Origin of the sequence: Klebsiella sp. 141203 (assembly GCF_032601985.1) — a bacterium.
Classification (GTDB): domain Bacteria; phylum Pseudomonadota; class Gammaproteobacteria; order Enterobacterales; family Enterobacteriaceae; genus Klebsiella; species Klebsiella aerogenes.
Genome location: NZ_JAQIRL010000007.1, coordinates 112,543 through 165,019 on the forward strand (window position 1 = coordinate 112,543; position 52,477 = coordinate 165,019).

The 52,477-nt window shown below is 48.9% G+C and carries 48 protein-coding genes, 1 tRNA gene and 2 pseudogenes; 23 read left to right on the forward strand and 28 right to left on the reverse strand.

Annotated elements, in window-relative coordinates; all coding sequences use genetic code 11:
- Positions 1 to 14: 14 nt before the first annotated feature.
- Complete coding sequence (locus PGR29_RS22385; RefSeq protein ID WP_316425330.1) at positions 15 to 1,928, reverse strand: bifunctional 5-dehydro-2-deoxygluconokinase/5-dehydro-2-deoxyphosphogluconate aldolase; 1,914 nt, start codon at positions 1,926 to 1,928, stop codon at positions 15 to 17.
- A gap of 527 nt (positions 1,929 to 2,455) precedes the next feature.
- On the opposite strand from PGR29_RS22385, the gene iolD reads away from it, so the two are divergent.
- The 5 genes from iolD (at position 2,456) to PGR29_RS22410 (ending at position 8,956) form a co-directional block, all read left to right on the forward strand.
- Positions 2,456 to 4,396, forward strand: coding sequence for a 3D-(3,5/4)-trihydroxycyclohexane-1,2-dione acylhydrolase (decyclizing) (iolD, locus tag PGR29_RS22390; protein WP_213317484.1), 1,941 nt, complete (start codon positions 2,456 to 2,458; stop codon positions 4,394 to 4,396).
- Between the two features lie 47 nt (positions 4,397 to 4,443).
- Positions 4,444 to 5,457, forward strand: coding sequence for a Gfo/Idh/MocA family protein (locus PGR29_RS22395; protein WP_316425331.1), 1,014 nt, complete (start codon positions 4,444 to 4,446; stop codon positions 5,455 to 5,457).
- Positions 5,458 to 5,498: 41 nt separating this feature from the next.
- Positions 5,499 to 6,383, forward strand: coding sequence for a sugar phosphate isomerase/epimerase family protein (locus PGR29_RS22400; protein WP_015368532.1), 885 nt, complete (start codon positions 5,499 to 5,501; stop codon positions 6,381 to 6,383).
- A 23-nt stretch (positions 6,384 to 6,406) separates the two neighbouring features.
- Positions 6,407 to 7,306 carry a myo-inosose-2 dehydratase gene (iolE, locus tag PGR29_RS22405; protein WP_087858358.1) on the forward strand — a complete coding sequence of 300 codons (900 nt, stop codon included), beginning with the start codon at positions 6,407 to 6,409 and terminating at the stop codon, positions 7,304 to 7,306.
- A gap of 153 nt (positions 7,307 to 7,459) precedes the next feature.
- Positions 7,460 to 8,956, forward strand: coding sequence for a sugar porter family MFS transporter (locus tag PGR29_RS22410; RefSeq protein ID WP_015368530.1), 1,497 nt, complete (start codon positions 7,460 to 7,462; stop codon positions 8,954 to 8,956).
- Positions 8,957 to 9,056: 100 nt separating this feature from the next.
- On the opposite strand, the gene PGR29_RS22415 is transcribed toward PGR29_RS22410, so the two are convergent.
- The 8 genes from PGR29_RS22415 to PGR29_RS22450 all read right to left on the reverse strand — a co-directional run bounded on the left by PGR29_RS22415 (position 9,057) and on the right by PGR29_RS22450 (position 17,403).
- On the reverse strand, positions 9,057 to 10,367 hold the full coding sequence (locus tag PGR29_RS22415) for an ABC transporter substrate-binding protein (RefSeq protein ID WP_316425332.1): 1,311 nt from the start codon (positions 10,365 to 10,367) through the stop codon (positions 9,057 to 9,059).
- Complete coding sequence (locus PGR29_RS22420) at positions 10,360 to 11,433, reverse strand: ABC transporter ATP-binding protein (RefSeq protein WP_316425333.1); 1,074 nt, start codon at positions 11,431 to 11,433, stop codon at positions 10,360 to 10,362. Before PGR29_RS22420 ends, PGR29_RS22415 begins: the two co-directional genes overlap by 8 nt.
- A gap of 5 nt (positions 11,434 to 11,438) precedes the next feature.
- Positions 11,439 to 12,263, reverse strand: coding sequence for a phosphodiesterase (locus PGR29_RS22425; protein WP_316425334.1), 825 nt, complete (start codon positions 12,261 to 12,263; stop codon positions 11,439 to 11,441).
- 10 nt (positions 12,264 to 12,273) lie between these two features.
- Entirely contained in the window at positions 12,274 to 13,161 is an 888-nt protein-coding gene (locus tag PGR29_RS22430; protein WP_087858361.1) for a carbohydrate ABC transporter permease, read from the reverse strand.
- Positions 13,151 to 14,023 (reverse strand): carbohydrate ABC transporter permease, encoded by an 873-nt coding sequence (locus tag PGR29_RS22435; protein ID WP_113374809.1) that lies wholly within the window; start codon positions 14,021 to 14,023, stop codon positions 13,151 to 13,153. The genes PGR29_RS22430 and PGR29_RS22435 overlap by 11 nt, the downstream gene beginning before the upstream one ends.
- 142 nt (positions 14,024 to 14,165) lie before the next feature.
- Positions 14,166 to 15,185, reverse strand: coding sequence for an NADPH-dependent aldehyde reductase Ahr (gene ahr, locus PGR29_RS22440; protein WP_032709732.1), 1,020 nt, complete (start codon positions 15,183 to 15,185; stop codon positions 14,166 to 14,168).
- Between the two features lie 113 nt (positions 15,186 to 15,298).
- The gene (locus tag PGR29_RS22445) at positions 15,299 to 16,768 is read right to left on the reverse strand and encodes a SulP family inorganic anion transporter (protein WP_047053131.1); all 1,470 of its coding nucleotides are present in this window, start codon (positions 16,766 to 16,768) and stop codon (positions 15,299 to 15,301) included.
- On the reverse strand, positions 16,765 to 17,403 hold the full coding sequence (locus tag PGR29_RS22450; RefSeq protein ID WP_313768270.1) for a carbonic anhydrase: 639 nt from the start codon (positions 17,401 to 17,403) through the stop codon (positions 16,765 to 16,767). The genes PGR29_RS22445 and PGR29_RS22450 overlap by 4 nt, the downstream gene beginning before the upstream one ends.
- Before the next feature lie 573 nt (positions 17,404 to 17,976).
- Between PGR29_RS22450 and PGR29_RS22455 the strand changes: the two genes are divergently transcribed.
- The 12 genes from PGR29_RS22455 (at position 17,977) to PGR29_RS22510 (ending at position 28,780) form a co-directional block, all read left to right on the forward strand.
- Positions 17,977 to 18,061: transfer RNA gene (locus PGR29_RS22455), tRNA-Leu, on the forward strand.
- A 189-nt stretch (positions 18,062 to 18,250) separates the two neighbouring features.
- Positions 18,251 to 19,501 carry a tyrosine-type recombinase/integrase gene (locus tag PGR29_RS22460; protein WP_316425337.1) on the forward strand — a complete coding sequence of 417 codons (1,251 nt, stop codon included), beginning with the start codon at positions 18,251 to 18,253 and terminating at the stop codon, positions 19,499 to 19,501.
- Positions 19,502 to 19,588: 87 nt separating this feature from the next.
- A complete protein-coding gene (locus tag PGR29_RS22465; protein WP_059236049.1) occupies positions 19,589 to 20,728 on the forward strand; it encodes a DNA cytosine methyltransferase in 1,140 nt (379 codons plus the stop codon).
- On the forward strand, positions 20,664 to 21,740 hold the full coding sequence (locus PGR29_RS22470; RefSeq protein WP_032301165.1) for a hypothetical protein: 1,077 nt from the start codon (positions 20,664 to 20,666) through the stop codon (positions 21,738 to 21,740). Before PGR29_RS22465 ends, PGR29_RS22470 begins: the two co-directional genes overlap by 65 nt.
- A gap of 141 nt (positions 21,741 to 21,881) precedes the next feature.
- Complete coding sequence (locus tag PGR29_RS22475; RefSeq protein WP_316425338.1) at positions 21,882 to 22,691, forward strand: DUF6387 family protein; 810 nt, start codon at positions 21,882 to 21,884, stop codon at positions 22,689 to 22,691.
- A gap of 165 nt (positions 22,692 to 22,856) precedes the next feature.
- Positions 22,857 to 23,063, forward strand: coding sequence for a helix-turn-helix transcriptional regulator (locus PGR29_RS22480; RefSeq protein WP_316425339.1), 207 nt, complete (start codon positions 22,857 to 22,859; stop codon positions 23,061 to 23,063).
- A 20-nt stretch (positions 23,064 to 23,083) separates the two neighbouring features.
- Positions 23,084 to 23,398 carry a hypothetical protein gene (locus tag PGR29_RS22485; RefSeq protein ID WP_001019188.1) on the forward strand — a complete coding sequence of 105 codons (315 nt, stop codon included), beginning with the start codon at positions 23,084 to 23,086 and terminating at the stop codon, positions 23,396 to 23,398.
- 286 nt (positions 23,399 to 23,684) lie between these two features.
- The gene (locus tag PGR29_RS22490) at positions 23,685 to 24,953 is read left to right on the forward strand and encodes a tyrosine-type recombinase/integrase (protein WP_316425340.1); all 1,269 of its coding nucleotides are present in this window, start codon (positions 23,685 to 23,687) and stop codon (positions 24,951 to 24,953) included.
- Positions 24,904 to 26,229 carry a tyrosine-type recombinase/integrase gene (locus PGR29_RS22495; protein ID WP_316425341.1) on the forward strand — a complete coding sequence of 442 codons (1,326 nt, stop codon included), beginning with the start codon at positions 24,904 to 24,906 and terminating at the stop codon, positions 26,227 to 26,229. Before PGR29_RS22490 ends, PGR29_RS22495 begins: the two co-directional genes overlap by 50 nt.
- Positions 26,230 to 26,244: 15 nt before the next feature.
- On the forward strand, positions 26,245 to 27,849 hold the full coding sequence (locus PGR29_RS22500) for a hypothetical protein (RefSeq protein ID WP_316425342.1): 1,605 nt from the start codon (positions 26,245 to 26,247) through the stop codon (positions 27,847 to 27,849).
- Between the two features lie 9 nt (positions 27,850 to 27,858).
- Positions 27,859 to 28,257 (forward strand): hypothetical protein, encoded by a 399-nt coding sequence (locus tag PGR29_RS22505; RefSeq protein WP_000101361.1) that lies wholly within the window; start codon positions 27,859 to 27,861, stop codon positions 28,255 to 28,257.
- A gap of 94 nt (positions 28,258 to 28,351) precedes the next feature.
- A complete protein-coding gene (locus PGR29_RS22510) occupies positions 28,352 to 28,780 on the forward strand; it encodes a hypothetical protein (RefSeq protein ID WP_316425343.1) in 429 nt (142 codons plus the stop codon).
- Positions 28,781 to 28,816: 36 nt separating this feature from the next.
- On the opposite strand, the gene PGR29_RS22515 is transcribed toward PGR29_RS22510, so the two are convergent.
- The 10 genes from PGR29_RS22515 to PGR29_RS22560 form a co-directional block, all read right to left on the reverse strand.
- A complete protein-coding gene (locus tag PGR29_RS22515; RefSeq protein ID WP_316425344.1) occupies positions 28,817 to 29,083 on the reverse strand; it encodes a cell wall-binding protein in 267 nt (88 codons plus the stop codon).
- A 20-nt stretch (positions 29,084 to 29,103) separates the two neighbouring features.
- Positions 29,104 to 29,490: a hypothetical protein gene (locus PGR29_RS22520; protein ID WP_045378575.1), complete on the reverse strand. Its 387-nt coding sequence runs from the start codon at positions 29,488 to 29,490 to the stop codon at positions 29,104 to 29,106.
- A 41-nt stretch (positions 29,491 to 29,531) separates the two neighbouring features.
- On the reverse strand, positions 29,532 to 29,804 hold the full coding sequence (locus PGR29_RS22525; protein WP_000787429.1) for a hypothetical protein: 273 nt from the start codon (positions 29,802 to 29,804) through the stop codon (positions 29,532 to 29,534).
- Positions 29,805 to 30,027: 223 nt separating this feature from the next.
- Positions 30,028 to 31,212, reverse strand: a complete 1,185-nt coding sequence (locus PGR29_RS22530) for a relaxase/mobilization nuclease domain-containing protein (RefSeq protein WP_316425345.1) — start codon at positions 31,210 to 31,212, stop codon at positions 30,028 to 30,030.
- Positions 31,181 to 31,618 (reverse strand): hypothetical protein, encoded by a 438-nt coding sequence (locus PGR29_RS22535; RefSeq protein ID WP_316425346.1) that lies wholly within the window; start codon positions 31,616 to 31,618, stop codon positions 31,181 to 31,183. The genes PGR29_RS22530 and PGR29_RS22535 overlap by 32 nt, the downstream gene beginning before the upstream one ends.
- A 195-nt stretch (positions 31,619 to 31,813) precedes the next feature.
- The gene (locus PGR29_RS22540; RefSeq protein ID WP_316425347.1) at positions 31,814 to 32,398 is read right to left on the reverse strand and encodes a hypothetical protein; all 585 of its coding nucleotides are present in this window, start codon (positions 32,396 to 32,398) and stop codon (positions 31,814 to 31,816) included.
- Between the two features lie 61 nt (positions 32,399 to 32,459).
- Positions 32,460 to 32,708, reverse strand: a complete 249-nt coding sequence (locus PGR29_RS22545; RefSeq protein WP_004168107.1) for a hypothetical protein — start codon at positions 32,706 to 32,708, stop codon at positions 32,460 to 32,462.
- Positions 32,709 to 32,763: 55 nt separating this feature from the next.
- Positions 32,764 to 33,639 carry a hypothetical protein gene (locus PGR29_RS22550; RefSeq protein WP_004168112.1) on the reverse strand — a complete coding sequence of 292 codons (876 nt, stop codon included), beginning with the start codon at positions 33,637 to 33,639 and terminating at the stop codon, positions 32,764 to 32,766.
- A 9-nt stretch (positions 33,640 to 33,648) separates the two neighbouring features.
- A complete protein-coding gene (locus tag PGR29_RS22555; protein ID WP_023299218.1) occupies positions 33,649 to 34,800 on the reverse strand; it encodes an AAA family ATPase in 1,152 nt (383 codons plus the stop codon).
- Entirely contained in the window at positions 34,800 to 36,719 is a 1,920-nt protein-coding gene (locus PGR29_RS22560) for a DUF262 domain-containing protein (protein WP_316425349.1), read from the reverse strand. Before PGR29_RS22560 ends, PGR29_RS22555 begins: the two co-directional genes overlap by 1 nt.
- Positions 36,720 to 37,147: 428 nt before the next feature.
- Here PGR29_RS22560 and PGR29_RS22565 point away from each other — a divergent pair, with 428 nt between their 5' ends.
- Both PGR29_RS22565 and PGR29_RS22570 read left to right on the forward strand, forming a co-directional pair.
- Complete coding sequence (locus PGR29_RS22565; RefSeq protein WP_316425350.1) at positions 37,148 to 37,714, forward strand: type IV secretion protein Rhs; 567 nt, start codon at positions 37,148 to 37,150, stop codon at positions 37,712 to 37,714.
- On the forward strand, positions 37,711 to 38,052 hold the full coding sequence (locus tag PGR29_RS22570) for a putative T6SS immunity periplasmic lipoprotein (protein ID WP_087858371.1): 342 nt from the start codon (positions 37,711 to 37,713) through the stop codon (positions 38,050 to 38,052). Before PGR29_RS22565 ends, PGR29_RS22570 begins: the two co-directional genes overlap by 4 nt.
- 40 nt (positions 38,053 to 38,092) lie before the next feature.
- Here the strand turns inward: PGR29_RS22570 and PGR29_RS22575 are convergent, their stop codons facing one another.
- Positions 38,093 to 38,962, reverse strand: a complete 870-nt coding sequence (locus tag PGR29_RS22575) for a phosphorothioated DNA-binding restriction endonuclease (RefSeq protein WP_045394768.1) — start codon at positions 38,960 to 38,962, stop codon at positions 38,093 to 38,095.
- Between the two features lie 179 nt (positions 38,963 to 39,141).
- Between PGR29_RS22575 and PGR29_RS22580 the strand changes: the two genes are divergently transcribed.
- Positions 39,142 to 39,774 carry an HNH endonuclease gene (locus PGR29_RS22580; protein ID WP_087858372.1) on the forward strand — a complete coding sequence of 211 codons (633 nt, stop codon included), beginning with the start codon at positions 39,142 to 39,144 and terminating at the stop codon, positions 39,772 to 39,774.
- Positions 39,775 to 39,801: 27 nt separating this feature from the next.
- Positions 39,802 to 40,796 (forward strand): annotated as a pseudogene (locus PGR29_RS22585) (hypothetical protein).
- Between the two features lie 89 nt (positions 40,797 to 40,885).
- Here the strand turns inward: PGR29_RS22585 and PGR29_RS22590 are convergent.
- The 7 genes and pseudogenes from PGR29_RS22590 to PGR29_RS22620 form a co-directional block, all read right to left on the reverse strand.
- Positions 40,886 to 41,229: pseudogene (locus PGR29_RS22590) on the reverse strand (DUF1294 domain-containing protein).
- Positions 41,230 to 41,344: 115 nt separating this feature from the next.
- On the reverse strand, positions 41,345 to 42,064 hold the full coding sequence (locus PGR29_RS22595) for a DNA/RNA non-specific endonuclease (RefSeq protein ID WP_410477042.1): 720 nt from the start codon (positions 42,062 to 42,064) through the stop codon (positions 41,345 to 41,347).
- A gap of 317 nt (positions 42,065 to 42,381) precedes the next feature.
- Positions 42,382 to 45,531 (reverse strand): CusA/CzcA family heavy metal efflux RND transporter, encoded by a 3,150-nt coding sequence (locus PGR29_RS22600; RefSeq protein ID WP_213795102.1) that lies wholly within the window; start codon positions 45,529 to 45,531, stop codon positions 42,382 to 42,384.
- An 11-nt stretch (positions 45,532 to 45,542) separates the two neighbouring features.
- Positions 45,543 to 46,805: an efflux RND transporter periplasmic adaptor subunit gene (locus PGR29_RS22605; RefSeq protein WP_316425354.1), complete on the reverse strand. Its 1,263-nt coding sequence runs from the start codon at positions 46,803 to 46,805 to the stop codon at positions 45,543 to 45,545.
- Positions 46,806 to 46,849: 44 nt separating this feature from the next.
- Positions 46,850 to 47,194, reverse strand: coding sequence for a cation efflux system protein CusF (gene cusF / locus PGR29_RS22610; protein ID WP_316425355.1), 345 nt, complete (start codon positions 47,192 to 47,194; stop codon positions 46,850 to 46,852).
- A gap of 17 nt (positions 47,195 to 47,211) precedes the next feature.
- Positions 47,212 to 48,597 carry an efflux transporter outer membrane subunit gene (locus PGR29_RS22615; protein WP_316425357.1) on the reverse strand — a complete coding sequence of 462 codons (1,386 nt, stop codon included), beginning with the start codon at positions 48,595 to 48,597 and terminating at the stop codon, positions 47,212 to 47,214.
- Entirely contained in the window at positions 48,584 to 48,706 is a 123-nt protein-coding gene (locus tag PGR29_RS22620) for a hypothetical protein (protein ID WP_257394921.1), read from the reverse strand. Before PGR29_RS22620 ends, PGR29_RS22615 begins: the two co-directional genes overlap by 14 nt.
- A gap of 64 nt (positions 48,707 to 48,770) precedes the next feature.
- Between PGR29_RS22620 and cusR the strand changes: the two genes are divergently transcribed.
- A complete protein-coding gene (gene cusR, locus PGR29_RS22625; RefSeq protein ID WP_047046104.1) occupies positions 48,771 to 49,454 on the forward strand; it encodes a copper response regulator transcription factor CusR in 684 nt (227 codons plus the stop codon).
- The gene (locus PGR29_RS22630; RefSeq protein WP_316425359.1) at positions 49,444 to 50,886 is read left to right on the forward strand and encodes a Cu(+)/Ag(+) sensor histidine kinase; all 1,443 of its coding nucleotides are present in this window, start codon (positions 49,444 to 49,446) and stop codon (positions 50,884 to 50,886) included. The genes cusR and PGR29_RS22630 overlap by 11 nt, the downstream gene beginning before the upstream one ends.
- Positions 50,887 to 50,940: 54 nt before the next feature.
- Here PGR29_RS22630 and PGR29_RS22635 read toward each other — a convergent pair whose 3' ends face one another.
- On the reverse strand, positions 50,941 to 52,062 hold the full coding sequence (locus PGR29_RS22635; RefSeq protein ID WP_087858382.1) for a cupin domain-containing protein: 1,122 nt from the start codon (positions 52,060 to 52,062) through the stop codon (positions 50,941 to 50,943).
- Between the last annotated feature and the right edge of the window lie 415 nt (positions 52,063 to 52,477).

A 52,477-nucleotide genomic window follows, 5' to 3' on the forward strand; every position in this document is an offset into this window, starting at 1 on the left:
GGGCCTGAAGGAGGTTAGCCGCGCGCTTCGCGCCAGTAGCCGATGAGCCGTAGATAGTTGCGTTTCACTTCATCGATTAGCGCGGCGTCATCCAGTTCGCCCTGCATCCAGCGGCGCGAAGGCTGGCCAAATATGGTTCGGCCGACGGCAAAACCCTTGATCATCGGGTGCCCGGCCGCTTCGGCGAAACCTGAACGCAATCGATCCGATGGCGCATCCAGCCCCAGGAGCAGGATGCCCCGGCACCATGGGTCTTCGCGCTCGATAAGCGCTGAAATCCGCTCCCACTGGGCGCTGGCCAGCGGCGGCAGCTTCCACCAGTCCGGCTGGATGCCCAACTGATAGAAATGCTCCAGCATAGTGTGGTAGTGGCGTTCATCTTTGTCCGGTCCGTTCTCCGGCAGGATCACTTCCAATAGCAGCTCGTGCCCCGACTTATTGCAGGCCTGCCAGACTTCCAGCAGCAGCGCGTCCTGCTCGGCGCGCAGCGCTGCCGGGTCATCCGGGTGGTAAAAGACCAGGCATTTGACGACGTGCTCAAGCGGCCAGTCGATCAGCTGTGAGCCAATATTGCCATGTTCAAGACGTAGCGGACGCGAGCTGGGGAGCTCAATCGGCCGACCGATCCACCAGCCTTTACCGGTAATGGCGTTAAGTGAACGTTGACCATAGGTTCCATCGGCGAGGATGCCGCTGCGCCGATCCAGTCCGGCCTCTGTGGCTGCCGCCTCGGCGGCGGCCAACAGTAGCAGTTTGAGTTCGGGAATACAGGCCGGGTCGCGCCCGGTTTCTAATGCCAGATCCGCCAGCTGTTTACGATGGTCAAAGGCGAAGATACACAGTTCCGGCCACGACTGGCGTCGGCTGGTCACCCGGTGCAAATGATTAAGCCGCGCGTCGATATCCGGGCGTGGAACGGCACCGGCCCGCGATAGATAATCATCAAGCTCCACTTTCGTCGGCATCGCCGGCGCGCAGCCGTGACGTGACACCACCAGCGCGCCGCAGGCGTTGGCGTAGCGGCAGGCCTGTTCCCAGCCTTCATCATTAAGCCAGCCGCGCAGCAGTCCGGACATAAAAGCGTCGCCGGCGCCGAGTACGTTGAGTACTTCGACGCGAACGCCTTGCTGCAGCGGCACTTCGTCCCAGCTATCCGGGATGGCACCCTCCAGCACCACGCAGCCCATCGGCCCGCGCTTGCAGACCAGCGTCGCGTTGGTGGCATGGCGAACGTTTTTCAACGCGGTGAGGGTATCGGTGCTGCCGCCGGCAATATGAAACTCTTCTTCAGTGCCGACGACTAAATCGAACAGGTGCAGAACTTCCTGCAACTGACGGGTCACCGGACCCGACTCAATGAAACGCGTTTCCCCATCGCCCAGCGAAGTGAGCCCCCACAGCACCGGACGGTAATCGATATCCAGTGCGGTACGCAGGCCGTGGCGGCGGGCGTATTCCAGCGCCTTCAGTACCGCATCGCGGGTATTGGCGTGTGAAAGGTGGGTGCCGGTCACCGCCAGAGCGCGTGAAGAGGCGATGTACTCTTCATTGATATCGTCAGGCGTCAGCGCCATATCGGCGCAGTTGTCGCGGTAGAAAATCAGCGGGAAGGTATCCTGATCCTTAATGCCCAGCATCACCAATGCGGTCAGCCGTTCTTTATCCGTGATCAGATATTCGGTATCGACACCTGCGCGGCTGAGGGTTTCACGCAGAAACCGGCCGTTGTGCTCATCGCCCACCCGCGCCAGCATCGCCGATTTTAATCCCTGAATCGCGGTACCAAAGGCGACGTTGCCCGAGGAGCCGCCGAGATACTTGGCGAAACTGGCCACATCTTCCAACCTTGCCCCTATCTGCTGGGCGTAGAGATCGACGGCCACCCGGCCAATACAGATGACGTCGAGCCGCTTAACTGCTGCATTCATCGCTAGGGTTTCCTTTTGCAAATCTGCTGCCAGGAGAAGGTCGTATGAGTGACAGTCTGCCGTGAACAGCCTGATGGTTATTAGTTATCTCTAGTTTGAGAAATAAATATTTCATTTTCAAATCTAATCGAAATTAAAAAACCAAAAGTGTGAAGGATCTACCACTCTGCGCGGATGAGCGGCTGCCCACCCATACATGTTGTATGCATCCCGCTTATCCATGTTTCCCTTTTTTTAATATTAATATTATCCATAGTTTTCATGTAGATAATCTTATATTCACCCTTTCGTTTGGAAACCTGCTCGCGAAGGAGATGTAAGTGAAACGTGTGAAATGGGTAGAGAGTTTGATCCTTCTCGCAAAATGAAACATTTCTTCTGTATTTGTGTTTAATGAAAAAAATGTTTGCCTATAATCCAAAAATATTCCAGTGGACGTTAACGGCTTTCCCTCACCTACGCCATCTTCTCTGGCGAGCAAAGCGCTAACTCACACGACAAATACTGAACGATAAGGATTAGGCAACATGGGCAAACTGAGACTGACAATGGCGCAGGCGCTGGTGAAGTTCCTTGATAACCAGTATCTGGAGGTGGACGGCGAAGCGCAGAAATTCGTGAAAGGGATTTTCGCTATTTTTGGTCACGGCAACGTGTTGGGCTTAGGCCAGGCGCTGGAAGAGAACAGCGGCGAACTGCGGGTTTACCAGGGGCGTAATGAACAAGGCATGGCCCATGCGGCTACAGGCTTTGCCCGTCAATCACTGCGCCGGCAGATCATTGCCTGCACTTCTTCCATCGGTCCCGGGGCGGCCAACATGATCACCGCCGCGGCGACGGCGACGGCCAACCGTATCCCGCTGTTATTACTGCCGGGCGATGTCTTTGCCACCCGCCAGCCGGACCCGGTACTGCAGCAAATCGAACAGAGCCACGATCTGAGTATCACGACTAACGACGCATTTCGCGCGGTGAGTAAGTACTGGGATCGTATTACCCGCCCGGAACAGCTCATGAGCGCCTGCATTAATGCCATGCGCGTGCTGACGGATCCGGCGGAAACCGGCGCCGTCACCTTGTGTCTGCCGCAAGACGTGCAGGGTGAAGCCTGGGATTATCCCGAGTCCTTTTTTGCCCGCCGCGTCCACCGTCTGGATCGCCGTCCGCCAAGCGCGGCGCAGTTGGCGGATGCGGTAGCGGCAATTAAAGCCAGCCGTAAACCGCTCATCGTCTGCGGCGGCGGCGTGAAATATTCCGCGGCAGGCGAAGCGCTGGTGAGCTTCGCCGAACGTTACGGCATTCCGTTTGCGGAAACACAGGCCGGAAAGGGCACGGTGGTTTCATCGCATCCGCTGAACGTCGGCGGCGTTGGCGAAACGGGCTGTCTGGCTGCCAACCTGTTAGCGAAAGAGGCCGATCTGGTCATCGGTATCGGCACGCGCTTTAGCGATTTTACCACCTCCTCGAAATGGATATTCCAGTCCCCGGGCGTGCGCTTTCTTAACGTTAACGTCAGTAATTTTGATGCCTGGAAGCTGGACGGCATCCCAATGCTGGCGGACGCCCGCGAGGCGCTAAGCGCGCTCAGCGCTGCGCTGGCGAACGAGTCCTGGCAGGCAGGATGGGGCGCGCAGATTGCAAGCGTGCAGAGCCGGCAGATGAAAGAGACCCAGCGCGTCTACCAGGCTGTCTGGCAGGAAACGGATTTCGTACCAGAAATTGACGACCATATTGACCGTGAATCGGTATATCGCGAATTCCGTCAAATCACGGATTCCACCCTGACGCAAAGCAGCGTTCTTGGCCTGCTGAATGAGTCGCTGGCGGCGGATGCGGTCATTGTGGCGGCGGCGGGTAGCCTGCCGGGGGATTTACAACGCGTCTGGCGCAACCGAGCGGTGAATACCTATCACGTCGAGTACGGCTACTCGTGCATGGGCTATGAGGTCAACGCCGCTCTCGGCGTGAAGCTGGCGCAGCCGCAGAGCGAGGTCTATTCGCTGGTCGGCGATGGCTCCTTCATGATGCTGCATTCTGAACTGGTCACCTCCCTGCAGGAGCGGGCGAAGATCAACGTCATTCTGCTCGACAACATGGCGAATGGCTGCATCAACAACCTGCAGCTGGAACACGGTATGGATAGCTTCGGCACCGAGTTCCGCTACCGCTCGGCGGAAAACGGCCGGTTGCAGGGTGGGCTGGTGCCGGTGGATTTCGCAACGATCGCTTCCGGCTACGGCTGCAAGACCTGGCGGGTCACCACCCTTGAAGAGCTACGCCACGCGCTGGATGCCGCTCGCCGTGAAACCGTCAGCACGCTCATCGACATTAAAGTACTGCCGAAAACTATGGTCCACAAATACGGTAGCTGGTGGAACGTCGGCGTGGCGCAGACGGCGCTGTCGGAACGTATCCGTAAAGTCGCTGAAATGATTAATGAAAAACGCGCCCAGGCGCGGGATTACTAACAAAGAACACGAACCCTGAACCCTACAGAACTACGGAGAGAACCATCATGTCACTCAAATTAGGTGTCATCGGCGCAGGCGCCATCGGTAAAGAACATATCCGTCGCTGCACCCAGGTCCTACAGGGGGCGACCGTGGTCGCCGTTTCCGATATCAATGCCGATAACGCCCGTGCGGCAGTGGCGCTGCCGGGCGTGCAGGCGGAAGTCTACGCCGATGGTCATGATGTGATTAAAGCCAGCGACGTTGACGCCGTGCTGGTGACCTCCTGGGATCCAACCCATGAAGAGTACACCCTGGCGGCTATTGAGGCCGGTAAGCCCGTATTTTGCGAAAAGCCGTTGGCGATGAGCGCGGAAGGCTGCCGCCGCATCGTTGATGCTGAAATGAAAGCCGGGCGTCGCCTGGTGCAGGTCGGCTTTATGCGCCCGTACGATGAAGGCTATCTGGCGTTGAAGAAGGTCATCGACGACGGTGATATCGGCGCGCCGCTGATGCTGCGCTGCGCCCACCGCAACCAGTCGGTCGGCGAGAACTACACCACCGATATGGCGATCACCAACACCCTGATCCACGAGCTGGACGTGCTGCGCTGGCTGCTAAATGACGACTACCGCTCCGTACAGGTACGCTTCCCGCGTTCGACCTCCCATACCCATGCGCGGCTGAAAGATCCACAGATCGTCTCGTTTGAAACGAAAAAGGGCACCCTGATCGACGTCGAAGTCTTCGTAAATTGCCAGTACGGCTACGACATTCAGTGCGAAGTCGTTGGCGAAACGGGCATTGCGCGCCTGCCGGAACCGTCGGCGGTGGAGATGCGTAAAGCCGCCAGCCTGTCTACCGCCATCCTCACCGACTGGAAAGACCGTTTCATCAAAGCCTACGACGTCGAACTGCAGGCATTTATCAATGATGTGAAAACCGGCAAGCTGCAGGGCCCCTCAGCTTGGGACGGCTATGCGGCATCGGTTGCCGCCGACGCCTGTCTGAAAGCGCAGGAGTGTAACGAACCGGTAGCCGTGACGCTGCCTGAATGCCCGGCATTCTACCAACGCTAAATCCTCCTTCACCGACGTAACGTTTCAAACAGGTAACGACGATGAAAATTGCTTTTGATGTCGATGTGATTCGCGATCTCGGGATCACCAGAATGGTCCAGCAGGTGGCCGAGTGGGGCTACAAATACATTGAGCAATCGCCGCACCCGCAGATTAACCCGTTCTACAAACATCCGCGCGCCAGCCGAGAGATCATGGCCGAGTACAAGCAGGCGCTGCGCGACAACGGCGTTGAGCTCTCCTCGTTCATCTGCGTATATCGCTGGTCCGGCCCGGATGAACTGCGTCGTCAGGCGGCGGTGAAGAACTGGAAGCGGTTAATCGAAGTGGCGGTGGAGATGGGCGTGCAGGTTATCAATACCGAATTTTCCGGCGATCCTAACCAGCCGGAAATTTGCGAAGAAATGTTCTACCGCTCGATGGAAGAATTACTGCCGATATTCGAACGTGAAGGTATCCGCGTCGAAATCCAGGCCCACCCGTGGGACTTCTGCGAAGAAAACAACGAGACGGTGGATATCGTGAAGTCCTTTCGCAGCGACAACGTGAAGTATGTCTACAGCGTGCCGCACACCTTCTTCTACGACAAAGGCAAAGGTGAAGTTGAGAAGATGCTGCGCTATGCCGGTCAGGACCTGTCGCACGTGCTGATTGCCGATACCCGCAACCACACCAAACATTGCCGCTATATCGTTAATCCGCCGGGCGTTGACGCCGCCGTACACCAGCACGTCGGCGTCGGTGAGGGGGATGTCGATTTCGATGCCCTGTTCCGCACCCTGCGCGATATGCGCTTCGCTGAACAGACCTTCAAAGTTGGCGGTGAACCGATCGTCTGCACCTCGCTGTTTGGTTACCCGGAAAAGATGAAATACCAGGCCGTGGAAACGCGTGAACTTATCGAACGTGAACTGCTGCGCCGGTAAGGCGCGGCGGCAGGAGCATCAAAATGAACAAAGACAATGTCAAACTGGCTATCGCCCCTATCGGTTGGACTAACGACGATATGCCTGAGCTGGGAAGCGAAAACACCTTCCAGCAAACGGTCAGCGAAATGGCGCTGGCCGGGTTTACCGGCAGCGAAGTCGGCAGCAAATATCCGCGCGATCCGGCGGTGCTGAAGCCGATGCTGGATATTCGCGGCATGCAAATTTGCAACGCCTGGTTCAGCACCTTCTTCGCGAATGGCCAAAAAGAAAAAACCATCGATGAATTCGTTAATCACATGAATTTTCTCCATGCGATGGGCGCGAAGGTGATTGGCTGCTCTGAGCAAAGCGGCAGTATCCAGGGGCTCGATAAACCGATTCTCGGCGATGCGAAGCCGTGCTTTAGCGATGAAGAGTGGCAGCGGGTAGCCGAAGGTTATAACGCGCTTGGCAAGCTGGCGGCAGAAAAGGGGATGCAGGTTTGCCTGCATCACCATATGGGCACCGGCATTCAGACTACCGCGGAGATCGACAAGTTTATGTCGCTGGTGGATGAACGCGTCTTCCTGCTCTACGACACCGGTCACGCCTGGTATTCGGAAGGCGGCGAGGCGCCGATGCTGGCAATCCTGAAAAAATATCTGCCGCGCATTAACCACGTGCATCTGAAAGACGTCCGCCCCGCGGTGATCGAGCAGGTGCGTCGCGAAGGGCTCTCATTCCTCGACGGCGTCAAGAAAGGCACCTTTACCGTACCGGGAGATGGCGAAATAGATTTCCGTCCGGTCTTCCAGTTGCTGGATGACTACGGCTACAAGGGCTGGATGGTGGTGGAAGCCGAACAAGACCCCGCGCTGGCGAACCCCTTCGAATACGCCGTAAAGGCGCGTAAATACATCCGCGAAACGGCAGGAATCTGATCGTTGATGCATTTCGGGCCACACAGCTGCGTGGCCCGCTTTTTCTAAACCTCAAGAGAACCACACGAGAACGACACGTCCGTGAGGCAGGAGGCCTCTGTATTCAGACAAGAGCATATCTTCCCCCTACAAGGTAGGTTACTGGAGTCTTCTATGTCACAGGAACAATATCTCACACTCAATAAAGCGTCGGGGCCGAATAGCGACGCCCCGGCAACGCCGTTTGTTAAGATCGTCGCGTTGATTGCGACCTTAGGCGGTTTACTCTTTGGCTACGACACCGGGGTGATTTCCGGCGCCCTACTGTTTATGGGTAAGGAGCTGCATCTCACGCCGTTTACCACCGGGCTGGTGACCAGCTCGCTGCTGTTCGGCGCCGCATTCGGCGCACTGCTTTCTGGCCATCTGGCCAGCGCCGCAGGCAGAAAGAAAATCATCCTCTGGCTGGCGGTGATCTTCGCTATCGGCGCGGTGGGAACCGCCCTCGCGCCGGACGTCAACTGGATGATTTTCTTCCGCCTGGTTCTCGGCGTAGCGGTTGGCGGCGCGGCGGCAACGGTGCCGGTTTACATTGCTGAGATGGCGCCCGCCAACAAACGCGGGCAACTGGTCACGCTGCAGGAGCTGATGATCGTCTCAGGCCAACTGCTGGCCTATATTTCTAACGCCACCTTCCATGAGCTTTGGGGCGGTGAAAGTACCTGGCGCTGGATGCTGGCGGTGGCGACGCTACCTGCCGTGCTGCTGTGGTTTGGCATGATGTTTATGCCGGATACCCCGCGCTGGTATGCGATGAAAGGCCGACTGGCGGAAGCGCGCCGGGTGCTGGAGCGTACGCGGCGTAAAGATGATGTCGAATGGGAGCTAATGGAGATTACGGAAACTCTCGACGAGCAGCGCAATCTTGGTAAGCCAAAAATTCGTGAAATCATGACCCCGTGGCTGTTTAAGCTGTTCATGATCGGTATCGGCGTGGCGGTTATTCAGCAGCTTACCGGCGTCAATACCATTATGTACTATGCGCCGACGGTGCTGACCTCGGTCGGTATGACCGATAACGCTGCGCTGTTCGCCACCATTGCCAACGGCGTGGTTTCGGTGCTGATGACCTTTGTCGGCATCTGGATGCTGGGGAAGATAGGCCGTCGCCCGATGACCATGATCGGCCAGTTCGGCTGTACCGCCTGCCTGGTGTTTATCGGCGCGGTGAGCTACCTGCTGCCGGAAACGGTCAATGGTCAGCCGGATGCGCTGCGCGCCTATATGGTACTGGCGGGAATGCTGCTGTTCCTGAGCTTCCAGCAGGGAGCGCTGTCACCGGTGACCTGGCTGCTGTTGTCGGAAATTTTCCCAACCCGGATGCGCGGGATGTTTATGGGCGGGGCGGTGTTCTCAATGTGGATTGCCAACTTCCTGATCTCGCTGTTCTTCCCGATGCTACTGTCGTGGGTCGGCCTCTCCGGAACCTTCTTTATTTTTGCGGCAATCGGTATCTTCGGCGCGATCTTCGTGATCAAATGCGTGCCGGAAACGCGCAACCGCAGCCTTGAGCAGATTGAGCACTATCTGCGTGAGAAGCTGGATACCAGCCCGGCGGGAAAAGCCTACGCGCGTAAATCCTGGGCTTCGTCGCAGGCGGATAAAATCTAAGGCTTCGCAAAAACTCTCCGGCGCATTCTGCGCTGGGGGCGGTTGGTCACCCGGCTTGGGCGTTTACGCCGCAAGCCGGGCGCCCCGCTACAGACCTGTGCTACTTCACTTCTCCCAGCGCGGTCTTATCAACATAAGGTTTCATTAGCGCGTCAGCTTCCTTCTGTGCCGTCTGTACCGCAGCTTCCGGCGTTACTTTGGCATCGTTGACCACCGCCGCCAGCTGGTTCTCCATCGCCTTACGCACGGCGACGGTCTCCCAGGTGGAGTACCACGGATGCGCGTATTTCAGCTGTTCAAGGGCGATCGCCGCCCGCGGATCCTGCTGCAGATATGCTTTCATCTCCGGCGTATCGTAAGAAGCCTTGCGCGGCGAGAAGTAGCCGGTAAAGCGGCTCCACGCGCCGTTCACCTGCGGGCTCACCAGATAAGTCAGGAACTGGTAGGCCGCTTTCTTCTGCGCGTCGTTGATGCCTTTAAAGCTCACCAGGCTGGCGCCGCCGATCGGCACCGCGCGCTGCTCTTTGGCTGGTAGCATGGCGACACCGAGTTCAAAATCTTTACTGTTCTCGCGCATAAAGCCCAGCGCGCCGGTGCTGAGCATCGCCATTCCGAGCTTGCCGGAGAAGAATGCGGCGCTGATCTGCTTCGAATTCAGTACCCCGGAAGGCATCACTTTGTCTTTGTAGATCAGATCCTGCCAGAAGCGTAGAGCGCCGATAGCGGTCGGCGAGTTGTAATAAACCTCACCCGGATAGTCTTCATTGAAATATTTACCGCCATTGGCGCGCACCAGCGCCGAGAAGATCCAGCCGCCGTAGTCGTCGTTGGTCGACGGCAGCATGATCCCCCACTGGCCTTTGCTCTCGTCGGTCAGCTTTTTGGCATCGGCCAGCAGCTCGGCCCAGGTCTGCGGCGGCTGGGCGATCGCAGCCCGATCGAACAGCGTCTTGTTGTAGTAGAGGATCGGCGTCGAGTTATGGAATGGGATCGCATAGGTGGTGCCCATCACCTGGGCGTTCTTATGCATCGCGGGCCAGAACTCCTTTTGCAGAAAATCGCCGGCCTTTTGATCGCCATATTTAAACAGTTCGTCCATCGGCAGGATCTCACCCTTCAGCGCCAGATCGGTGGTGAAATTAGCGGACATGATCACCAGCGCCGGCGGTTGTCCGGCCTTCTGTGCGGATTCGGCTTTGATCTTGGTGGTGTCATAGTTGCCGGTGAAGATGCCGCGTACTTCGACATCCTGCTGCGAGTCGTTGAACGCTTTAATAACGCGGGTCATCTCCATCGTCAGCTTGCCGTCTACCGGGGCCGGAAACATAAAGTCTATTTTCTCTTTCGCCAGCGCCGCGCCGCTCAGAGCGAGGCTGAGCCCAACCGTCAGGGCGGTGAGGGGTTTAAACATGATTACACTCCATCAGTAAATTATGCTGGGTCTCAGCATGAAAAAGATGCACATCGGCAGGCGAGAAGCCGAGGATCAGCGATTCGCCTTTTTCCGGCACTGCGCCGCGGTGGCGACGGCTGAAGCGCAGGGTGCCGATCGGGGTGCTGACGTGGAGCAGATAATCGGCTCCCATCAGTTCTCGTTGCAGGACGGTGCCCGGCAGGCGCAGATGGCCTTGCTCCACGCGGTCGGTAATATGTTCCGGGCGAATGCCAAGCCAGACGCGGGTCTGGCTGCGGTGGCGCGACGGTAGCGGATGGCGGAGTTCGCCAAGCTGAACGTTACCGTCAACGCAGGGGAGCGATAGCAGATTCATTGCCGGCGAACCGATAAATCCAGCCACGAACAGATTGGCCGGGTTGGCATACAGATATTCTGGCCGCCCCACCTGCTGCACGTGGCCGCCGTTCATCACCACGATGCGGTCGGCCATCGACATCGCCTCGGTTTGATCGTGGGTGACGTAGACGGTACTGGTTTTCAACTGCTGGTGGAGGTCCATAATGCTGTCGCGGACTTCGCTGCGCAGGCGGGCGTCGAGGTTGGACAGCGGTTCATCCATTAAGAACAGCCGCGGATTACGCACGATCGCCCGCGCCATCGCTACCCGCTGCCGTTGGCCGCCGGAGAGCTTCGCCGGTTTGCGATCGAGCAGCGCCTCCAGCTGCAGCATCTGCGTGACTTTATCTACCCGCGGCTGCCAGCCGCTTTTCTCTTCCTTGCGTACCTTCATGCCGAAGGTGATGTTGTCGCGCACCGAAAGATGTGGAAACAGAGCATAGTTCTGGAAGATCATCGCAAAATTGCGCTCGCGCGGCGTGGTGTCGGTGATGTTCTCATCATGCAACCAGATTTCGCCTTCGCTGACCTGATCCAGCCCGGCAAGCAGGCGCAGTAGGGTGCTTTTACCGCAGCCGGAGGGGCCGACCAGCACCACAAATTCGCCTTCGTGGATATCAAGCGACAGCGCGCTGAGCGCCGGTTTACCGTCGAAATGTTTACTGATGTTTTGCAGACTGAGCATGGCGGTTAGCGCTCTTCCGTTGGACAACTGATGTTTTCGTCGTACAGCCACGGCCCGGCGTAGTGGGCCAGCGAGTGCTGGTAGCTTACCCACTGCTCGCCGACCTGGCGGTGAATCAGGCACGAAGCCGGCGAGAGATCGTAATACGGCCGAGTGTCTTCGTGGCAGTACGGTACCTGATGGACGGTGCCGGGGAGGGTGGAGATCAGCGCCTGGCGATACTGGGTCATGGTCAGGCTATGGTTATGGCCGCAGAAGATGCGCGTCAGCGACGGGAAACGCTCCACTAGCGCCAGCAGACGGTGGCCGTTTTCGCAGGCAATCGGGTCCATCTGCGCGTTGCCCAGCGGCAGCGGCGGGTGGTGCATAAACACCGTTGCCGGTTTGTCGCCGCCGTCGAACAGCTGCGCTTCCAGCCAGCTAATGGTCTCATCGGTCAGCCAGCCTTTTGAAGTGCCGGCGCGGCTGGAATCGATAAACAGCAGGCGGGTAGCGAAGTCGTCAACCGCATAGCGCATATTATTGGCATCGCTACCGAGCTGCGGGCACAGCGGCTGCAGGTACTCCAGAAACAGCGCTTTATCATCGTGGTTGCCGGGGATGAGATACAGCGGATAGTTCAGGCTGCCGAGGATCTGGCGGGCGACCTGATACTCCTCCGGGCGGCCGCAGTTGACGATATCGCCGCTCACCACCACCGCATCCGGGCGTTCGCGCAGCGCGTTAAGTTGAGAAACCACATCAGCGTTGGCGGCATTGACGTCGATAAAACCGTACAGCTTTTCGCCGCGGCTGCGGAAATGGGTATCGGAAATGTGCGCTAACAGCATGAATAACTCCTTATTTGATCCCGGAGAAGCCGAAGCTTCGCAGGAACTGTTTCTGGAAAAGGATGAACGCCAGCATCAGCGGCAGGCAGACCATCAGCGTCCCGGCGCCGATGGTGCCCCACTGGCCGCCGGATTCAGCGCCCATGGCGAAAGAGACCAGCCCGACCGTCAGCACCTGCTTATCAGGATCGTTGAGCATCATCAGCGGCCACAGGTACTCGTTCCAGTGGTAGGTAATGCTGACGGTGGCGAAGGCCAGCACCGACGGCCAGGACATCGGCAGCAGTACGCGGAATAGCACCTGCCACCAGCGGCAGCCCTCCATCAGCGCTGCCTCTTCCAGCTCTTTCGGGATGGCGAGGAACGCCTGGCGCATCAGAAACACGCCGAACGCTGAGGTGAAGTAGGGCATCATCACGCCGGTCAGGGTGTTGAGCAGGCCGAAGGTTTTCAGGGTCAGCATATTCGGCACCATCATCACCACCGGCATGATCATCAGCTGGACGAGAAACAGCAGAAATAGCGTTTTCTTGCCGCGAAATTCGTGGCAGGCGAAGACGTAGCCGGCGGTGGTGATGGTGAGTAGCTGCACGAAGAAAGTGCCGAAGGTAAAAATAAGGGTGTTGGCGTACAGGCTCAGCCAGTCGGCGCTGTCCCAGGCGTCGCGGAAGTTATCGAGAGTCAGTGGCAGGCGCGGCAGCAATGAGGCCATATCTTCGCCGAAGGTGGTGGCGCTGAACGAGGTCGCCAGCATCCAGATAAACGGGCTCACCCATAGCAGTGCCAGGCAGCACATGATGACCGTCAGGGTAAAGGGCTGCGAGCGACGCAGGCGCAACCACAGCGGACGCGCAGCGGCGGGCGTGCGGACCATCAGCGGTGAGATTTCAGCGCTCATAGTGGGCTCCTTTTTCCAGCAATTTCAGGTTAATCAGCGAGAAGGCAAACAACCCGGCCAGCGTCAGGAAGGTGGCGGCGGAGGCTTTGCCGAGGTCGTGGGTATCCCACGCGAGATTCTGGATGTAATAGAGCAGCACGGTCGTGGCGTTATCCGGCCCGCCGCGCGTCATCACCGCGACGTGATCAATCTGGGTAATGGAGTAAATCAGCGCGGTGGTGATTACAAAGCTCAGCGTCGGGCGCAGCAGCGGCAGCGTCACTTTAAAAAATACCTGGGTGCGGGTGGCCCCTTCCATCAGCGCCGCTTCCCGCGTCGAGGCCGGAATGCTCTGCAATCCGGCGAGGAAAAACAGCATGTAATAACCGGCGAACTTCCATACGCCAATCAGCGCCAGCGCCAGCAGCGCGCTGTTGCTGCGCCCCAGCCAGTTGTTGTTCAGCGGGCCAAATAGCTTCGCCAGATAGTGATCGAGCAGGCCGAGGCCGGGCATAAAGATAAACAGCCACAGCGCGGCGGCGCTAACCATCGGGATAATCATCGGGAAGAAAAAGGCGGTGCGCAGCCAGCGGTTGACTCGGTGATTCTCGCTCAGCGCCACCGCCAGCAGCAGAGCGAGCGTCACGCCGGGCACCACCGTCAGCAGGATATAGAGCAGGTTATTGACCAGCGATTGCCAGAACACGCCGTCGGCAAACAGGCGGGTGAAGTTATCCAGCCCGACGTACTGTGCGCCGTCGCTGGCCATGCGGGTATCAAACAGGCTGTCATAGACCGAACGGCCAAGCGGAAACCAGGTAAACAGCAGTAAAAACAATAGAGAAGGCGACAGTATCAGCCAGGGGAGCCAGCGCTTATTCATGGTGACGGGCGTCTCGTTCAGGCGTTTATGGAAGCCCGGATTGTGGGAAGCGATGACTACAGAGGAATGGCGGGGAGATGACGGTTTGATGAAGCAAGGAGAAAAGCGCCGGGCGAACGGGACGCCCGGCGATAAATACCAATCAGAAGTCGGCTTTTAATACCGCGCGATAGCGGGCTTTGCCTTCGCGCACGTGCTTCAGGGCTTCGTTAATTTGCGACATCGGGAACAGTTCGGTGGTTGGCGCCACTTTGCTACGCCCGGCGAATTTCATCAGCTTGCGCAGTTCGGACGGATTACCGGTCGCCGAGCCGGAGATGCTGCGGTCGCCGCCGATCAGAGTAAAGGCCGGAACCGGGAAAGGTTTCATCACCGCGCCGACGGTGTGGAAGTTGCCGCCGTAGGCCAGCGCCTGGAAGTACGGCTGCCAGTCGAGATCCACCGCCACGGTGTTGATGATCAGATCGAACTGACCGGCCAGCGCGGTTAACGCCTGCGGATCGCGGCTGTTCACTACGCGATCGGCGCCCATTGCCAGCACTTCCTGCTCTTTAGCCGGGTTAGAACTGAAAGCGGTCACTTCCGCCCCCATCGCCCGCAGCAGTTTAATGGCGATATGGCCGAGGCCGCCGATACCAATCACGCCGACGCGGCTGGTGGCGGTCACGTGGTGGGTCAGCAGCGGTTTGAAGACGGTGATGCCGCCGCACAGCATCGGGCCGGCGGAAGCCAGATCGATGCTCTCCGGCAGCGGGATCACCCATTGCCAGTCGGCGCGCAGCTTATCGGCGAAGCCGCCGCGGTTCATGATGGTCGGCACAGAGCCTTCCAGGCAGTTGATCTGATTGCCGCTGATACAGGCGTCGCAGTGGCCGCAGCTGCGCGCCGTCCAGCCGATACCAACCTTCTGACCAATCTTCAGCCCTTTATCCTGCGCCGCGCTGCCCAGCGCCGCCACCCGGCCAATCACCTCGTGACCGGCGACCAGCGGGTAGCTCGACATGCCCCATTCGTTGTCGATCATCGACAGGTCCGAATGACAAATCCCGCAGTACTCCACTTCGACTTCGACATCTTCCGGCAACAGTTCGCCGGCATCGTACTCCCACAGCGACAGATCGGCGCCCGCTTCTTTGGCGGCGTAACTTTTAATGATGCTCATGTTTGTTTCCTTGGGGTTGGCGTAGTAACGAAGAAAGTGTAGAGCATGGCAACAGGCGTCGCTTGGCATTAGGAGGGGTGGATAAGCGGGCGGACCAGCCGCCCGGGAGACGGTCAGCGGCTGGCAAGCGGCCACTGATTGAGGCGGATGCCGCGCTGCGGCGCGCTCTCGGCAAAATCATCCAGCACCGCCTGCACATCTGGGTCAAGATAGCCGACGTTATCGTGCTCGACGATCACCACGCTCTTTTCCGGAATTTTCGCCAGCAGCGCCAGCAGATGTGGATTGTGTAAAAAGGTCAGGTTCTGCTGGATGCGCAGCACGTAGTGGTCGTCGTAGCGCGCCAGCTGCAGTGAATGGCGATGGCTACGCCAGATGCTGAACGCCACCTGGGTGGCGAGACCAATGCCGATCCCCGCCAGCATGCCGAAGCCGATAATCCCGCCAATGGTGGCAAGGAAGGGGACGTACTGTGCGGCGCCCTGGCGGAACTGTTCAATGAACAGCCGCGGCGTCGCCAGCTTATAGCCGGTGTACAGCAGCACGGCAGCGAGGCTGGCGAGTGGGATTAACGTCAGCAGGCCGCTAAACCACAGTCCGCAGATCAGTAGCAGCACGCCGTGGATAAAGATCGACAGTTTGCTCTGTGCGCCGTTGCTGACGTTGACCGAGCTGCGGACGATAACCGCGGTGATCGGCATCGCCCCGAGTATGCCGGAGAGCAGGTTGCCGACGCCCTGGGCGACCATTTCGCGGTTCGGCGAAGGCGGCGGATTTTGCGGACGCAGTTTTTTCAGCGCCTCCTGGCTGAGCAAGGTTTCGAGGCTGGCGACCAGCGCGAGGGTCAACGCCACTACCCACACCGACGGATTACGCCATGCGCTCCACGCAGGAGATTCCAGCTCGCCCAGCAGATCGCCGAGGCTACCGAACTCCGGCAGGGTAATGCGCGGCAGAGCGGCAAGCTGCTGCGGCGCGGCCTGGGTCATTAATACGGTGGTGGCACAACCGAGTAGGACAGCGATCAGCGGGCCGGGGATCCAGCGCAGGCTCTTCACCCGGCGGATAAGCGGCGAACCCCACAGCCATAGCACCAGCAGGCCGCCCAGGGCGACGGCGATAGCACTGAGGGAGAAGGTGGCGTTACCCTGCACGATATCGGCGAGCCCGGTCTCTTCTGCGCTGCCAAGCGCGACGGGGATCTGTTGCATAATCAGCAGGATGCCGATCGCCGCCAGCATACCTTTGATGACGCTGGCGGGAACCAGCGAGATAAAACGCCCGGCCCGCAGAATGCCGAACAGCAGCTGCAGGACGCCGGCCAGCACCAGCGCCATCAGGAAGACGGAGAAGGAACCCAGGGATTCAATGGCGGCGACGACGATGGTGACCAGTCCGGCGGCGGGGCCGCTGACGGCGAAGCGGGAAGGGCTGAGGGCGGTGACGACCAGGCCGCCGATGATTCCGGTTAGCAGACCGACAAAGGGCGGTAAGCCGCTGGCCTGGGCGATGCCGAGGCACAGCGGCAGGGCGACAAGGAAGACGACAATGCCTGCGAGAGAGTCCTGACGAAGAGTATTCATGGGGCATGCTCCTGAGGTGAGAGGTGTTCGACGAGAGTGGTCAGATGGCCGGATGCCAGATCGTAGACGCAGCCGTGCAGGCTGAGCGGCCGTCCGCTGGCGAGCAGCGTCTGTACGGGGTCACAGTCAAGCAGGCGGCTGAACTGGGCGCGAACGTTGGCCTCCACCAGGGCGTTGAGCGCTTCGGCCGCGTCGGTGTCAGTGTCAGTGGGTGTCAGATTAGCGATATCACCCTGCAGGGTATCGCGCAGCGAGCCGATGCGGCGGGCCAGCGCCGAGGACTCGTGGGCCAGCGGCATCTCCGGCAACGAGAGCGCCGCCTGTACGCCGCCGCAGCCGTAGTGGCCGCAGAGCACCACCCGTTCGACCTCGAGATAGTGGAGGGCATATTGCAGTACGCTCATAAAGTTGTCGTCGGCAGGGTCAATCATGTTAGCGATATTGCGGTGGACGAAGAGTTCGCCGGGATGGCTGCCGGTGAGCACTTCGGCGGGAACGCGGCTATCGGAGCAGCCAATCCATAGCGAGTGTGGCCGCTGCCCGGCTACCAGTTTTTCAAAATATTCCGGGTCATGCTGGCACTTCTGCAGCGCCCAGCTGCGGTTACGCGCCAGTAAAGGTTTTAAGGTAGTCACAGTCTTTCTCCTGATTAAATTCACCGAGTGAAGATGTCCATCGAGACTCGTACAGCGACTAGTAAAAATAGTATTTACCGGAACTTTCACGCCTGAGGAAATTCCTGGAATAAAGAGCGAAAACAAAACTTTTCATTAATGTAAAGTTATAAAAATATTGACGTAATTAATAAATCCTTAAGTATTGAGGTAATAAGAAAAAGTGATGGGGTAGTTTTTTATGGAATATATAAATCAATTACATTAATTATTCTGGAATCTTATATTGGGTGCCCGAGGAAGCGTAAATGCTTATGGTTGGCGGCGATAAAACGTTGACGCGATGAGAGTGTAATGTGAGATGGATTTGAGAAAAATTGGCGCGGAATTGGCGATGTGTCGGTAGTTGGGGCAGGGAAGTGAAGGCCAGGGAGCCGGTTTGCTACGCATTGATGGCTGAAAAATGTGACGCCACACCGCTCGTTTATGGGATTACGCTGTTTTTTTCAACACTTAGCACGACTGATGCATGCTGTCGCTTGCATGGCGGCTATCGACAGGTATAATCCAAAACGTTTTCCGTATCCCTTCAGTGCCGAAGTGGCGAAATCGGTAGACGCAGTTGATTCAAAATCAACCGTAGAAATACGTGCCGGTTCGAGTCCGGCCTTCGGCACCATACAAAGCTTTTTTCAAGTCTACTAACGTCTACTTTATTCCATAAAAACAGCGAGTTAAGAAGGTTTCTGGCTTTCCTTAGTCTGTCCACGTCTACTCAATTCCTTGAACATATACCAACTGATGATGGTATAACTGTTGGTATTCCCGGTTCGATAGATTTTGATACCAACACTGGAGGTATCAACTGATGGCTCTCACCGATATCAAAGTTAGAACTACCAAGCCCTCCGACAAACCTTTCAAACTCACTGATGGGCAGGGGATGCACTTGCTGATCAACCCCAATGGCTCAAAATACTGGCGACTTCAATATCGTTTCGACGGTAAACAGAAAGTTTTAGCATTGGGTGTCTACCCAATGGTCTCTCTTGGTGAAGCTCGCAGGAAACGAGATGAGGCCAAAAAGTTAGTATCTGATGGTATCGACCCTTCCGAGAAGAAAAAAGCAGACAAGATCGAGCAGAGCGAAGCTCTGACATTCGAGTCTGTCGCAAGGGACTGGCATACTGCCTGTAAAAGGAAATGGTCTGATTCCCACAGCGAGAGAGTTCTAAAAAGCATGGAAGATGGTCTCTTTACTGCTATTGGTAGAAGAAAAATATCCGAACTTAATACCAGAGATCTTCTTGCCCCTATCAAGGCTGTTGAAGCTTCCGGGCGATTGGAAGTTGCTGCCCGATTACAGCAAAGAACAACGGCAGTAATGAGATATGCTGTCCAGAATGGGCTGATAGATTACAACCCTGCTCAGGAGATGGCAGGAGCTATTGCGGTAGCTAAAAGAGTCCACAGGCCAGCTTTACCATTCGAACGATTCTCAGAACTTTTAGAACGAACTGATAGTTTCAAGGGTAGAAAACTCACGAAGTTAGCCGTGAAACTCACATTGCTCATTTTCATTCGGTCAAGTGAACTCAGGTTTGCTCGTTGGTCAGAGATAGATTTCGACAATGCCATGTGGACTATCCCTGGGGAACGTGAGCCATTGCCAGGGGTCAAACATTCTCATCGAGGCTCAAAAATGAAGACCCCACACCTCGTGCCGTTAAGTTGTCAGGCTTTAGAACTCCTCAAAGCTATCAGAGAAATCAGCGGTGAATGTGAACTTGTGTTCATTGGTGATCATGATTTTAGAAAGCCTATGAGTGAAAACACGGTAAACAAGGCTTTAAGGTCTATGGGCTACGACACTACTGTTGAAGTATGTGGACATGGTTTTCGTGCGATGGCATGTAGTGCGTTGATCGAATCGGGAAAATGGTCAAGGGATGCTGTTGAACGGCAGATGAGCCACCAAGAGCGAAACTCCGTTCGTGCTGCCTACATTCATAAAGCAGAACACCTTGATGAAAGAAGGCTTATGTTGCAGTGGTGGGCTGATTACCTTAATGCCTTGAAAGATAGGTTTATCAGTCCCTTTGATTTTACAACAAAGTAGCTTGATCAACGATTAACTATCCACTGGCATAGCCGTGTGATATGATTACAATGGCTATATTTTTAATTTAAATTTAATAGGTAAAAAATGTCCACAATTAACCCCGCAATTTTTTCTTTTTTCTCTGGTTCAGGATTTCTTGATCTTGGATTTGAAAAAAATGGTTATGAAGTGGTTTTCGTGAATGAATACCATGCTCCGTTTATGGATGCATATAAACATTCGAGGAAAAAATTAAATATAGCACCACCTCGTTTTGGGTATGCAGAGTGCAGTATTGAAGATGTAGAACATGAAAAAATTAAGTCTTCTATGCTTCAACTTAAAAATGAGGGGCGATTGACTGGATTTATTGGTGGTCCACCATGCCCGGATTTCTCTGTAGCGGGTAAAAATAAAGGTCGAGATGGTGAAAACGGTCGGCTTTCACAAAGCTATATTGATATCATTCTTGAAATGAAACCAGATTTCTTTCTTTTTGAGAATGTTAAAGGTCTATACCGTACCAGTAAACATAGGGAGTTTTTTGACCATTTAAAAACTCAATTAGAATCGGTTGGTTATTGTTTGCATGAAAAACTAATAAATTCTATTGAGTATGGTGCTCCTCAAGATAGGCAACGAATCATATTGATTGGTTTCCTTGATGAAAAATATGCAAGTCAGTTCAATTGGGGGCAAAGAGTCTACCCTGAAAGAACTGCATTTGAATATAATTGGCCGACGACAAACCAATTTTCAGAAAACACTTCTGTTATAAAACCAAAGGGTATCCCAGAAGAGTTAACAGTAGAGCATTGGTTCAAGAAAAACCAGGTTGATAATCATCCAAATGCAAAGCATGTATTCGCGGCAAGAGCAGGGCTTGCGAGGTTTTTGACTGTCGAAGAAGGGGACGATAGTAAAAAATCCTATAAAAGGTTGCATAGATGGAGATTTTCACCAACTGCTGCTTATGGTAATAATGAGGTACATTTACATCCTTATAAACCAAGAAGAATTACTGTTGCCGAAGCATTAGCAATTCAGTCTTTACCAAAAGAATTTGAATTACCTGCTTATATGACTCTGTCTAATATGTTTAAAACAGTCGGTAACGGTGTACCCTACTTAGCAGCGGCCGGTATTGCCAAATCTATTATAGAGCATTTAGGAATCGAATATGAGAGTAACTGCGGCGAACTTAGCACAGGCGATTGCCAATCTACCAAGAAACACGCAGTTTAATTATGTAAATGTGCGAAATTCGGGAAGAATCATTGTAACGAATGTCCAACTTCCCGAAGGCCCAATAGAATTTAAAAGATTCGATCCAAAAAAGGGCGAGACACTACATAGTTCTAAATCGGAAAGCATCTCCACACAAATGTTGTGGAGATTGGCTAATGCTTTACAGGAAGATGTCCCTGTCAATTTGGATCGTATTTTTGGTGCAAGCTATAATACACGTGCTGTTCTCGAAAGCCTTTTGGCCCATACTCCTGAGTTTTATTGGTGTAAGCTTGATCGCCTTGAGGTAATGAACACTCAGAAAAACATTAAAAAAGGTCACAAGCACCTTATTTATAGACCAAATGACCCACATGAAAATGGTGTAGCAATAGAACATATTACTAATGTTATAATTTCTGAGATGAATTTAGATGTTGTCCATCAATCAGTTGATATAGAGACAATCTTACCTACTAAAGGAATGACGATTGAGGAAAAAAGACGTCATGCACAAATTCAAATCTCATTAGTAAAAATAGGTCATTACTTAGGTTATCGAACATGGGTTGCAGCAAATGATCGAGGCCTCCAATATAATGGAAAATCTATAGCCCAAATGGATGGGGTCATAGATAATTTAAGAAATGAACAAGTGCTTCAATCATATGATAAAGCTATCAAGGAAGCTCGGCTTATAGATTGCATTTGGTTTCGAAATGGAAAATTAATGCCTGCAGTTATGGAGATTGAACATAGCACTGGTATTAAAAGTGGTTTGGTAAGAATGAAACAATTTTATGATTATGCACCACAGTTAAAGAATATACGTTGGACCGTTGTGGCACCTGACGAATATAGAAATAAAGTTATAGAGTTTTCTAATATGCCACAGTTTAAAGAATTAGATACTCGATTCTTCCCCTATTCTGCTGTAGAGGAACTCTACTCATTATGTGCAAGAAGGAATCCTCAAGGAATTACAGACGATTTCCTCGATGCATTCATGGAAAAGTGTGTGACACATTAGTACTCTATAATCAGTTACCGGAGCAAATTACTTTGCTCTGGTTGGTTAACTGAAAATTAGTATTAAAATATGAAGGTGTTTATTTTATAAATAAATATCAAATTTAATGTTATTTTCAATGATTATTTCTAAGAGCGGTTTATGAGAGCAATTAGCCCCTTTGAGGAATTGAAGAACTGGTTTGATCTTGATAACTACGAACCGATAAAATCGTTTACAATCAAGGAACTGCATAGAGAAATTGTCTTTAGAGAAGTGATTTTTGATAGTATAAATTTTGAATGGGAAGATGAAAATCAAAATTTGAAGTCAATCCTTGACGGTAATCCTATTTTAAGTAGACAAGAAAATTATCATGATCCCTATGTTAAGGGACAAAAACATGTTGTACAGATAAGTTTCGGTGATATAGAAAAATTAGAGAAAAAACTAATAATGTTTGATATGGATTTCTTTGAACAGAATGGTGATTTCAAGAAAGAATTAAAAAATAAACCCATAACACAAACCATGAGAGACTTTTTTCTCAACAAAAATAGCAGCAAGATGTATGTATCATTTGATTTGGGATTATCTAGTGATGAAGAAATTATATCAGCCCTGCAAACTATGCTTCCAAATCTAAGGAAAGAATACGAGATTGATCCAGTAAAAACAGAAAAGATAGGGCTCGCAAAAATAAGAAAACTTATCGATTACAACATTATTCCTATGATGGACCTACTAATTTGGTCAAAATTCAAAAAAGCAAAAATCTCAAATATGGTCTTGTCTCGTGTGTTGTATCCTGATTTCACTCACGAGATTAGAGGCGAAGATCACATTAAAGATACAGATAGGCCCGTTGCTGAGAAGGCTTTAAATGGAGAGATAACTCGTAGTTTGGAGTACTTTCTTAGTAAAAACAGTCATCTCATCAACATACCGATTTCAGAACTCGGATCTCTCTAGTTATAAATCATCATGCAATTGTCAAGGGGATGGTGAAAATATTTTTCTTCCCCTAAATTTCTCTCCATTCTTCCCTCATCTAAATTTTCAGTTATCAGCACTCCCTTCATAGATACAAATCTGTGTGGCTAATATCTCCTTAACGGAAGCGGAGGAGACAGCCAAATGAATACAACCAATCAAAGCTTAATTCGTTTACCAGAAGTCTTGAAACGAACTGGTTTCGGCAAGGCCTGGATCTATCGTCTGATCAGTGAAAGTCGGTTTCCGGCACCCGTTAAGATCGGAGTTCGTGCCGTTGCTTTTATCGAGAGTGAAGTTGACGAGTGGATTCAATCAGTTATCGAAACAAGTCGAAATAATGTTGCTTAGTTAATTTGGGGAGACATGTTATGAATATCGAAGAATTTGTGAGTGAAGATAACCATATGTGTAATCTGGGTCAGGAACTTTTTTGTGAAATTTTCGAACCCGGAGCGATTTACGATTTACCTGATAATGAGTTTAACAGAAAGATTGTTTACTGGTTAAGCCAGTATTTAGTGGGGAATCTAAGAGAACCGTTAGATTCGATCTCTGAGCTTAATATTTTCGAACAGTTTTATGTTTACGAGACATGGTTCTCACTAATCAAATGCCCTGATGAAATTAGAAATTTATCGAAACGGATAATTCGATATCAGATTGGGTTGAAAACCATTCTTTGAATGAATCAATATTTAGTACTATTTTGTAAATTGCATTGTTGAAATGATAGTGCTATTTACTTTTTAATTTACAAAACACCTTTAATTCCTTTTAAAATAATGGGTTAACTATTTCAAGTGAAAAGAAAGGATTATAATATCCCTCTAGAGGGATATTATAAATTTTCGACCGGGATGCGTCATTGTAAAAGGGAATAATGTTAAATTCAGGAAAATATATTTGTAAATTGCTTATGTTATATGCTTTATTTATTTTCACTGACGATTAAATGTAAATAGAGGTGATATGACTTTGAAATATAGAATAAAAAGATTGAAGAATAAGGATGGTATCAGAAGTTGCATTATTATTAATGAGAGCAACGGATTACCCTTGGTTTATCCTAACTTATATATGAGTGTTGTTTCACGAACAAATAGCTATTCATTTTCAACAATGGAAGCAATAGCAAATGCTTTGCTTTTATTTGAAAGATATAATGATGACATGAATGTGGTTTTTTTTGAAATGGTAAATCATGATATCGAAAAACTTGTCTCGAACAAAGGATATTTATTCGGGTTAATGAATGCCCTCACTTACAGAAACGACTTAGAGAATGTTACAAGCATTCTTAAAGAACAACATGTCTCTAAAAGAACCCTTTATTTCAAGATAATGACAATTGAAAATTACGTCAAATGGTTTTTTGATAACATTGCTATCAATAATATTGATTCTTCTCGTTATGAAACAATCAGTCGAGCATTTGATTTTATAAAGCCAAGAATAGAAAACGGAAAGAATTACAATATTGAAAGTGAAAGCAAATCATTGACAAATGAACAAGTTACAACTTTGACTGATATGGTAAGTGTTAAATCTAAGATTAATCCATTTTCGGAGCATGTAAGGTTCCGAAATAATCTAATAATTGAAATGTTGTTAGAGACAGGTATTAGGGGAGGGGAACTACTTAATATTAAGTTGGTTGATTTTGACTATGTCCACAAAAGTCTATGCATAGTAAGAAGGCCAGATGATCAAAACGAACCACGATTAAGGCAACCATTGGTTAAAACTTTAGAAAGAAAAATACCATTGAGTATAGAATTGACTGAGTTAATACAGAATTATATTAGTGATTTCAGAAGTAAGCAGTGTCATGCAGGGGAGCATGACTATCTGCTTGTTACTCATAGCAGTAAAGGTCAATTAGGTTATGCATTGACTATTTCAGGTTATCAGAAAATTTTCGAACAAATTAGGAAAAATAGTAATGTATTGAGCGATATTGTGGGGCATTCGCTAAGACATACTTGGAATGTGAAATTCTCAGAAATGATGCTCATGAATTCGAACTCTCAGGATTATATTACTTATGAGAAAGTAAGAAATTATCTTATGGGGTGGAAAAAGAATAGTACAACCTCAGATATCTATAACCAAGCATTTATAGCACAAGAAAGCCGAAAAATAATGGCTGTTATTAACCCACTCAAAAACATAGTAGAGGACAAATCCAATGTTTCAAACGCTAAGAAAGCTACAAGAAAGTCAATATTCGGTTTTTGAAACCAAAGATGGTAATTTCAAAGTGAACTTTTCTTATTCCAAGTGGAAGATAAGTGAAAGTATAACATTGAACATTGATTCTTTAAGAGTAGTCATCAGTGCATATATACCTATCAAAACCACTTTGGCATATTTCGCTATAAATTATAGTGCCAGTTATACTAAGAAAATGTTTTATGCAGTAAAGCATTACATTAAGGCCTGTAATACGAATGATAGCTTGTTTTCTAAAGATTGTATAAAGTATTACTATAAAGTTGTGAGCTCATTAGATTACACACATGCAGAGACAGTAAAATATTTTTTTATGAAGATGAGTGGTCTTTACCCATCCTTATTTTCGGAAGAAGCAATCCTATTTTTAGGAAATATTAAAGTTAAAAAAACAAATGCAAACAAGTCTATAAAAACACATGATTATAAAAAAGGTCCCTTTAGTGACTCGCAATTAAATGTAATTATAGATTCTGTAGCGATAGCTTATAAGGAAGAAAAGGTAAGTCTGTCAAACTATCTGCTAACTTTCCTTGTTGCATATTCCGGGCGGCGACCTATGCAAATATCTCAACTTGAAGCTGGTGATCTCTTGGCTTTTAATGGAGAGTACTTTCTCAATATCCCAAGAATTAAACAACGAAATGGATATAGAAAAGAGTTTAGAAAATTACAAATTCCAGAAGAGCTTTTCGGCCAATTGACATATCTCGTTGAAGCTGTGAATTCGCTGGTCAGTGACACATTAAAAATCGATTTAAGTGAAAAACAAAAGAGAAAACTACCAATTTTTATAAACACATATCCATTCAAAAAAGGATGTGTTGAGCTAAACATGATTGAAAGTGGTGGATTAAAACTTAACCCCTATGCCATAACACTAAAAATAAGGAACACTATAAATCGTTCAATAAATGAATATCAAGCCTATATGGGGTGTATAAATTCGCGCAGATTTAGATATTCATTAGGCACCAAGGTTGCACAATTGGGTTATGGTCCTTCACTGATAGCAAATGTTTTGGACCATTCTTCAATCAATTCTGTTATGAGTTATATAGAAAATACAGCGGAAAATGGCAAGAGGATTAATGAAGCTGTAAACGAACTAATGAAGCCACTGGCTAACAAATTTATTGAGGGAAAAGAGCTTCAGAAAGAGTTAGATTCTTTGAAGCATTTGATAGAAGAATACTGCGGTGGATATAAAACTAACTCTTTTGATAATACATCTATATCGTTAGTAACTAATTCTATCGACGATATAATCAATAGCATTTAAAACAAGGATAAAGTGATGAAAGAAATCCATGATAAAATGATCAATAACTTCATTATCGCTAATAAGGCTCATGCGAAAAAATTTGGAAATTTTGAGTGGGATAATTCAAGTTGGGGAGGCGGAATTACATTTTTTAGCGGAATCAAGGTTAGAATGGGGAACAAGAATAAGAAATTAATGAATTATAACATTGCAGAGTTCGCAAAAGCATATGTATGGCATGAGTGCTTTCATGATTTATCTGTAGCTTTCAGAGTGCTGAGATTATTTAGGATATTAGAAATTGCCATGGTTAAAACAAATAAAGAAGTTAAGGTTTCAAGTATAGATCATAAAGTATTAGATGAAGTTATGACTATTGTTAAAGAAAATTTCGCAATATCCACTTCTTATAAAATATATTTAGATCTTAGGGTATTATGTTCTTTTATGTCTAAGAACGAAATGTTGCCAGAATCCATTACACGATGGTCATATCCATTTAAGGCATATGATGCCTACACAAATAGCACAATGGATTCGATGGGAAATTTATCCAAGCAGAAAAAACTTCCTGATGAAAAGGCTATAGATTTTATTGGTAAAATATTTAGTTCTAATCCAGTTAATGAAAGGGACATATTTACATCTTCTATTTTTGCATTGCTCTTATGTGCTCCATCTCGAATTAGTGAAATTATGCTTTTGGAAGAGGACTGTGAAGTTATAGTTGAAGATAGTAATGGCATATCAAGATATGGTTTGCGATTTCTTTCTCTGAAGGGCTTTGGATACAATACCAAATGGATTCCAGACTGTATGGTTCCTGTAGCTTCAAAGGCTATCATGCGATTGAAAAAACTTACAAGGAATGCAAGGGTTGTTTCACGGTTGATAAAAGCAGGGGAAATTAATTTATACGAGTCATTAAACAGAAGTGCATTTGATTGTTTAACAATTGAAGATCTCCACAAACTTGGCTTTGTTATAAATCAATCAAATATCTCCCAAGAAAATCTAAAATTCTTGTCTAAGATAAAACATGGCACAGTCAGTGTAAAAGCATTTTGGATTTATATAAAGCGAAAGAATGTTAATTCTGAAAATATTAATGATAATTTATGCTCCATAAATCATAATTTATTGGACTCTATCAAGGGTGCTGATATTTTCACAACAATTAAGGCATCTTCAAAGTATTTTAGAGCGGATTTTCGCACTGATAATATGAATAACATATTTCATAGGAATATACATTTTAACTGTGATGATCCTATTTTAATTTTCCGCAGCCATCAAATTAGACATTTACTTAATACTATAGCTCAACGAAGCGTATTGTCAGAGATACAAATTGCCCAATGGTCTGGGAGAAGGAGTGTTAAGCAGAATTCAGTATATGATCATATGTCTCACGACGAGTTATCAGAACTATCAAGGAAACTATTGAACAGAAACACCTACGAAGAAACAAAAATTTCAGAATCTTCATTTAATGAACAATCGATTATTATGAATTTGATTAAAGATAAATTTGAAAAACTAGAATTAAAAATACAAAATTCAGATCCAAGAAAAAGAAAATATATTCTGGAAAAAATTAAAGATTTAAGAATGGAAATTGAATGCATATTAATGTGAGGAGATTATATGGCAAGAAAGTTTTATGATAAAGAAATAAAAGCTATTGTTAAACTTATTGAAACCTGGAGTAAGCCTGATTTCACTTGGGATTCTTTATGCGTGGCTTGCAAAAAAATTTTAGGTAAAGTACCTACACGGCAAGCATTAAGCCAGCATAGTGAGATTGTCGTTGCGTATAGGACCAGAAAAAGATCTGGTATGGTTAAACGTCAAAATGCGAAGTTACCCGGTAGCCTGAGCCTTGCGGCGAAAAGAATAGAACGACTTGAAAATGATAATTCGGCACTAAAATATGAAAATAATAATTTACTGCTTATGATTCAAAGAATGCACGAAAATGCTTACAGGCATAATATATTGGCTTCTATTCTTGAAGAAGAATTTCCACAGAGAGCAAGGAAATAATATTTTGATAGGTTTTACCTATTGACAGGTGATGTTAATATGGTATTTATATATATAGTCAGGAAGACAAAACTAACTTGCAAGGATGCAATTTATGGACAAACAAAACAACTTTGCAGTGGAGACACTGGAAGAACAGCTTATTATTATTGTTGATAAATATATCTCAAAAAGGTACCAGCCAGGCGATAAAAGTTTCTCATACCAGCTATACCTGCTTTTTGTTGGCTATCATTTAAAGTATTTCTACCCAAGACAGCTATACACTCGCTCTAATCGTAACATAGACAACATTATGACGATGTTCAGTTCTGTATACAAATGCCTTACAAGTACTTTGTTGCAGCGATTGAACAATAAGGGGGCTGTTATCAGAGAGCTAAACTCTCTCGTGAACTATATTGACAACAATCAAGAAAAAGCAGAAGGAATTTATACGGTTGTAAGAACACAGTATGAAGTGAAGGTTATCGAGAAAGAGTTAACCCATGAAGTAGTCAGAGTAAGAAATGTTAGATTATAAAAGCTCCCTACGGGAGCTTCATTTCAGTAATCAATTTTAATTCCCTACAAACTGCCAGCCGTCATCTGTTTTTAGGAGTTTAATGGATGCTGCTTGCTTGAGATTACCATCAATTACCGTTACTACATTACACTTATAACTTTTATCAGATTCTTTTGTGCAATCAACTTTTTTCACTGATGTAAGATGGCTTTCCGTCCATTTACTTAAAGCTGTATAAATATCTTTTTCTGAGGGTTCACTGTTACATGCGGTTAGAAGAAACGCTGTAAGAATAACGGTAAGGATTGAGTATGTTTTCATTTTTATTTTTCCAGGAATAGTCAGTTAAGAACGCCCGTTTTGGTGTTGTTATTGTCAGTGGAGAACGTCCATTTGCTGACAATTTCGCCTTTGAAATCTATTTCAAGAGTTTTAGACTGAGTCTGCGAACCGCCAGTAAACAGCCCTACAACTGGAATGAAAGTTGTTGCATTGAACTGATTGTTATACATAAAGTATCTCCACTGCTCATTTCCGTCATCGAGTGTGGTTCTTGTATCAGGCTCACCTAATTTAGTGAGTAATTCCGTCTTAGTTGTTTTGTTTTTAATGATCTTTGATTGGAGGCTTTGAGGTGTTTCGTTTTTAAGGTTCTGGTTCCCTGATGTTGAACAGCCAGAAAGCAGGAAGACAATAATAAAAAAAGATGACTTTATAAATCGGTTCATTTACTTTCTCATTTTAGGTTTGCGGTTGTGTGAAATTAATTTCACCGTATAAAAACAACTCTGTCTGCATACGTTTTTTTAATTTTATAGATAAGAATAATGATGCTTACGAAAAACGTAATGACTGATACAAGAGTGCTGCCAGTCCACGAAAATGCTAACCACGCGAGACCAAATGCAACGAATTGAAACAGGAATGCCACACTGAGCGGGCTTTCACCGTAAGCGATCTTTGCATGGCAGCCTTTACAAATCCGCACACCGTGAGGACTTTGTGTAAAGCAGAACGGGCACTTTATTGTTTCGTTTTTCATAGCAACCCCAGGGTGGAAGATTTACTGCGTGTTTGTAGGGATTCTCGATGGCTGGCTGGCTAAAGTAAAATCACTTGTACCGATCGATGTTTGAATCGTGATAGGTAAAAGCTATCATAAATAGTTTATCGATCTGTAATAACGATCAATTTATTGTTGACTTATCCTAAATTAACCACTACCCAAACGATATTGCTGTCAGGGATAAGCGGTAAGATTTTGTTTATAAATGAATTTTCCTTTCTTTATGTAAAGGTCGGGCGGCATAGAGATTTGAGAATCCAGGGGGGAGGGGCTTGTGAAGAATGCTCTTACCATAGCTTCGGAGAAGCTCTGCAAGCCTTCTAAGAAATGGAAGCCAGCCGATAAGCCTGAGATGCTTTTGCTGGTTAACCGCATTCTTTTGGAGAATCTTCTCAACGATCTCGTTTCGTCTGTCTTTTCTGAGTCGCAGTTCGAGTTCAGCAATTTTTTCACTGATACTTTCCTTTTGCTCCCTGGTTTCCAAAATTGTTGCAGGAGCAGGAGCAGGAGCAGGAGCAGGAGCAGGAGCAGGAGCAGGAGCAGGAGCAGGAGCAGGGATAGGGATAGCTTCCTTTGTCGCTCGAAGAACTTCTAAGTGGCTTTGTTTGTAGTTAAGCTGCTTTTGAAGATTTACCCATGAGTATGCCTTTCCAAGTTGAGATGCCTTGAAAGCTATATTGCGGTATTCGAAAGAGAAGCCGTTCATCTTACCGGTAGAAGCAATGTTGGCCTTACAGCCGACTTCTGAATCTTCGAGTCGCTTAATAAAAGTAAGAAGGTCGGGCTTATCAGTCATACTTTTATCAATGATCTGCTGAAGGGATTTCTTGGGACAGGGAACACCAGTCCGTTCTGATAGCATTTGTTCGTTGCGAGAGATTCTTTTCCGCTTCGGTTGTTTATTTGAGAGGGATGGTGCTGTCTTGGTCACTGTCAGGTTATGAGTAATTTCAAGTTCACTGATGATCCGTGTGCTTATAAGATTTTCGTTCCTACCTAAGTAGAGCTTCCCACTGGCAATGTCGATTCTGCTGGCGATAATGTGTATATGCTTGCCTTCGTCGTCATGAAGCACATAGCAACAGAGGTGAGTATCACTAAACCCCATCTTTTTCATATAGTCGTCAGCTATCTTTGCCCATTGGTCATTCGATAGTGATTCACCATCAGGTAAGCGAAGCGAGTTGTGCCAAACTGGTTTTGCGACATCCTGGCGAAGATGCTTGGTGCTATCGAATTCAGTGATCAGTTCAAGGGCTGAATCACCTAACATGTTCCCGCCAATGACGACTGGATCACTTTTGTGGTGTGCTCCCGGTTTCAATGCGTATTGGACCACACCAGCAAAGTTCTTACCCCTGCGAATCTTCCGCATACCCTTCATTCGGGAGGCTCCATATACTGTCACTTAAAAGATTCGTGCGAAGCTCTTCAAGTTGTCGCTTCACAGCGAAAAGCTCTGTATGAGTAAGGTGACTATCTTTGCTCTTACCATCTATGTGGGCCGCAATGCGATTTAGTTTTTGCGATATGTCGGTTAAAGCTATCCATGCTTTGGTATTAATCGCAGGTATAACGGGAGGTAACTTTTGAAGGGAAGCCATACGAAGCCACTCTCCTTTTTTATAAGAGCCTCGCTTTATATTCAGGAGTTGCAGTTCTTCAACATTCAATCGGACACTGACACAATAGCTTCTTACTGCTTCTGAAGGAATTTTACTTTTATTAAAACTACCACGGCGGGAAGTTTTGGATAGATCTATGTTATCTGTATAAAAACTCTCTTTCATATAAACTCCATTTTATATGTTACTGATTGATAAGCATAATCCGTATGCTTCATATATCATTTATACAATTAATTAGTAGTTTGTCAATCAGCAACCTTGATTGTGTAGGTGTTCTTTTATTGTCTGACTGAAAGGAAGCAAGAAAAGCAAGAGCTTTATAGAACGGTGCAACCGCTTCTATAAATTAGCTCTTGCTTATTCATATGATTTGTATTTCTTTTCATCTACTATATTTATTATGGACGATGAGGTTTTATATATCAACTTTACATTGTTTAAAGATATATTGTGTTTGCTAATAAAATATAAGAGATCCAATAGCATCTGTTCTTGCCGTTCTTGTGGAAACTCTAATTTTACGATTGGAGTAAATTCAACAATAAAACCACTATTCAACAGTAGTTTTATGTAGCTAAATGAGTTTGGCGTAAATGTTTTGATTTTTATTATTTTATTAGTAATTAGATGCTTATGGTTTATAATAATGTGAGGGTTGAGCAGTGCCATATCATATGACATGAATGTTAAACCATGACTATCTATTATGTTCAAGTCGATACCAAGTTGTATAAACAAATCGATTATTGCTTTGCTATGTATCCAGTTATAAAATAAAGGTGTCCTTCCATAGTTATCTAAATGATATAGGTCGGCTCCTGCAGCTAAAAGAGATGTTGTAAGTAAATAGTCATTAGAATAAAATAATGGTGTACGACCACAATTATCCTTTAAGTTTATTAAACCATTGTCTATGAATATATTAGATAAATTATTGTGCATTTTACCTCCTTTTATCATTATGTATATTGAAAAAAGGAGGTTGTCAATATTCAGAGGTTAGTTAACCACCAAATGTTTTTTTCTTAGGTTGTGGGGGCTCTGCATTAAGTATGATGGTTTTAATATTTGCATTTATTTGATTGATATTATCAGTCAATATATTAATGACTGATAATGCTTCTACAGGTGTGCTAAATGGTGATTCTAAAAACACGCCTGAGCCTTTCAAAAATATATGGTAAGTGAGTATACCATTTTCTTCATTTTCATAGATATCATAAACTTCATTTACTGTTTCGTACAATTTCATTATTATTCTCCTTGATAATGATGGTTTATTTCAATGGGCTCGCGATATCACTACCTTATAAATGATCTCCAATGTGAGCAATAGCGATTTGTGCCGGTCTATCAGGAATTCTATTAAAGAAGCCAAAGTATATTCTATTGTAGTAATAAGTTCCTTTTCGATTAGTATTGTCCATGTATTCAAGTTTATAATGGAATTCACAATTCACGTCTTTATAGATACAATCACCCACTTTAAAATCACGTTTTAATTCCCCTATGGCTCGTTTATTTTTGCCTCCACCTTCTGGTGTTACAAGATAAGGTAACGATGAATTCATAATTCTAATGTTATGTTGTGAGTCATTAGGTATAATTGTATAGTTATTAACAAAATAAAGAAATTCAGTGATGCTTTTCAAAAAATTTTCATATCCACCTTCAATTCTCCTAATAAAATTAAAGGATTGTGGTGGGTTATCCAAAAAAATGACATTCTTGAAAATGTTTTTAATATTGTCAGCATATTCATCACAATCCGCTGGGAATTCATCAAGGATTTTCTTAGAAAGATCAATTATTTCACTTTCACTAGAAACTGTATTATCCTTTTTTAAAGGTATGTCTGGAGATTGATAGGCACAGAGTTTTCTTTCGGCAAGTATCGATGGGGATGTATTGATAATATTTAGAAGTTCATTGCAGCCTATTTCATCCAATAAACTAATTTGGCCTATTTTATAATACTCATTAACAAGGCCACCGTAATCAGGGTTTGTTGAAAATAATTTAGTGACAAATTTGCCATCAAATTCATTGGAGCGAAGAAACTTTATAAAATCTGAATCCACTCTCTCTACAAGTGCTTTAAGATCTTTAATCTGGTTAAAAATCTTAATTTGTTCTTCTTCAAGAGAAAAACTATCTATGAACAAGCAAACACCTGCTTTCATGAAATCCCCTTAATTTTCAATATCAGGAGTATTAAATGATCCTGTCATAATTGTATACATATCAATTGATTGCTGGTCAAAGAATCCTTTCGGCCAACTTGAAAGTTTGCCATCTTTGCCAATAGCTATTTTTTCTGCAGTAGATTCATTATTCTCATGAGAAATATAAAATAATGAAATTAGGTCAGGTGAAAAGTCAGGAGATGTTCTTGCTACGACACGAATTCCGTTGAGAAGGTGATCGCTATGAGTTTCTATCAATACCTGTACTCCCGCTTGAGCGGTGTAAGCTATCAATCTACCCATATAGCTTTGTCCTCTGGGGTGCAAATGTGCTTCTGGGTTTTCTAAAACTACTAATTCGCCCGGTTTTGCTAATAGCAATGCTGAAACAATACTCAAAGCATAGCTATAACCAAAACCAATGTTTTTGGGTTTAGTTTGTTTTCCTGACTCAGCCTGTATTGTGTTATAAGCAATGTTTGCATTGACTTCCAGTTTAGGCTGTATTTTATAATTTGGAGAAATTTCATCCATCCAAGCCTGAATATTATTTGCAACCCTGACATTACTAAACTTATGATGTATTCTTGGGTCATTCTTGTTTGGCGAATCATCTTTGAGTATCAGTCTATCTTGTCTGTTCATTATAGTGTCTAATACTTCAATAACATATTCGCCTTTTTTCCCTAACCAATCGCTGTGGAAATTGTGTTGTGACAAGGAAATATTATCTCGTGGACCAATTCGTTCAGCTTCAATATATTGAAAATTAATTGAATCTATAAAGCCTTTTATTGTGTTGATGCTATCATTACCCGAAATACATGGAAGTTCATTACGAAGATTTGCAGAATCCTCTTGTGTCACTCCCCAACTGACTTCACATTCTTTAGTGGATAAAGTTATTTTCAGTTGATCATCATCGGAAATAAAATCATTAATAATATCTTCAATACGACCAATATTTATTAGTTCACCATTTAGCTTTAAATCATTTTTACTTCCAAAATCAGACTGCAATACCATACCTATGGCTTGCATGACTGTACTCTTACCCACAGAGTTGTTACCACAAAATACATTCAAACCTGACAAATTAAACGATTGTTCTTTGTATGATTTGAAATTTTTAAGTTTTATCGATTTGATAGGAAGCATTACACATAGTCCTCATTGGTACTAATAACTTTAATGTCTGTGCTATCTTCAAGAATTTTCGCAAAAGAATTGAATCTATATAATATGGTTATTTTCTTCCCAGTTGATGTAGATATAGAATCCTTGAAGCCTCGTTCTGCTTCAATGTAAGTTTGAGAATCCCATGTAGCATAGTCTTTTGAATTGCTCTCAATAGCAGAATATAGGGCATCGACTAATTTATCAGATTGTTTCAACAATGAATTTTCTTGTTCATCAGTTAGATGATAAAAGTAGTAAATTATCACTTCATAAAGTTGCTTACTTATAGGCGATGTATTAGAACCAATCTCTTTTATGAAAGCTAAATCACCGAAAACTTTATAGGCAAGGTTTAAAGCCCTCAAATATTTTCTTTCTATTTGAAGATACTCAATACATTCATTCGAAATGTAAGCATTCCCTAAATCAACTTCTTTTTCATTTATTAAGTTTAATTTATATAGATTTAGATTTCCCATGGCTTTTGATAAAAACTTATCATAGGAGTTAAAATTATAATTTTTAAAGCCAAGAATTATAAATGCAAGAGCAGAAAGGCAAAGCTCCATATCCTTTTGTCTATCTGACTTAACCTTACCATGGGTTGCTTTTTTAAATTCCTTTTTCGAGGATAAGTAACGTAAAAACTTAACACTTGATCCTTGATTCAGGGCTGAACGAATTTCTTGGTCGCTTAACTTAACACCATATGTATTGATACGGTGGAATAATTCAACAATGAGATCAGTGCTATCTTTATTCATTTCAATAAAGTAAGCCGTGATTTCATATTCTCTTATAGCTCTTTGTTCTGTTCGAGTCAGTTCACCAAAATCTTTACCATTCAAATCCTCAAGGATTTCAAGCTTAGAAAGTTTGAATTCTCCACTCATAAAATCGTAGATTGTTGTGATTCGTTGCAAACCATCAACGACGACCCATCTATCTTCAGTAATTCTGTCCCCAAAATAAAATACAGGGAGGGGAAGCTTTAAGAGAATAGATTCAATTAACTTAGACTTTTTCTCATTATTCCAAATACGATCTTTTCTCTGAAAATCGGGTTGCAACTCAATATCGCCAAAATGAACTCGATCAAAAATTAGAGATAAAACAGGAGTCTTTGAGGTGATTCTTGCTACACCAAGTTTAGCTTGTAGAGTTTTTAATTCCAAATTCAATTGTGACGATGTTGTATCATTTTCACCATCATCTACTCCATAAGTTTTGGATGACTCTATAAGTTCTTCTACCGTAGTGTTATTGCTAATTTTTAATGTTGGCACCTCGATATTATAATCAAGAGTTACAACTGAGTTAGCCATATCAGCGGAAAGCTCTTTAAAGCTATTGAGAGTTACCTCAACCTTTTTTGAGGCAATTTCGGATGGGAATTTCTTCAAAACTATTTGATAAGCGTCATCAAGGCTTTTAACTAATTCAACCTGCTGTTCATAAATTTTTCCAAGATTCAAATTGAGAAAATTATCAATCTTTTTTCTCAGAACCCTAAATTCAGAACCTTGAACTTCTGATAAGGTTGCTGCGTCATGGACATTATGACTACGTAATAATAGATGTTTTTTCTTTTCATACTTAAAATGTTGAATGTAGGGCAAGTTAGCAAATATTGTTTCTGGTTGGTTCCTGCTTGAAGAACTACCGTAAAGTACCTGCTCTACATTACAAAAACCTCTAATATTTAAATTGGCATAAATAGCTTCAAGCTCAGATAATGAACGTGTCTTAGTTTCAGAATTAGATGAAACTTTATATTTACCGTTCTCACGTTCAATGCTTAAAATACATAATGGAGGCGTAGCAGGGTTAATTGGCTGTAACTGTTTGCCAAAAAGAAGATTTTCGATGTCGTTTAGCACTTGTTCAAAGTTAAGCATTAGTGCTTCCTAAATCCATGTTAGAATTGAAAACCATCCTATAGATTACCATCATTTCATCGGTGGTTCAATTTTTATCTTTACTTTGATTGGATATTGCGTTATGCGTTTAAATAACTATGTTGCGTGATGGTATTTATGATGGTATTGATTATAATGCAATCTGAAAATGGTATACAAACCAATGAGGTAAATGCGATGTTCGAGTTCGGCCTTCGCACCAAACCGATCACATAACCGTCCAATCGCCTCTTTTTTGTCTAAAGACCAGTATCTGTTTAAACACTCCGTGTAACGAATGCGAATACTGCATTCCCACCAAATACGCTAAGTCGGCTGCAATTTTTTTCGGATAAAAATCTTTCCCTTGTCGATTGCATTGGCGTACGATAAATAAACAATACCGCTGCAATTCAGAGGGATTTTGAATGCCTGTAAACGAGAGGATTAACGCGACATCCGGGACACGTATTAAGCCCGGTGGAACGAGGCTTATAACCACTGGTGAGATTGGGTTAGCAAGAACGCTATTTAGCTACGGTCTCCGGTACAATACAGTGTGGATTCATCGGGAAAGTTATTTGCCGTTCAATCTGCAGCCTACTGATATTGCTATGAGTCCTAACGGAGAAATGTGGTTTAGGGAAGACACCTACTCCCATGATTTTTCAATGGAAGTTGATGTGCAGAAAAAACATAGATTCATGCATGAGTTAATGCATGTATGGCAAGCGCAGCACGGAATGTTTGTTAGAACCAGAGGGTTGTTCTCCCGATTTGCTGATTACAGTTACAGTTACAGTTTAGACAAGGAGAACATACGACATTATAGCTTAGAACAGCAGGCTTCATTAGTTAGTGATTACTGGTTGTTGCAAGCTTACGGTTTTAAAAATTATCTGTATCTGCCTGCATTACGAGATTATGATCATAAAGAATCTGACTATACATTGCTTCAAAAATATAAATTAGTTATGAAGGGATTTCCACAATGAAGAGATTCGCTATCTTACCTTTAACTTTTCTTATTTCCGGTTGTCCTGGTGGTAATCCTGCGCCACACCCAAGAGATACCATTATTAATGGAGAGCATCTTTGCTTTAGTTTGGATAAAAGGGATGTATTGAATTACTACACTATTGATTCAGGCGAAAACGGTAAGACGCAAACGGTAATGAGTTCTGGTTATGACAAGTTAATGTCATCATATCCTGACAATTGCATCGATATTGAATGGAAGAAGAATCATACTTATGTCATTAACTACGGTTTAAATAATAAAAAATATGTTCATGAATTCTTTATTGATAGTGTTGGGACGTTGACTAAATAGCGGAGGGGTGACTCCGTGACATATAGTCGCGTGCCTTACCTCACCCCCTAAATACCTCTCTCCTGTGCCACTCCACAAATCCCTCTTTCGGGTAACAGTCCTTCCCCTGAGGCAATCCAATTTGCTTACCATCAAAATCCCAGAACAGCTTTCCGACAATCCCGCCGCCGTTAACCGCGGGAGAAATCTGTACCCGCATATGCTCATCCAGGCCAATCGAACCTTTATCAAATGCTTTGTGGTGAATGGCGCATAGCGCCAGGCCGTTGGGAATTTCACATGGGCCGCCGTGCTGCTTCCATTTGATATGCGCAGCCTCCAGCGCGACGGAGGTGTTGTCATGGCGCATATTAAAGCCGCAGATAGCGCATTCATAGTTATAAGCGCGTAGCACCTGCTGGCGGAACAGCGGGTCGCGTTCTTTGCGAATTTGCTGGATATCAAACCCCATCTCATCGGCGATCTCTTCCTGAATACTCTCCGGGAAATGGGCCTGCAGGATCTGATGCGCCAGGGTGTTAATCAGCCTCTTATTCTTGCTCAGCAGCGCGAAGTGCTCTTCGTCAAAGCCGCCCGCGACGTGATAGGTTTCCAGTTCTTTAGAGGGTGGCTGTCTGCTGCCTTCAGTTGAACATTGCTCAGCGTTGCGTAATTCCCAGAAGCCGTCGCCTTTTAGACGCCAGAAAGGCATATCGGGGCGGTATTGCGCGCGCTGTGGACCAAAACGCTCCAGCAGGCTATGTAACTCATCACGAACCTCTGAGGCGTAATCGAACATCCGCGGATGTCCGTGCTGGTAATGCGACAGCACGTGCAACAACAGCAGAGGTTTATGCGGCGCGCGCTGTTCGCCTTTGCGCCAGATAGTGATATTGGCGATCGCTTGTTGCAGAGTTTTACTAGAAGGCATCGCGTTACGTATTTTGCTAAATAATTGCGATGATGCTCGCAAAACTGCTGTCGATCAAGCCACCGGGATTCGATATCCAACCCAAGTCTCTTTTCAACTATCACCATGATTTATCTATTCGAAATTTATTCCGCTTTCTATCTATAATGAGGTCACTCATCATCAAATAGCTCAGCCATATGAAACGGTTGCCAGATCATCTATCGCGAGAATGCATCATCGAAGCCATCCGCGCGTACGACGAGGGTATAGCGCATCAGTTTAAAGACGCGCGTCTGTATGAAGTCGAATTCGAGGGACGTCGTTATCCCTCTAAAGCTATCGTTGGGATAGCGGCCACCATGGCGACAAAAACGGAGTTCACGCCGGCGGATTTCAGCGGTGGGATCAAATCCAAATGCGTCCGTCTGTTGCTGGAACAAGGATTCAAGATCGTTCAGGAGCGAGTAGATGATGCCGGCATTACCCTTTTTCCCGACGAGCTACAGACGAAAAGTGAGTTTGTGGAAGGGGCTGCGGTTCAGGTTATGGTTAACCGCTATGAGCGCGATCGCCAGGCCCGCGAGGCGGCGTTGCGCTATCACGGCCCCCAGTGCCAGGTGTGCGGCCTTGATATGGCTAAGCGCTACGGTGATATCGGCCAGGGCTTTATCCACATTCATCATCTGGTGCCGCTATCGGAGATTAAACAGGACTATCGTCTGGATCCGAAAACTGACCTGATCCCAGTTTGCCCCAACTGTCACGCGATGCTGCATCGGCGAAACCCGCCATATACGCCAGATGAATTAAAAACTCTGATACAATCATAGTAATACTTTCATAAACGGATTTGAAAAATGGCATTATTTAATATTGCTGATAAAAATTTAGTTGCGCTGGAAAAAACTACCTACTCAATAGAGGGTTTCAGGAACGTTACGATTTGCAAGAAGCTATAAAAAATAATATTGATATCCTTGCACCTGATTGTCTTGTCATTGCTGAGGAATTTTCAGATTGGGAGGACAGCAGAAGACGGATTGACTTATTAGCGATTGATAAGCAGGCTAATCTTGTCGTAATAGAGTTAAAGCGAGATGAAATCGGCGCTCATATGGAATTACAAGCATTGCGTTATGCAGCTATGATTTCTACAATGAGTTTTACAAAAGCATGCGAATATTATCAGTCATATTTAGGTACTGATTCAGATGTTAATGCTAAAGCAAAAATATTAGAATTTATTGGTCTTGAGGAGAATGAGCTCTCTGACTTTGGTAAGGATGTTAGAATTGTTCTTGCTTCAGCTGATTTTGGGAAAGAACTGACCACTACAGCGATTTGGCTGAGAGATAAAGGTGTTGATATTCGTTGTGTTCGTCTTACACCTTACAAGTTTAACGATGATATACTAATAAATGCAGAGCAAATAATTCCGGTTCCTGAATTAGAAGAATATCAAGTTAAGTTCAGAGAAAAACTGGTTGAGCAAAATATAAGTAGCCAGAAGTCTGAAAAAGATTACTCTGAATATAGGTATAATGGTGGTATTTATAATAAGCGTAAGTTAGCCCTTGAATTATTTACTGATTGGATAAATAAGCATAATCCCCACAGCCTTGAGGACATTTATACTAAGCTGGGTGATATTCTCAAAAATCGAACAATTGTTTTGGCTGATCAAGTTCCTGATGGGCGAAAGAATCGATATCATTTGAGTGAAGATGCGGTAATTGAGCTTCAATCTGGCGAAGTTATCGCAATATCGAACCAATGGGGGCTTGGTAATATCCAGCGTGTAATTGATTTTTTACGACGCGATGGTTTTATTATTGAAAAAGTAGAGCAATAGGTAGTAAAAAATATTGCTCAACGCTGCGTTTGCAGACCTGGTGTTGAGCATATTGAGCGTATATGTAGTGATAATAAATTACACCAACCCTACACCCCATATCCCCGGTACAGCCAATACCCGCCAACCAGCACCACAACATTCAGCACGATGCTAATAATGAAATACGTTCTGAATGGCTGCTTCTGGGTTTTGTGGCGAAAACACTGCTGCCCGGCAATCGCGCCCGGCCATCCGCCAAGCAGGCCGAACGTCAGCAGGGTGGATTCCGGGATCCGGCTCCAGGCTTTACGGGCGGCTAATTTGTCGATGCCGTAGATAAGCAGGTCAGCACGTTCGCCAGCAGGAACCACATGGCGATGGAATGGGGCAGTAACACGCTGCCGACGGCGGCGATGGCCAGCAGGAAGTAACAAAAATAACCGAGCTTCATACGATATCAACAGCGCTTAGCGGTGGCAGAGACGGCAACTATACCTGGTTTGCTGGCTGGCGGTAAGACGCCGATTGTTAATCGCGACAGGTCGACAACTTTACCCCTCCGTTCCCTACCTGCAACCCATTTCCCGCGCCAACCTCCCCGGCTGCGTTTTTAAGGTTGCGGCAATGGCCGCCGGCAGTGCCGACCACAGCGTCAAATGCGGACTGGTACGGCGCTCAATCTCCGCCACCGTCACCTGATGGTCGCAAAAATTAGCATCGCGCGGCGTCGCCTGGTCCAGCACAAATGCCGCGTACTGGCCGCTCTGCGGACCATCATTGAGGAAAATAATCTTCCAGTAGCCGCTGGGGATCTCCACGCCCGGCGCGGCGGGCAGGGTGGCGATATGCCGCTCGAACAGCGGCCCGGTAACCGCATAAACCGCCGTCACCCCCGGGCGCTCGGCTAACGCGCGCTCCGCGTCTTCCAGCCGCGCCCATGCTCCCTGATTCAGCGCCGCTTCCTGCGGGGTGATATTCGACAGATAGTTCAGCGCAGGCCAGTCCGCCGCGCCGCCGAGGCTCGCCAGCGGCGCCTGATGGCCGCGATCGACCGCCAGTAAAGTATTAGCCCGGCGATAGTCGGCGGGCGCCAGGGTATCGGCAGCGGGGAGATCGGGGTCCTGTTTCCACACTCTCTTACGGTTGCTTGCCTCGCTGGCGCGGGTGATTTTATACGCTACCCAGTTGGCCAGCTTACGGTGAGGGTTGTTGTTCAGCGTGTAGGCCGCGCGGAAGAGCGTCTGTTGACTGCTGCCGGTTGGGCAGCCAACTTCACAATTATCCATCTTTACTGTCGCGGCATGGCAGGGGGATATCGTGCTCAGGGCGGAAAGTAATAACAGCAAAAATAAACAAGGTGGAAAAGGATTCAGGTTCATCGATAGCGCTCATTGAATTAAGGCCCACCTTTTCTCCGCGTGATAAATACGCAGCCAGGGTGAGCAAGAAAATCAATGAAGCTAAAGGGAATAACGTCGAGTGAAGGCCGAGTGGCGCAGAGGATGAGATAATATGAGAGCGGGTGAGGGTTAAATGAGGTAATTGCTTGTGGGACTAATAATAAAAAAGCCCGCCGGTGAAATACCAACGGGCCTGCCTTTATTTATTCTCCACGCTTGCCCCGATGCCGGTACAGCCACATCAGCTTATATGCCGCCGGAATGATAAATAGCGACAGCAGCGGCGCGGTGATCATCCCGCCAATCATCGGCGCGGCGATACGGCTCATCACTTCCGAACCGGCGCCGGTGCCCCATAAAATCGGCAGCAGGCCGGCGATAATCACCGCCACGGTCATTGCCTTTGGCCGCACGCGCAGTACCGCGCCCTGATACAGCGCCTCGTCGAGCTTATCGGCGCTGAAGGTCTGTGGGTTCTCCAGCGATGGCTCCGCCTCGATGGCGTGGCGCAGATACATCAGCATCACCACGCCAAACTCCGCCGCCACCCCGGCCAGGGCGATAAAGCCGGTACCGGTAGCCACCGACAGATGGAATCCCATCCAGTAGAGGAACCAGATCCCGCCGACGAGGGCGAACGGCACGCTGGTGATAATCAGCAACGCCTCGCCGAATCGGCGGAACGCCAGGTACAGCAGCACGAAGATAATCATTAGCGTCATCGGCACCATCAGCTTCAGCTTCTGATTGGCGCGCTCCAGCAGCTCAAACTGCCCGGAGTAGGAGACGCTGATGCCCGGCTTCAGCTTCACCTCTTTGCCGATGGCCTGCTGCAGATCGCGCACCACCGATACCATGTCGCGGTCGCGAGCGTCGATGTAGATCCAACTGGTCGGGCGGGCGTTCTCGGTCTTCAGCATCGATGGCCCGGTAACGACCTTAACCTCGGCGACGTCGCCGAGCACGATCTGCTGCTTCAGCGGCGTGAGGATCGGCAACTGGCGGAGGGTCTCCGGGCTATCGCGATAGCTCTGCGGGTAGCGGATGTTGATCGGATAGCGCTCGACGCCCTCTACCGTTTCGCCAACCATCGCGCCGCCGATGGCGGATGAAACAAACAGCTGCACATCGCCGACGGTCATGCCGTAGCGGGCCGCCTTCTCACGATGAATATCAATGTTGAGGTAGCGCCCGCCGACCAGCCGCTCGGCTAATGCCGAAGTAACTCCCGGCACGGTGCGCGCCACCACTTCAATTTGTTCGGCGATGGCGTCGATATCGGCCAGGTTAGTGCCGGAAACTTTAATGCCGATCGGGCTCTTGATGCCGGTGGAGAGCATGTCGATGCGGTTGCGGATCGGCGGCACCCACAGGTTCGCCAGCCCCGGCAAACGCACGGTTTTATCCAGCTCCTCGACGATCTTCTCCATGGTCATCCCCGGTCGCCACTGGTCCTGTGGCTTAAGCTGAATCGTGGTCTCTACCATCTCCAGCGGCGCCGAGTCGGTGGCGGTTTCGGCCTTGCCGGTTTTGCCGAACACCCGCGCCACTTCCGGCACCGTCATGATCAGCTTATCGGTCTTTTGCAGCATATCCGCCGCCTGCGCAGCGGAGATCCCCGGCAGCGTTGACGGCATATACAGCAGATCGCCCTCGTTGATCTGCGGCAGAAACTCGCCGCCGACCCGGTTAAGCGGCCAAATCACCGTCAGGATCGACAGGAGCGCGATCAGCAGGGTAGTCTTCGGCCAGTGCAGCACCTTTAGCAGCAGCGGGTGATAAATGCGGATCAAAAAGCGGTTCAGCGGGTTGCTGTTCTCCGCAGGGATCTTGCCGCGGATCCAGAAGCCCATCAGGATCGGGATCACCACGATCGCCAGCAGCGCCGCCCCGGCCATCGACCAGGTTTTAGTGAAGGCCAGCGGGCCGAACAGTTTGCCCTCCTGGCCTTCGAGGGTGAAAATCGGGATAAACGACAGAGTAATGATCAGCAGGCTGATAAACAGCGCGGGGCCGACCTCCACCGAAGCATCGGTAATGATTTTCCAGCGCCTGTCGTTGCCGAGCTTCTCTCCCGGGTGCTGATGTTCCCACTCCTCCAGCCGCTTGTGGGCGTTCTCGATCATCACGATGGCGGCATCGACCATCGCCCCCACCGCAATGGCGATCCCGCCCAGCGACATGATGTTGGCGTTGAGCCCCTGGAAATGCATCATGATAAAGGCGAAGCACAGGCCGAGCGGCAGCGAGATAATCGCCACCAGCGCAGAGCGCACGTGCCACAGGAACAGGGCACAGACCAGCGCGACAACGATAAACTCTTCCAGAAGCTTGTGGCTGAGGTTGTCGATGGCGCGGTCGATAAGTTGGCTGCGGTCGTAGGTGGTGACCACTTCAACCCCTTCCGGCAGGCTGCTTTGCAGCGACGCCAGCTTCTCTTTGACCGCCGAGATCACCTCGCGGGCGTTCTTGCCGGAGCGCAGGATCACCACGCCGCCGGCCACTTCGCCCTCGCCGTTAAGCTCGGCGATACCGCGGCGCATCTCCGGACCAATCTGCACCCGCGCGACGTCGCCGAGGTAGACCGGCACGCCGTTGTCACCGGTTTTCAGCACGATATTTTTGAAGTCGTCGAGCGTTTGCAAATAGCCGCTGGCGCGCACCATATATTCGGCTTCCGCCAGTTCGACGGAAGAGCCGCCCGCCTCCTGGTTAGAGGCGTCCAGCGCCGATTTCACCTCGCCGAGGCTGATGCCGTACTGGGTCAGCTTCATTGGGTCGACGACAATCTGATATTCCTTGACCACGCCGCCTACCGAAGCCACTTCCGAGACGTTAGGAATGGTTTTTAGCTCATATTTTAAGAACCAGTCTTGCAACGAGCGCAGTTCGGCGAGGTCATGTTTGCCGCTGCGGTCGACCAGCGCGTACTCGAAGACCCAGCCAACCCCGGTGGCGTCAGGGCCCATTTCGGCGCTGACCCCGGCGGGAAGTTTGCCCTGCACCTGGTTGAGATACTCCAGCACCCGCGAGCGCGCCCAGTAAGGATCGGTGCCGTCTTCAAATATTACATACACGTAGGAGTCGCCAAACTGCGAGAAGCCGCGCACCGTTTTGGCGCCGGGGACTGACAGCATGGTGGTGGTCAGCGGCCAGGTAACCTGATTTTCGACGATCTGCGGCGCCTGCCCCGGATAGCTGGTTTTGACGATCACCTGTACGTCGGAGAGGTCCGGCAGAGCATCCACCGGGGTATGGACGATGGTCCAGGTCCCCCAGATGCTGAGAAACAGCGCCGCCATCATCACCAGGAAACGGTTGGCCACCGAGCGGCGGATAATCCATTCAATCATTGTTCCGTTCCTCAGTGCGCGTGGGCGGCGGGGGCCGCTGTATCGGGATCCTGCGCGCGCATGCGCTCCAGCGCGCCGGAGATATTGGCTTCCGAGTCGATCAGGAACAGGCCGCTGGTGACCACCTGCTCACCCTCTTGTAGCCCGCTGCGAATGGCCGTAACGCCGGCGGACTCATGGAATACCTGCACGAGCTTCGGCACGAAGCGCCCCTCGTTATCCATAGTAATCACTCGCTGCTCGCTACCGCTGTCGATCAACGCTTTTGATGGGATCAGCAGCATCGGCGCGCTTTCGCTGGTCAGTTTCAGATAAGCGTTCATCCCCGGCTTCAGCGCGTCATCCGGGTTGTTGACCTGCAGGCGCAGCTGCAGGGTACGGGTGGCGCTATCGACGCTGGGGAGAATGGTCCATTTGTTGATGTTGAAGGTTTTGCCCGGCCAGGCGGGAACCTGAATGGCGAACTGCGAGGCGTCTTTAATCAACCAGGCGATGGATTCCGGCACCGCCACGCTGACCCACACCGGGTCCATGCCCTGAATTTTCGCCACCACATTATCTTTGGCGATATTCATTCCGGCACGCAGATCGAAGGCGGTAATAACGCCATCGATCGGCGCTTTGAGGGTAAAGCGGGTCTGGATTTTACGCGTGGTTTTCAGGCGGCGGATATCGTCATCCGGCATCCCGGCAAGGCGTAGGCGTTCGAGGATCCCCTCAACCTGCGTGGTGGTACCCCCGGTCTCCTGCAACAACAGATATTCGCTCTGCGCTTCCACCCAGTCCGGGATGGTCAGCTCGAGTAACGGCGTGCCTTGCTTGACTTTGTCGCCGACGGTCAGCGGATAGACTTTATTGATAAAGCCCGCCGCCCGCGCCTGCATAATCACGTACTGATACTCGTTGTAGCTGATGTTGGCCGGGAAGGTCTGGGCGTAGCGCAACGGCCCGCGGCTGACCGCGGCGGTTTTTACGCCGAGATTCTGGGTCTGCGTCGGGTCGATACGCACCCCCGGCGCACCGGCGGCGGCACTCTCCTCATCAGCGTATTTCGGCACTAGGTCCATATCCATAAACGGCGATTTACCCGGTTTATCAAAGCGAGTATTCGGGTACATTGGATCGTACCAGAACAGCACTTTGCGCTGCTGCTCGGTCGCGGATGCGCTATTCAGGGGCGGCGTCAGTCGGGTATACAGCGCCGCGGTAAGCGCGCCGCCAATTACCATGCTGCCGAGGATCAGCGCCGTATTTTTCAGTGTCAGGGATGCCATGTGTCGTCCATTCAGTTGTTGAGGAGCCTACCGTCGCCGGGCCGTTATTGGGCGCGGATATCCTGTAACAGCGACAGATTGCCCTGCTGAACGAAGGTGAAATCCACGCTGTCGCCGTTCTTCACATTGTTGAGCTGTGTCTGCGGGGTGATGGTGAAGCGCATGGTCATCGGCGGCCAGTTCGCCGCCGGGATGGCTTCGTGGGCGATAGTGATTTTTTTATTATCCATATCAATGGCTTTAATGATGCCTTTGCCAGTGATGCTTTGCGTCTGAGTGGCTGCGGGCTGCTCGTGCATTGCCATACCGGCGTGCGGGTCGGCGGCCTGGGCCGCGAACACTGCGCCAGAGAACAGGGTGAACAGGGCGAATTTAGACAGTGAATTCATAATCAAGACTCCTCGGGTTATTCCATCCAGCCGCCGCCGAGGGCGGTGAACAGGGTGATTTCATTAGCCTGACGGGAATAGTTGAGTTCCAGCAGGGTTTGTCGGGTGGTGAAAATGTCGCGCTGGGCGCTCAGGACTTCGATGTAGCTGACCGCGCCGTGACGATAGAGCGCAGTAGCGCGCTGCAGGGTGATATTTAGTGAAGCGAGATAGCGCTCCTGGGCGGCAATTTGATCGGCCAGGCTCTGGCGCAGGGCCAGCGCGTCGGCCACCTCTTTAAAGGCGGACTGTATTTTTTGCTCATAGTTGACCACCTGCTGCTGCTGGCGGATCTCCGCCAGGTCAAGGTTGGCCTGATTACGCCCGGCGTTGAAAATCGGCAGTTCAATTTTGGGGATAAAGTTCCACATCGCGCTGCCGGCGTTAAACAGGCTGGAGAGCTCGCTGCTGCTGCCGGAGAGCGAGCTGGTCAGGGTAATCGATGGGAAGAAGGCCGCCCGCGCGGCGCCGATATTGGCGTTGGCCGCCAGCAGGCTGTGTTCGGCCTCTAAAATATCCGGCCGCTGCAACAGGATCTCTGAGGAGAGCGACGGCGGCAGGGTTACGCCTTTCAGGTCCACCGCGCTGCTGGCGCTATCGTCCGGCAGCCGTTGATAGCTGCCGAGCAGTAGCTGCAGGGCGTTATTGGCCTGCGCCAGTTGACCTTGCCGTTTGGCGATATCGGCGCGGGTGCTTTCGATCATGCCGCGCGCCTGTTCCAGCGCCAGGACGGTGGTGCTGCCGGTCATCAGTTGTTTTTCGACGAAGGCGTAAGACTGCTGATAGTTCTGTAAGGTGTCGTTCGCCACCTGTAGCTGCGCTGCCGCCAGCCGCTGGTTGAAGTAGCTTTGTGAAACGTTAGTAATCAACAGGATATGCACCGCGCGCCGCGCCTCTTCGCTGGCGAAGTAGTTCTGCCGGTCGGCCTCGCTAAGGTTTTTCAACCGGCCAAAGAAGTCGAGGTCGTAGCTGAGGTTTAAGCCGGCGGCATAATCGCTGCTGGTGGTGGTGTCGCCTCTGAGCTTGCCGCCATAGGTGGTGCTGCCGTCGCCGTTAAGCTGCGGGTAGCGGTCGGCGTCGGTGACCCGGTACTGGGCGCGGGCTTCCTGCACTTTCAGCGCCGCCATCCGTAGATCGCGATTGTTGGTCAGCGCGGTACTAATCAGGCTTTTTACCTGTGGGTCGACGAAAAAGGTGCGCCAACCAGTCTCCTGGTAGCCCGCTGTCGCAGTAACCAGTTTGTTCTGGCTGAGAGAGAACTGCTGCGGCACCGGCGCGGTGGGGCGCTGATAGTCCGGAGCAAGTGACAGACAGCCGGTTAAGGCGAATATCACGCTGAGAGAAAGAAGCTTAATTGGGCGCATGACGGCAGACGGTTTTCGGCGATTTATCAATGGCGGATACTTTACGCAGCGGGCTCTGTTCAACGCGTGACAGGAAAATGACAAAGCTGTCATTTTCCTGATATTTCATTGCTATCCGGAGGGGCTCCTCTAAAATTGAATACCCGCACAGAGCGCGCGTGAAGGAGCCAGCCGTGAAGATTTTGATTGTCGAAGATGAGAAGAAAACCGGGGAGTACCTGACCAAAGGGCTTACCGAAGCCGGATTCGTCGTCGACCTGGCCGACAACGGCCTTAACGGTTATCACCTGGCGATGACCAGCGACTACGATCTGCTGATCCTCGACATCATGCTGCCGGACGTCAACGGCTGGGATATTGTGCGCATGCTGCGCGCCGCCAATAAAGGGATGCCGATCCTGCTGCTCACCGCGCTTGGCACTATCGAGCATCGGGTGAAGGGGCTGGAGCTGGGCGCCGACGACTATCTGGTGAAGCCCTTTGCTTTTGCGGAACTGCTGGCGCGGGTGCGCACTCTGCTGCGTCGCGGAGCGGCGGTAATAGTAGAAAGCCAGTTTCAGGCGGCCGATCTCAGCGTTGATTTGGTCAGCCGCAAGGTGATGCGCGGCGCGACTCGTATCACCCTGACCAGTAAAGAATTCACTCTGCTGGAGTTCTTCCTGCGCCATCAGGGCGAGGTGCTACCCCGCTCGCTGATCGCGTCGCAGGTGTGGGATATGAATTTCGACAGCGACACTAACGCCATCGACGTGGCGGTGAAGCGGCTGCGCGCCAAAATCGATAACGACTTCGAGCCGAAGCTTATCCAGACCGTGCGCGGCGTCGGCTATATGCTTGAGGTGCCGGATGGCCGCTAAGCGCCCCTTTTCGCTGGCCACCCGGCTGACCTTCTTTATCAGCCTCGCCACCATCATCGCTTTCTTTGCCTTCACCTGGATCATGATCCATTCGGTGAAGGCCCATTTTGAAGAGCGCGACGTTCACGATCTCAAGCAGCTCAGCACCACGCTTGAGACGGTGCTCAACCACGCCGACTACCCGCAGGCGCGGCGGCTGGAGATCTTAAAAAACGTGATTGGCGGCTACGCTAACGTCTTTATCTGTCTGGATGATGCCGAGGGCAATATCTTATTTCAGTCGCCAGACGGCCCGGAACTCAGCCATATTATGAGCACGCCGGGGCTGGCGATGAAGTTGCGCGACGGTAATGTGATTTCATGGACTGACCCGCAGCCGCGGGAAATGGTTCATGATAATCATCAAATGGAGACCCGCTCCTGGCGGCTAATCATGTTGCCGCTGGGCAAGCAGTCGGACGGTAAACCGGCCTGGCATCTGCTGATGGCTTTATCGATCGACTTTCACCTGCACTATATTAATGAACTCAAAGCGAAGCTGATTTCCGCGGCGTCGATAATCAGCCTGTTGATTATCGCCATCGTGCTGTTTGTGGTCTATCAGGGGCACAAGCCGATTCGCCAAATCAGCCGCCAGATCCAGAATATTACCTCGCGGGATCTCGATGTACGCCTTGACCCACAGGCGGTGCCCATCGAGCTGGAACGGCTGGCGCTGTCGTTTAACCATATGCTGGAGCGGATAGAGGATGTCTTTACCCGCCAGTCTAATTTCTCCGCCGATATCGCCCATGAAATCCGTACGCCGATTACCAACCTGGTGACGCAAACCGAAATCGCCTTGAGCCAAAGCCGCAGCCAGCAGGAGCTGGAAGAGGTGCTCTATTCCAATCTCGAAGAGTTTTCGCGCATGTCGCGGATGGTCAGCGATATGCTGTTCCTTGCCCAGGCGGATAATAACCAGTTAATCCCTGAACAACGGGCGCTGGATCTGGCCGAGGAAGTGAATAAGGTGTTTGAGTTCTTTGAAGCGTGGGCGGAAGAGAAAGAGGTGGCGCTGCGTTTTGTCGGTAGCCACTGCCGGGTGATTGGCGACCCGCTGATGCTGCGGCGGGCAATCAGCAACCTGCTGTCGAACGCGATCCGCTATACGCCGGCCGGACAGGCGGTGACCATTCAGTTGAGCGAAAGTGCCGAAAAGATCCGTCTGGTGGTGGAGAACCCCGGCGCGCCGATTGCTGCTGAACATTTGCCGCGCCTGTTTGACCGTTTCTATCGCGTCGACCCGTCGCGCCAGCGCAAAGGCGAGGGCAGCGGCATCGGTCTGGCGATTGTAAAATCGATTGTCAGCGCCCATCACGGCAGCGTAGCGGTGCAGTCCGATCTGCGCTCTACGCGCTTTATTATCGTGCTGCCGAAATATGCGCAATAACGGCTGAAAGCAAGCGGGCAGCGCCAGGCGGCTGCCCGCAGTATTGCCGTTCTTTTACTCTTCGAAGTACCAGTAGCCCTGATTAATCAGCCGCGTCAGCTCGCTCACGAATTCTGGATTTTGCAGGCCGCTGCCGAGCTCTTCTTGACCTAATGAGGTATAGCGGCACAATGCATCCAGCGCTTCGGCATCGGTGGTATCCAGCTGTTCGCTATGTACGAAGAAGCTGTCGCCGATATGCAGAACGCGCAGTCCGCTCAGGCGAGAAAGCTTTTCGCCGCCCAGCAGCGCATCGACCACTTCCTCTTCTTCATATGCCGGTTCCGCCGGAGCAATATCCAGCTCGTGACGCGGCGTGGTGACGAAACTGCCGAACCACTGCTTGAAGTCTTCTGGTTGGCGAATCATGTCGATCATCATGTTGCGCAGACGGTCGAGTTCATACTCTTCAACCCGGCCCGGATGGTCGCGGCAGGTGAGGTCCGGATCGCTGTAGTGTTCGCCGCCGAGATCGTTTTCCAGCACATAGTCGGCGAAGCTGCTGATCAGGTCGCGGCCATTTGGACCGCGGAAGCCGACGGAGTAGTTCAGCGCCGTTTCGTGAGTTACGCCGTCGTGCGGGAATCCCGGTGGAATATAGAGGATGTCGCCCGGCTCCAGATCTTCATCAATGATCGGTGGGAACGGATCGACGTGCAGCAGTGCCGGATGCGGACAGAACTGACGCATCGGCAGTTTATCGCCCACGCGCCAGCGGCGGCTGCCCATGCCCTGAATAATAAAGACGTCATACTGATCGATATGCGGGCCTACGCCGCCGCCGGGGACGGAGAAGGAGATCATCAGGTCGTCTAAACGCCAGTCAGGCAGCACGCGGAACGGGCGCACCAGCTCGGCGGCCGGCATATGCCAGTGGTTTACCGCCTGGGCCAGCAATGACCAGCCGCTTTCGCCCAGCCCGTCGAAATGCTCAAATGGACCGTTACTGGCCTGCCATTTACCGTTGACCAAGCTGACCAGCCGGCTATCGACTTCCGGCTCCATGGCTAACCCGGCCAGCTCGTCTGGCGTGATGGGGTCGATGAAGTTCGGAAACGCCTTCTTTAATACGACCGGCTGCTTTTGCCAGTACTTCTCTAAAAACTCGGGCCAGTTAATGTTGAGTTGATAAGCCATAGATTATTACCAATAGGAAGAAACGGCTCTGATTATAGAAAGATGACGAAGCGGGGCGCTTTGTCATGGGTCAAGAGTGGTGCTTAATTCACCATTGGCGTGATAGCGGCGGTGGGGAAACGAGAAAAATCGCGTTTTCGCAAAAAAGTGGTTTCGGTAGGGAATGCGCTGCAGGCCGCATGAACACTGGGTTTTGTCGATTCGGTCTTAACGCGGATAAATGTGAAAAGCTTAATAAATGAGCGCTTGATAAGTTTTTTGTATTTTAAGGCTTGCTATATCTCAGCAGCTCCCTATAATGCGCTCCCACTGACACGGCAGATGTGAATCACTTCACACAAACAGCCGGTTCGGTTGAAGAGAAAAATTCTGAAATTCAGGGTTGACTCTGAAAGAGGAAAGCGTAATATACGCC

What these genes read in the sequence shown, in the direction of transcription:
- PGR29_RS22385 (WP_316425330.1), bottom strand. Translation starts at nt 1,928, where the DNA reads ATGAATGCAGCAGTTAAGCGGCTCGACGTCATCTGTATTGGCCGGGTG.
- iolD (WP_213317484.1), top strand. Translation starts at nt 2,456, where the DNA reads ATGGGCAAACTGAGACTGACAATGGCGCAGGCGCTGGTGAAGTTCCTT.
- PGR29_RS22395 (WP_316425331.1), top strand. Translation starts at nt 4,444, where the DNA reads ATGTCACTCAAATTAGGTGTCATCGGCGCAGGCGCCATCGGTAAAGAA.
- PGR29_RS22400 (WP_015368532.1), top strand. Translation starts at nt 5,499, where the DNA reads ATGAAAATTGCTTTTGATGTCGATGTGATTCGCGATCTCGGGATCACC.
- iolE (WP_087858358.1), top strand. Translation starts at nt 6,407, where the DNA reads ATGAACAAAGACAATGTCAAACTGGCTATCGCCCCTATCGGTTGGACT.
- PGR29_RS22410 (WP_015368530.1), top strand. Translation starts at nt 7,460, where the DNA reads ATGTCACAGGAACAATATCTCACACTCAATAAAGCGTCGGGGCCGAAT.
- PGR29_RS22415 (WP_316425332.1), bottom strand. Translation starts at nt 10,367, where the DNA reads ATGTTTAAACCCCTCACCGCCCTGACGGTTGGGCTCAGCCTCGCTCTG.
- PGR29_RS22420 (WP_316425333.1), bottom strand. Translation starts at nt 11,433, where the DNA reads ATGCTCAGTCTGCAAAACATCAGTAAACATTTCGACGGTAAACCGGCG.
- PGR29_RS22425 (WP_316425334.1), bottom strand. Translation starts at nt 12,263, where the DNA reads ATGCTGTTAGCGCACATTTCCGATACCCATTTCCGCAGCCGCGGCGAA.
- PGR29_RS22430 (WP_087858361.1), bottom strand. Translation starts at nt 13,161, where the DNA reads ATGAGCGCTGAAATCTCACCGCTGATGGTCCGCACGCCCGCCGCTGCG.
- PGR29_RS22435 (WP_113374809.1), bottom strand. Translation starts at nt 14,023, where the DNA reads ATGAATAAGCGCTGGCTCCCCTGGCTGATACTGTCGCCTTCTCTATTG.
- ahr (WP_032709732.1), bottom strand. Translation starts at nt 15,185, where the DNA reads ATGAGCATCATTAAAAGTTACGCCGCCAAAGAAGCGGGCGCCGATCTG.
- PGR29_RS22445 (WP_047053131.1), bottom strand. Translation starts at nt 16,768, where the DNA reads ATGAATACTCTTCGTCAGGACTCTCTCGCAGGCATTGTCGTCTTCCTT.
- PGR29_RS22460 (WP_316425337.1), top strand. Translation starts at nt 18,251, where the DNA reads ATGGCTCTCACCGATATCAAAGTTAGAACTACCAAGCCCTCCGACAAA.
- PGR29_RS22465 (WP_059236049.1), top strand. Translation starts at nt 19,589, where the DNA reads ATGTCCACAATTAACCCCGCAATTTTTTCTTTTTTCTCTGGTTCAGGA.
- PGR29_RS22470 (WP_032301165.1), top strand. Translation starts at nt 20,664, where the DNA reads ATGAGAGTAACTGCGGCGAACTTAGCACAGGCGATTGCCAATCTACCA.
- PGR29_RS22475 (WP_316425338.1), top strand. Translation starts at nt 21,882, where the DNA reads ATGAGAGCAATTAGCCCCTTTGAGGAATTGAAGAACTGGTTTGATCTT.
- PGR29_RS22480 (WP_316425339.1), top strand. Translation starts at nt 22,857, where the DNA reads ATGAATACAACCAATCAAAGCTTAATTCGTTTACCAGAAGTCTTGAAA.
- PGR29_RS22485 (WP_001019188.1), top strand. Translation starts at nt 23,084, where the DNA reads ATGAATATCGAAGAATTTGTGAGTGAAGATAACCATATGTGTAATCTG.
- PGR29_RS22490 (WP_316425340.1), top strand. Translation starts at nt 23,685, where the DNA reads ATGACTTTGAAATATAGAATAAAAAGATTGAAGAATAAGGATGGTATC.
- PGR29_RS22495 (WP_316425341.1), top strand. Translation starts at nt 24,904, where the DNA reads ATGTTTCAAACGCTAAGAAAGCTACAAGAAAGTCAATATTCGGTTTTT.
- PGR29_RS22500 (WP_316425342.1), top strand. Translation starts at nt 26,245, where the DNA reads ATGAAAGAAATCCATGATAAAATGATCAATAACTTCATTATCGCTAAT.
- PGR29_RS22505 (WP_000101361.1), top strand. Translation starts at nt 27,859, where the DNA reads ATGGCAAGAAAGTTTTATGATAAAGAAATAAAAGCTATTGTTAAACTT.
- PGR29_RS22510 (WP_316425343.1), top strand. Translation starts at nt 28,352, where the DNA reads ATGGACAAACAAAACAACTTTGCAGTGGAGACACTGGAAGAACAGCTT.
- PGR29_RS22515 (WP_316425344.1), bottom strand. Translation starts at nt 29,083, where the DNA reads ATGAAAACATACTCAATCCTTACCGTTATTCTTACAGCGTTTCTTCTA.
- PGR29_RS22520 (WP_045378575.1), bottom strand. Translation starts at nt 29,490, where the DNA reads ATGAACCGATTTATAAAGTCATCTTTTTTTATTATTGTCTTCCTGCTT.
- PGR29_RS22525 (WP_000787429.1), bottom strand. Translation starts at nt 29,804, where the DNA reads ATGAAAAACGAAACAATAAAGTGCCCGTTCTGCTTTACACAAAGTCCT.
- PGR29_RS22530 (WP_316425345.1), bottom strand. Translation starts at nt 31,212, where the DNA reads ATGAAGGGTATGCGGAAGATTCGCAGGGGTAAGAACTTTGCTGGTGTG.
- PGR29_RS22535 (WP_316425346.1), bottom strand. Translation starts at nt 31,618, where the DNA reads ATGAAAGAGAGTTTTTATACAGATAACATAGATCTATCCAAAACTTCC.
- PGR29_RS22540 (WP_316425347.1), bottom strand. Translation starts at nt 32,398, where the DNA reads ATGCACAATAATTTATCTAATATATTCATAGACAATGGTTTAATAAAC.
- PGR29_RS22545 (WP_004168107.1), bottom strand. Translation starts at nt 32,708, where the DNA reads ATGAAATTGTACGAAACAGTAAATGAAGTTTATGATATCTATGAAAAT.
- PGR29_RS22550 (WP_004168112.1), bottom strand. Translation starts at nt 33,639, where the DNA reads ATGAAAGCAGGTGTTTGCTTGTTCATAGATAGTTTTTCTCTTGAAGAA.
- PGR29_RS22555 (WP_023299218.1), bottom strand. Translation starts at nt 34,800, where the DNA reads ATGCTTCCTATCAAATCGATAAAACTTAAAAATTTCAAATCATACAAA.
- PGR29_RS22560 (WP_316425349.1), bottom strand. Translation starts at nt 36,719, where the DNA reads ATGCTTAACTTTGAACAAGTGCTAAACGACATCGAAAATCTTCTTTTT.
- PGR29_RS22565 (WP_316425350.1), top strand. Translation starts at nt 37,148, where the DNA reads ATGCCTGTAAACGAGAGGATTAACGCGACATCCGGGACACGTATTAAG.
- PGR29_RS22570 (WP_087858371.1), top strand. Translation starts at nt 37,711, where the DNA reads ATGAAGAGATTCGCTATCTTACCTTTAACTTTTCTTATTTCCGGTTGT.
- PGR29_RS22575 (WP_045394768.1), bottom strand. Translation starts at nt 38,962, where the DNA reads ATGCCTTCTAGTAAAACTCTGCAACAAGCGATCGCCAATATCACTATC.
- PGR29_RS22580 (WP_087858372.1), top strand. Translation starts at nt 39,142, where the DNA reads ATGAAACGGTTGCCAGATCATCTATCGCGAGAATGCATCATCGAAGCC.
- PGR29_RS22595 (WP_410477042.1), bottom strand. Translation starts at nt 42,064, where the DNA reads ATGGATAATTGTGAAGTTGGCTGCCCAACCGGCAGCAGTCAACAGACG.
- PGR29_RS22600 (WP_213795102.1), bottom strand. Translation starts at nt 45,531, where the DNA reads ATGATTGAATGGATTATCCGCCGCTCGGTGGCCAACCGTTTCCTGGTG.
- PGR29_RS22605 (WP_316425354.1), bottom strand. Translation starts at nt 46,805, where the DNA reads ATGGCATCCCTGACACTGAAAAATACGGCGCTGATCCTCGGCAGCATG.
- cusF (WP_316425355.1), bottom strand. Translation starts at nt 47,194, where the DNA reads ATGAATTCACTGTCTAAATTCGCCCTGTTCACCCTGTTCTCTGGCGCA.
- PGR29_RS22615 (WP_316425357.1), bottom strand. Translation starts at nt 48,597, where the DNA reads ATGCGCCCAATTAAGCTTCTTTCTCTCAGCGTGATATTCGCCTTAACC.
- PGR29_RS22620 (WP_257394921.1), bottom strand. Translation starts at nt 48,706, where the DNA reads ATGAAATATCAGGAAAATGACAGCTTTGTCATTTTCCTGTCACGCGTT.
- PGR29_RS22630 (WP_316425359.1), top strand. Translation starts at nt 49,444, where the DNA reads ATGGCCGCTAAGCGCCCCTTTTCGCTGGCCACCCGGCTGACCTTCTTT.
- PGR29_RS22635 (WP_087858382.1), bottom strand. Translation starts at nt 52,062, where the DNA reads ATGGCTTATCAACTCAACATTAACTGGCCCGAGTTTTTAGAGAAGTAC.